Below are 57422 nucleotides of genomic sequence, written 5' to 3' on the forward strand. Positions count from 1 at the left end.
TTCCGCAATGTATTTCAATCGCTTCGTTCAATAAATTTGAGGTGACGTTTTTTAAAAAATATAAGTTAAATAAATTTAAAGGAGTGTCAATAAACGTCAGCGAGAATTTTCAGAAGAATACAATATAGATAACGTCAATGATCGCCAGCAGCGACCAAAGAACAATGTAGAGCATGAAATGCTCGCGGATGTTATTGATAAGGTAATTCACCAGTCTGCGCATCATGCTCCTCTCGCTAAACAGGCCCCGGTTATTCGGAGCCTGTAGAGGTATTATCGGTTAAAGCGCGAGAGCGTGAAGGGCTTGAGATCAAACGAAGGCGCGATCCCCTGCGCAAACTGGGCGGCAATTTCACCTAACACAGAGGCAAATTTAAACCCGTGACCGCTGAGCCCGGTTACGAGCAGGGTGTTATCGTGTCCCGGCAGGGTGTCGATGATAAAGTCTTCATCCGGGGTGTTGTCGTAGGTGCATGCTGCGCCGTAAAGCAACCCGCCTACGCCCGGCAGGATATTACGCAGGAACGTGAAGGCTTCGGAACCATCCTGCGGATAAGCACCGTAAGGCTTGCGTTCTTCCGCAGAGGAAATTACCTGTCCGCCGTTATGTTTGCCAATCTTGAGCGCGTCTTTTTCCGAGGGGAAACCATAGAACTGGTCGCCATTGGGTAACTCGCCTGTAAACGCCGGGAATTTGTTCTGACTGCTGTAACGCCCGTCAGACTGGAACCAGGAGAAGACTTTTCGCACCGGCTGGATGGGCAGGTTCGGCAGCAGTTTCGTCACCCACGTTCCCGCACTGACCAGCAGGCGCGTGGCGGTATATTCACCTTCAGAGGTGGTGACGGTTGAACCCTCTGCATGGTGGGTGATGCCCGTGACCGGACAGTTGAACAACTGCGCGCAGCCCGCTTTGGCGGCGAGATCAATCCAGGTCTTAATGGCCGTTTCGCTGTGCAGTACGCCAGAGTTGGCTTCAAACAACCCAATGTAGCCTTCAGGGACAGAAATTTCCGGCCAGCGCGCCATGATGCCGTTTGCATCCAGACGCTCGACGTCCAGGCGGTAGGCTTTCGCGCTCTCCTCGACGGTCGCCAGAAACGTGGAGCTGGCTGGCCCCAGGTTAACGACCCCGGTGCGCTCAAAAATGCGATCTTCGGTGAGTGTGGCCAGCTCATCCCACAGCGTCTGAGCCCGAAGCACCAGCGGTACATAACGTTCACCTTCACCGTAAGCGTGACGGATCAGACGGGTATCGCCGTGATGGCTTCCTTCAGAGTGGGGGGGAAGGTGGGCGTCAATCATCAGCACTTTCAGACCCGCCTGCGTGGCGTAATAACCGGCGGCAGATCCTACGGAGCCGCTTCCGATAATGATTAAATCGTATTTCATAGGCTTCTCTTTACTAACGCTTTGTTAGCAGAGTAATTAACTAAGTGGGCTTATACAAGAGCGAAATAAATAAGGCACCGCGAGGGTGCCTGTTGAGTGAAAAGGGGCATAAGGTCAATGCCGTTTATACTCATTTTCCTGATAGTCGCCAGATTCTATTTTTGCGATGCCTGCTTCTAAAATAGAGATAAACTGACGGGCGACGTCTGTTGTAAGCCACAGCGTCTGTCCAACTTCCGCTTCATCACGGTTTTGCTGATTTGGGGTCTGGTAGTGCAAACGCAGCATCAGCGCATCGTAGCTGTCTACTGTGCTGATATCCCAGCCAACAAGCGGATGGGTCTGGATGACTTCACTATTCTTTTCCATTATAACCCCCTTAATGCGTGTTAGAAGACAACGACTTTGAGGTTCAATGCATGTTTTTCTGAAAGCAATTTCAGTATATCAATTAATAAGGGTTCAGAAGGAAAAAATAAACGGGTAGCAACACATTTTTATGCTTTTTAGGATTGTTCGAACAATAAAACGCCATCTTGTTCACGATTTTCTAAGAAGATGCTGAAATATTTTGAACTTTCAGGAGACGAAACGAAAAAAAAGCCGGGGCGACCCGGCAAAAAAACACAATGAGGGAGCAAATTTTAATCAGTGATGAACCAGTCGTCGGCGCTTTCCCATGTTTCCTGCAAAATTTCGCTGATGCGTTCTTTGTCTTCTTTCGCGCCGCCGATGACGGAAAGATGGTTTGCTGTCGCATAACGTACCGTTACGGCGCCATCGTTTTCTGGAAAAGTGCTGTTAATACGTCGGGATAGTTCACCCGCCAGAGCGTCGAGTGCGCCAGCAGGCAGGACGGTGGATTTGGCTATGGTGACTTCGATACGCATAAATGCCCCCTGTGTAATATACTGTTTATTTATACAGTTATATTGTCGCTTTGACAACAGGGGGCGCGATTTTTTTAGCGTTTTACCGTCCAGTTTACGGTTTCACCGGCCAGGAAGGGGATCAGCGTATCGTCGGTGAGCGCAATCGACGCTTCAACCTGGCTTTCTTTACGCTCCAGCTCAATGAACGTGTCATTGACCGGCAGACCGTAGAAACGCGGGCCGTTAAGGGAGCAGAAGGCTTCGAAATGGTCTAACGCATTCATCTCTTCAAACACGGTTGCGTAACTTGCCAGGGCGGTCGGGGCGTTAAAGCAGCCTGCACAGCCGCAGCTCGCCTCTTTACGGTGACGGGCATGCGGGGCGGAATCCGTGCCGAGGAACGCGCGCGGGAAGCCGCTGGCGACCAGCTCACGTAGCGCCTGCTGGTGGATGTTGCGCTTGAGGATCGGCAGACAATACAGATGTGGGCGAACGCCGCCCACCAGCATGTGGTTACGGTTAAACATCAGGTGCTGCGGGGTGATGGTGGCGGCAATCAGCTCGTTTCCATCCCGGACATACTCTGCGGCATCTTTAGTCGTAATGTGCTCAAACACCACTTTCAGCCCCGGAAGACGCTGGCGCAGCGGCTCCATGACCGTTTCGATAAAACGTGCTTCGCGATCGAAAATATCAATGTCAGCGTGGGTCACTTCCCCGTGCACCAGCAGCGGCATGCCCAGTTTTTGCATACGCTCCAGAACAGGCATGATGGCATCAATACTGGTCACCCCATGGCTGGAGTTGGTGGTGGCATTCGCCGGGTAGAGCTTCGCGGCGGTGAATACACCTTCGTTAAACCCGCGCTCAACTTCATTCGGATCCAGCGAGTCCGTCAGGTAGCAGGTCATCAATGGGGTAAAATCGTGTCCCGCCGGAACGGCGTCAAGGATACGCTGGCGATAGGCAATCGCGGCCTCGACGGTAGTGACTGGCGGAACCAGGTTAGGCATAACAATCGCACGGCCATAAATTTCGCTGGTATACGGCACGACGGTTTTCAGCATGTCGCCATCACGAAGATGGATATGCCAGTCGTCTGGGCGGCGGATTTTGAGAACCTGGGATTGTACAGTCATGGAAGCTCCGGCTTGAAAGAGATCAGTCATAAGAGGGCTGTTTTTGCCGGACACAAATCATAAGCGGAAACGTTTTCGTTTGCACACTATTCCGTTAAAAAAAACGGGCGCCTGAGCGCCCGGAGTGTTTAGTCGGTGAAAGGGATGATGATTTCACCAGGTTTCACCTCTATCCCTTTGGCATATTTTTTCGCCAGAGATTCGCCTTTGCTCTTGTCTTCGCTCAGAACATAGGCAGGCTGTTGGTTAAAGTAGTTCTGCAACGACTGGTTGAGATACGGCATCAGCGTTTGCAGCACCGGTTTCATTTTTTCCGGCGTCACAACCGCATCGACGATTTCCATCTCTTGCAGGAAAATGGCCCCTTTCTCTTTATTAAAGACCGGCAGCGCCTTGAGCTTCAGCTTGATATCCGCTTTCTGATTGCCGAAGAGCGAGGTCATATCGAGGCTGGCATCGCCGGAAAGGGTGACTTTGTTAGGCTCCTCGCGCCCAATCTGGCTGGCGAGATTCGTCAGGACGATATGCGCATCCGCAAGGCCGGGCACGCCGATATCTTTTGAAAAGTTATTATGTTTTTCCAGCGCCTGATTAATTTCCTGCTCACTGACGGTGTACTGCGTAAGCTGGTTACATCCCACCAGCAGACCACTGACAATTAACGCAGCGGCAATAACGATCTTTTTCATGGCGTTCCTCAACATAAAATCGGCGCATCTGTCCTGATACGCCAGTATGTCAGGGTGATCCAACAGAAACCAGCAGAAAAAACTGATAGTGAAAGAGGGTCAGGCGCCAGGCTCCAGCATCCCGCGGGTGCTGCGTTTATCACTGAACTGCCACCAGAGGGCAATCAGCGTCATAAAGCCGACCATGCCGAGCATGACCCACGGCAGCTCCGGCTGATGGAGCGCTTTTCCGGCATCAAACAGCCAGCCGCCACCGGTGTAACCCAGTGCGCCGCCAAGCGCCAGCCCGAGACGGCTGAAGCCCATGTAGCTGCCGCGGGCCCGGGCGTCGGCAAGTGACGCGCTCAGCGTTTCACGGGCTGGCTCGGCAATGATTGAGCCAATATAGAAGGTGCAGATCAGCATAAACAGTTGCTGAAGCGAACTCACCAGGCCGATGGGCATCATGCTCAGCGTCATCAGCAACAGCCCGGCCATCAGACGGTGCTCAAGCCGGAAACGGCGCTCGCTCCAGCGGGCAATCGGATAAAGCAGCGTCAGTGAGAGGCAGGCCTCAATGGCATACATCCATTTCACCGCCGCCGGCGTGCCGGCAATATCGTTAACCATAATGGGCAGCATCAGCATGACCTGCACGGCGAGCATGTAGTAGCCGGTCAGGGTTAACACATAGGTGACGAAGCGTTTATCGCTCAGCACACGGTCAAGCCCTTCCCGCACAGGTGCTTTCACCGTTGACAGCTTCCACGCGGGTAGAAACAGACCGTTAAACAGCGCGCAGAGAATAAACAACACCGCGCCGGTGGCGCAGACCAGGCGGAAATCGTATTGCAGCAGCCAGCTTCCCAGCAGGGCGCCCACCACCGCGCCAGCGCTGTCCTGCATCATCAAAATCGAGAAGAAGCGCCCCCGGTGTTGCGGACGGATAAGCTTAACCACCAGCGCGGTACGCGGTGGGTCGAAAAGGGTGCCGCCAATCCCGGAAAGGAAACAGGAGAACCACAGCAGCCAGGGTTCATGAGCGATTGCCATGGTGGCGAATCCCGCCGCACGTAACAGCATGCCGGTGACGATCATCGGTTTCGCGCCGAAGCGGTCGGCTATTGCGCCGCCAAACACGCCCAGACCCTGTTGTACAAACTGGCGTAGACCCAGCGCGATCCCGACCATCAATGCCGCCCAGCCCATTTGATCGACAAAACGAATCGATATAAGCGGAAAAACGACAAAAAAGCCGAGCACGACCAGCATGTTATCGACGAGCAGGAAATATTTACCCAGGCTCCTGGCCTGTGATACGCGGGACATTTTCCCTCCAGGGAAAATAAAAGGTGAGCACGCTAACATTCTGCGGTGTCGCCGGGCTTTTTCCCATACCCGCTGGCGACAATATTTTTTTATCAAAAAGGTGCTTTGATAGAGAGTTCTCATCGAAAAATGTGAAAAGCGATCAAAATGGTATGTCACTGTTTTCACAGAAGGCACAGGCGCAGGTATAGTAAAGCTAACAGGCAGAGCAGAAGCGACGGGAAGGAGTGGTAACGATGTTTGGCTATCGCAGTAATGTGCCAAAAGTGCGTCTGACGACGGACAGGCTGGTCGTTCGTCTGGTGCATGAGCGTGATGCTTGGCGTCTGGCGGATTATTACGCCGAGAATCGCCAGTTTTTAAAACCCTGGGAACCCGTTCGGGACGAGAGCCACTGCTACCCCTCTGGCTGGCAGGCGCGCCTCAGTATGATTGCGGAATTTCATAAACAGGGAAGTGCGTTTTATTTCGCGCTTCTCGATCCGGAAGAGAAAGAGATCGTTGGCATTGCCAATTTTTCAAACGTGGTACGCGGGTCGTTTCACGCCTGTTACCTCGGGTATTCCATCGGTCAGAAATGGCAGGGGCAGGGGCTCATGTTTGAGGCGCTGACGGCTGCGATTCGCTACATGCAGCGCACGCAACATATCCATCGCATTATGGCCAACTACATGCCGCACAATAAGCGCAGCGGCGATCTGCTGGCCCGCCTGGGGTTTGAGAAAGAGGGCTATGCCAAAGATTATCTGCTGATTGACGGCGAGTGGCGGGACCATGTGCTCACCGCGCTCACCACGCAGGAGTGGACCGCGGGTCGTTAAGGAGAAAAAATGAAATATCAGTTAAATGGCGCCGAAGCGCGCGTGGTCGGCTGCCTTCTGGAAAAGCAGGTCACCACGCCGGAACAGTATCCTCTGTCCGTGAATGCCGTCACGATGGCCTGCAACCAGAAGACGAACCGTGAGCCGGTGATGAACCTTGGCGAGCACGAGGTGCAGGATATCCTTGATGAGCTGGTGAAGCGCCACTATCTGCGCACCGTCAGCGGCTTCGGTAATCGCGTCACTAAATATGAACAGCGCTTTTGTAATTCCGAATTTGGCGATTTAAAACTCAGCGCCGCAGAAGTGGCAGTTATCACCACGCTGCTGCTGCGCGGGGCGCAGACGCCGGGTGAACTGCGCACACGCGCCTCCCGCATGCATGAGTTTCAGGATATGCAGGACGTTGAACAGACGCTGGAGGGGCTGGCCTCACGCGAGGACGGTCCTTACGTGGTGCGTCTGCCCCGCGAGCCGGGCAAGCGTGAAAGCCGCTACATGCACCTGTTTAGCGGCGACGTTGAGCCCTCTGCGCTGGCCGTAGAATCCGACACGCCAGCATCAAACGACAGCCTGACCGCGCGCGTGGCAGCCCTGGAAGACGAGGTTGCCGGGCTGAAGCAGCGTCTGGATGCGTTACTCGCACATCTGGGAGATTAATCGTGACAACATTACGCATTGGTGTTGTGGGGCTGGGAGGGATCGCGCAAAAAGCCTGGCTGCCCGTTTTAGGCGCCGCGTCCGACTGGACGCTGCAAGGGGCGTGGTCGCCCACCCGCGAGAAAGCAGAGCGCATCTGCAAAACCTGGCGCATCCCTTATGCCGGTTCGCTACAGGATTTAGCCCGTGAATGTGATGCGGTATTTGTGCATACCTCAACCGCGACGCACTACCAGGTGGTGAGCGAGTTGCTGAACGCAGGCGTTCACGTCTGCGTGGATAAACCCCTGGCGGAAAATGTACAGGATGCTGAGCGACTGATTGAGCTGGCCGCGCGTAAAAAGCTGACGCTGATGGTCGGATTCAACCGCCGTTTTGCGCCGCTCTATCAGCAGCTTAAAGCGCAGTCCGGCTCGTTCGCCTCTCTGCGTATGGATAAGCACCGTACCGACAGCGTGGGGCCGAACGATCTGCGCTTCACACTGCTGGATGATTATCTCCACGTCGTGGATACGGCCCTGTGGCTGAGTAACGGAAAAGCCCAGCTGCAAAGCGGCACGCTGCTGACCAACGAGCAGGGTGAGATGGTTTACGCCGAACATCATTTTGCCGTTGAGCATTTGCAGGTGACGACCAGCATGCATCGTCGGGCGGGCAGCCAGCGCGAGTCCGTGCAGGCCGTTACGGATGGCGCGCTGTATGACGTCACCGATATGCGAGAGTGGCGGGAAGAGAAGGGTAATGGCGTGGTCGCGTTACCGGTTCCCGGCTGGCAAAGCACCCTGGAGCAGCGTGGCTTTGTGGGCTGCGCGCGTCACTTCATCACCTGCGTGCAGAATCAGACGGTTCCTGAAACGTCCGGGGAGCAGGCTATTCTGGCGCAGCGCATTGTGGAACGACTCTGGCGCGAAGCCATGTCGGAATAACGCGTTGTAACATCTGCCGATAGTAATTCGTTGAAATCCGGTTAGACTAAGCGCCGCTTGTTGGCTTTGCCGGGTGGCGCTAACGCTTGCCCGTCCTGGAAATCCGTAGGGTTGTGGAACTTCACGTTAATGAACTTATTAAAATCGCTGGCGGCCGTCAGCTCGATGACCATGTTTTCCCGCGTGCTTGGCTTTGCGCGCGATGCCATTGTGGCAAGGGTTTTTGGCGCCGGGATGGCGACTGACGCCTTTTTCGTCGCCTTTAAGCTGCCGAACCTGCTGCGCCGTATTTTTGCCGAAGGGGCCTTCTCACAGGCATTTGTCCCGATCCTCGCAGAATATAAAAGCAAACAGGGCGAAGATGCCACCCGCGTCTTTGTGGCCTACGTTTCCGGATTACTGACGCTGGCGCTGGCGATCGTGACCGTCCTGGGGATGCTGGCAGCGCCCTGGGTGATCATGGTGACGGCGCCGGGTTTTGCTGACACAGCGGATAAATTTGCCCTGACCACCCAACTGCTGCGTATAACCTTCCCCTATATTCTGCTGATTTCGCTGGCGTCGCTGGTGGGTGCCATCCTGAATACCTGGAACCGCTTCTCCGTTCCGGCCTTTGCCCCCACGTTCCTCAATGTCAGCATGATTGGCTTTGCGCTGTTCGCCGCGCCGCATTTTAACCCACCGGTGCTGGCGCTGGCCTGGGCCGTGACCGTCGGCGGCGTGTTACAGCTTGCTTACCAGCTTCCGCACCTGAAAAAAATCGGCATGCTGGTTCTGCCGCGCATTAATTTCAAAGATGCGGGCGCAATGCGCGTTATCAAACAGATGGGACCGGCGATACTCGGCGTGTCCGTTAGCCAGATCTCTCTGATCATCAATACCATCTTCGCCTCTTTCCTGGTGTCGGGCTCGGTGTCCTGGATGTACTACGCCGATCGTCTGATGGAGTTTCCATCCGGGGTGCTGGGCGTGGCGCTGGGGACTATTCTGCTGCCGTCGCTGTCGAAAAGTTTCGCCAGCGGCAACCACGATGAATACTGCCGCCTGATGGACTGGGGCCTGCGTCTCTGTTTTCTGCTGGCGCTGCCAAGCGCGGTGGCGCTGGGGATCCTGGCAAAACCGCTGACGGTTTCATTGTTCCAGTATGGAAAGTTCACCGCCTTTGATGCCGCCATGACCCAGCGTGCGCTCGTAGCCTACTCGGTGGGGCTGATGGGGCTGATTGTCGTGAAGGTGCTTGCGCCCGGTTTCTATTCACGTCAGGACATCAAAACGCCGGTTAAGATTGCCATTGTGACGCTGATCATGACGCAACTGATGAACCTGGCGTTTATTGGACCGCTGAAACACGCGGGGCTGTCACTGTCGATTGGTCTGGCGGCCTGTCTGAACGCCGGGCTGCTGTACTGGCAGCTGCGCAAGCAGGATATCTTCACACCGCAGCCGGGCTGGGCAAGCTTCCTGCTGCGTCTGGCGATTGCGGTAGTGGTGATGGCGGCCGCGCTGGTTGGCATGTTGTATGTCATGCCTGAGTGGGCGCAGGGCACCATGCCTTACCGCCTGATGCGTCTGATGGCCGTGGTGGTGGTCGGTGTGGTGGCGTACTTTGCCACGCTGGCGGTGCTTGGCTTCAAAGTGAAAGAGTTCACCCGCCGCACGGTATAAACGCCAAAAGGGGAGTTCACCAGAAGGTGCTCCCCGCTTCATGACGTGCCGCTACTGCGTCAAATCGAAATCTTTTTCCCACCCGTGATACGTGCCGTGGCCGTCTGACCATCCGCACCGTACAGCCCCGGCTCTTTATAGGGCTTTAACACTTCAAGCGCCTGCTGATTACGGATAATCTGTCCTTCCAGCAGCCAGCCGTTATGCTGGTTAAGATCGCGAAGATGCTGGGTTTTTTCTGTAATGGTCTGCCAGCGTTCGTTGATCTCATCATTGGCGCTGCGTTTCGCGTCTTGCTCAGCGCGTCGCTGTTTTTCCAGATAATCCAGGGTCGCCAGCAGCGAGCTTTTATCTTCAGTTATGCGTTGCAACGCGCTGCCGTTGATTTGACCAGAAGAGAGGTGGTGCTGTTCTGCATCCATCACCGTTTTCAGGTCGTTCAGGACCACCGTCATCTGATCCAGTATTTCTGACAGTCGACTCATACGGTTAGTTACTCTGGAGGAAACTCTGTGCGTCCTGAATCAGCGCATCAGCGATTTTGCTGGTATCCATTTTCAGTTCGCCGTTACGGATAGCCGTTTTCAGCGCTTCAACACGTTCCATGTTGATATCGCTGCTGCCTGGCTGCATCAGCTTCGACTGCGCATCGCTCAGCGTGACGCTGGTGCTGTTAGCCGTCGACGTTTTTTCCAGACGCGTTTTATGCGGGGCAGCCTCATTCGTTTCGCGAGGTTGTACAGTGCTAACCGGCTTCAGGGCTGATGTACGATCAATGCTCATAGTGTTGTCCTCATCGAGGGTTCGCGGCGTTTGCGCCTGACATCATCATTTGTTGAATATTTATCGGCAGTCGCCGCGAAATCTTTAAAAAGATTACAGGTTAATCAGAATATTCCCATCAGGACCGACCGTGCCGCTGACCACCTGGCCTGAGGACATTCTGACCCGGGCATTTTGCGCCACTGCGGCATTATTCAGCGCTTTTCCTTCACTGTTGATACTAAAGCCTTCGCCATTGGCGACCACCATCACCTGTTGTCCCGCTTTCACCCGCCACGCCTGGCGCAGCATGGATAGCTGTATCGCCTGTCCAGGAGCGACATCGCGCAGGCTGACCGCCTCCTGAGCCTGGTTGATATCCAGCATCGTCCGCGGTGGAAGCTGATCCAGACGGCCTCGCTTCAGCGTTACGCTGTCAGGTTGCAGCAGGCTGCCCCGGGGAATGGGAACGGCGGCGACAACATAATTGCCCGTCGCCTGAACCGCAACCTGTAAGTAGCGTTTTTCATTGGCGCAACGCGCCAGCACGTTCACGTTGCCCCATAAGCGGGTGCTGCCGGTCACGCTAAATGACGGGGCTTCGCAGGAAGGATAAAGGTTAGGCGGGGTGCGCACGGTCACGCGTACGTCATCGCTGAAACCGGCCAGCTTCTGCGCAAAGAATGCATTGAGCTGGTCCTCTAACCCCTCAGCCTGCACCAGAGGGCTTAAAAGCAGTAGGGTCGCCGCCAGGCCACGTTTAAAAGTCCGCATCGCACGTTCCACCATGTCCAGAATTTAGCAAATTCTACCCGCAGTGGTTTTCCATCAACGCAACAAATAGCGACGCATTTTGCGCTTATTCCGTCGATAGGGGAGACGGGGTGAGATTTAAGCTGTGAACTGAAATTTTCTCATCAGCGGAGGAGACATGCTCGATAAACTCGACGCCGCGTTACGTTTTCAGCAGGAAGCGCTCAATTTACGCGCCCAGCGGCAGGAGATTTTAGCCGCCAATATCGCCAACGCGGATACCCCCGGGTATCAGGCGCGCGATATTGATTTTTCCAGTGAACTCAAAAAAGTGATGGAGCGTGGACGTGCCGAAGGAACGGGTGTCTCACTGGCCCTGACATCCTCACGTCATATTCCCGCTCAGGCGATGACCGCGCCAACGACCGACCTGCTTTACCGTATTCCCGATCAGCCCTCACTTGATGGTAACACCGTCGACATGGACCGGGAGCGCACACAGTTTGCCGATAACAGCCTGCAATACCAGACAGGTCTGACGCTACTCGGCGGGCAAATTAAAGGCATGATGACCGTCCTACAGGGGGGCAATTAGTAAATGGCCTTGCTGAATATTTTTGATATCGCCGGTTCGGCATTAACGGCGCAGTCCAAACGACTGAACGTGGCCGCCAGTAACCTGGCCAACGCCGACAGCGTGACCGGCCCTGACGGGCAACCGTATCGCGCTAAACAGGTTGTCTTCCAGGTTGATGCTGCACCGGGTGCGGCAACGGGCGGCGTAAAAGTGGCGGACGTGGTTGAGAGCCAGGCGCCCGACAAGCTGGTTTACGAGCCAGGCAACCCGCTCGCGGATGCCAGCGGCTACGTGAAAATGCCGAACGTGGATGTGGTCGGGGAGATGGTGAACTCCATGTCCGCGTCGCGCAGCTACCAGGCAAACGTCGAAGTGCTTAATACCGTGAAGAGCATGATGCTCAAAACACTCACTCTCGGCCAGTAAAGGAGACACGCATGTCCATCGCCGTAAACGTGAATGACCCGACAAATACCGGCGTCAACAGCACCAGCAGTGCGACTGGTTCCAGCTCTCTCACCGGGAGCAATGCCTCCGATTTACAGAGCAGCTTTCTGACCCTGCTGGTGGCACAGCTGAAAAATCAGGACCCGACCAATCCGATGCAGAACAACGAACTGACCACGCAGCTTGCGCAGATCAGTACCGTCAGCGGCATTGAGAAACTGAACACCACGCTCGGCTCGGTCTCCGGTCAAATCGATAACAGCCAGTCCTTGCAGGCCGCCAACCTGATCGGTCACGGGGTGATGATCCCGGGGACCACGATTCTGGCGGGCACCAGCACTACCGATGGCACGTCCACCACCACCACGACGCCGTTTGGCGTTGAGTTGCAGCAGCCGGCCGACAAAGTCACCGCCACAATCAAAGACGCCAGCGGCAACGTGGTGCGCACGATTGAGATTGGCGAGCTTAAAGCGGGCGTTCATACCTTTACCTGGGATGGCAGCCTGACCGACGGCACTAAAGCGCCTAACGGCTCGTATCAGGTTGCGATTAGCGCCAGCAACGGCACCACTCAGCTGGTGGCTCAGCCGCTACAGTTTGCCCTGGTTCAGGGCGTCATCAAGGGTAGCGATGGTAACAAACTGGATTTGGGTACCTCCGGTACCACCACACTCGACGAAGTTCGGCAGATTATCTAAGCCTTCATACTTATCAGGAGTAAGTCATGGCCTTTTCTCAAGCGGTCAGCGGCCTGAATGCTGCGGCCACCAACCTGGACGTCATTGGCAACAACATCGCCAACTCCGCGACCTATGGTTTTAAATCCGGTTCTGCGTCTTTTGCAGATATGTTTGCAGGCTCTAAAGTGGGCCTGGGCGTGAAGGTTGCGGGTATCACCCAGGACTTCACCGACGGGACGACCACCAACACCGGTCGCGGTCTGGACGTCGCCATCAGCCAGAACGGTTTCTTCCGTATGGTGGATGCCAACGGTTCCGTGTTCTACAGCCGCAACGGCCAGTTCAAGCTGGATGAAAACCGTAACCTGGTGAACATGCAGGGGCTTCAGTTAACCGGTTATCCGGTTGCCGGCACGCCGCCTACGGTGCAAACCGGTGCGAATCCGCAGGCGATCTCCATCCCAACGACGCTGATGGCGGCGAAGTCCACCACCACGGCCTCTCAGCAGATCAACCTGAACTCCACCGATACCGCGCCAACCGTCGCCTTCGATCCGTCCAACCCTGACTCTTACAACAAGAAAGGCACCGTGACGGTGTTTGACAGTCAGGGTAATGCGCACAACATGAACCTGTTTTATGTCAAAAACGAGACGCCAGCTAACTCCTGGAAAGTGTATTCGCAGGACGGCAGCGTAGCGGGAGATGCAGCGAAACTGGCAACCACGCTGACCTTTAACGAGAGTGGTGTGCTGACGGGTGGCGATGATATCAAGATCACAACGGGCACCGTTCCGGGCGCGACGCCAGCCACGTTTGACATGAGTTTCGCCAACTCCATGCAGCAAAACACCGGTGCGAACAACATCGTGGCGACGAGCCAGAACGGCTATAAGCCGGGCGATCTGGTGAGCTACCAGATCAACGATGACGGTACCGTTGTCGGTAACTATTCGAACGAACAGACCCAGGTGCTGGGCCAGATCGTGCTGGCAAACTTTGCTAACAACGAAGGCCTGAAATCCGAAGGGGATAACGTCTGGTCTGCCACGCAGTCTTCCGGTGTTGCCCTGCTGGGAACCGCGGGTTCCGGTAACTTCGGCACGCTGACTAACGGTGCGCTGGAAGCCTCCAACGTCGATCTGAGTAAAGAGCTGGTGAACATGATCGTCGCGCAACGTAACTACCAGTCCAACGCGCAGACCATCAAAACCCAGGATCAGATCCTCAACACGCTGGTTAACCTGCGTTAAGCAGCTGACGGGAAAGCGCAATGGATCACGCAATATATACAGCGATGGGCGCAGCAAGCCAGACGCTCAACCAGCAGGCTGTTACCGCCAGCAACCTTGCGAACGCTTCCACGCCAGGTTTTCGTGCGCAGCTCAACGCGCTGCGTGCGGTGCCGGTAGAAGGGCTGTCATTGCCCACGCGTACGCTGGTCACCGCCTCCACGCCGGGTGCCGACATGACGCCAGGTCAGATGGATTACACCGCGCGTCCGCTGGACGTTGCCCTTCAGCAGGACGGCTGGCTGGCGGTGCAAACGGCTGACGGCGGGGAAGGGTATACCCGCAACGGTAATATCCAGGTGAGCGCCACCGGGCAGCTGACGATTCAGGGGCATCCGGTGATGGGCGAAGCCGGTCCGTTGACGGTGCCGGAAGGGTCAGAGCTGACCATTGCGGCAGACGGGACGATCTCGGCGTTAAACCCGGGTGACCCGGCGAACACCGTTGCGCCTGTCGGTCGTCTGAAGCTGGTGAAAGCCGAAGGCAACGAAGTGCAGCGTGGCGATGACGGGATGTTCCGTCTGACCCAGGCGGCGCAGGCCACGCGTGGCGCCACGTTACAGGCCGACCCGACCATCCGCGTGATGTCCGGCGTGCTGGAAGGCAGTAACGTCAAACCGGTGGAAGCCATGACCGACATGATCGCCAGCGCCCGCCGCTTCGAAATGCAGATGAAAATCATCAGCAACGTCGATGAAAACGCAGGCAAGGCTAACCAACTTCTGGCTATGAGTTAACAGGACTCCCTATGATCAGTTCCTTATGGATCGCGAAAACCGGTCTGGACGCACAGCAAACCAATATGGATGTGATTGCCAACAACCTGGCAAACGTCAGCACCAATGGTTTCAAGCGCCAGCGTGCGGTTTTCGAAGATTTGCTTTATCAAACGATTCGTCAGCCAGGGGCGCAGTCTTCTGAGCAAACCACGCTGCCGTCCGGTCTGCAAATTGGTACCGGCGTGCGCCCGGTCGCCACCGAGCGTCTGCACAGCCAGGGCAACCTGTCCCAGACCAACAACAGTAAAGACGTTGCCATTAAAGGTCAGGGTTTCTTCCAGGTGCAGCTGCCTGACGGGACCTCCGCCTATACCCGCGATGGTTCGTTCCAGGTGGATCAGAACGGCCAGCTGGTGACGGCGGGCGGTTTCCAGGTTCAGCCTGCGATCACCATCCCGGCGAACGCGCTGAGTATCACCATTGGTCGTGACGGCATCGTCAGCGTCACTCAGCAGGGTCAGGCCGCGCCGGTCCAGGTTGGACAGCTCAACCTGACCACCTTCATGAACGATACCGGACTGGAAAGCATCGGCGAGAACCTCTACACCGAAACGCAGTCTTCCGGCACGCCAAATGAAAGTACCCCGGGCCTGAACGGGGCGGGGCTGCTGTATCAGGGGTATGTGGAAACCTCGAACGTTAACGTGGCGGAAGAGCTGGTGAATATGATCCAGGTCCAGCGCGCCTATGAAATTAACAGTAAAGCAGTGTCGACGACCGACCAGATGCTGCAAAAACTGACGCAACTCTAAGGTGTAGCCCGGTGCGGTAAACGTCGCACCGGCTCCCTGTTTTCGAAGATGAAGGCAATGCAAAAAAACGCGGCGTTTCGTTATCCGATCCTGACTGTTCTGGCCGTCACCCTCAGCGGGTGTGCCTGGATCCCGTCTAAACCATTGGTACAGGGTGCGACTACCGCCCAACCCGTTCCCGGCCCCGCGCCGGTGGTGAACGGCTCTATTTTCCAGACCGCGCAGCCGATTAACTACGGTTATCAGCCGCTGTTTGAAGACCGTCGTCCGCGTAACGTTGGCGATACGCTGACCATTGTGTTGCAGGAAAACGTCAGTGCGAGTAAGAGCTCGTCGGCGAACGCCAGCCGCGACGGCAAAACCAATTTTGGCTTCGACACCGTGCCGCGCTATCTGCAAGGGCTGTTCGGCAACGCCCGTGCGGATGTGGAAGCCTCCGGCGGCAACACCTTTAACGGTAAAGGTGGTGCGAACGCCAGCAACACCTTCAGCGGAACGCTGACGGTTACGGTTGACCAGGTTCTGGTGAACGGCAACCTGCACGTGGTGGGCGAAAAACAGATCGCCATTAACCAGGGTACGGAATTCATTCGCTTCTCCGGTGTGGTTAACCCTCGCACCATCAGCGGCACCAACACCGTACCGTCCACCCAGGTGGCGGATGCGCGCATTGAGTACGTCGGCAACGGCTACATCAACGAAGCGCAAAATATGGGCTGGCTGCAACGCTTCTTCCTTAACTTATCGCCGATGTAAGCGAGGTGACCTATGTATAAATTTCTCTTCGCCGTGGCGCTGTCGCTGGTCGCTACCGTTGTGCAGGCCGATCGCATACGCGATCTCACCAGCGTGCAGGGCGTGCGCGAAAACTCCCTGATTGGCTATGGCCTGGTGGTGGGGCTGGATGGGACGGGTGACCAGACGACCCAGACGCCGTTCACCACCCAGAGCCTGAACAACATGCTCTCGCAGCTCGGTATTACCGTACCGGCCGGGACCAACATGCAGCTGAAAAACGTGGCGGCCGTGATGGTGACCGCGTCTTATCCGGCCTTTGCGCGTCAGGGGCAGACCATCGACGTGGTTGTCTCGTCGATGGGTAACGCCAAAAGCCTGCGCGGCGGTACGTTGCTGATGACGCCGCTGAAAGGCGTCGACAGCCAGGTGTATGCTCTGGCGCAGGGCAACATTCTGGTTGGCGGAGCAGGCGCGTCGGCGGGCGGCAGCAGCGTGCAGGTGAACCAGCTGAACGGGGGACGTATTACCAACGGCGCGATCATCGAACGTGAGCTGCCGACCCAGTTCGGCACCGGCAACACTATTAACCTGCAACTGAATAACGAAGACTTTACGATGGCGCAGCAGATCGCTGACACCATCAACCGCAGCCGGGGCTACGGCAGCGCCACCGCGCTGGATGCCCGTACCGTACAGATCCGCACGTCAACCGGCAGCAGCAACCAGGTGCGGTTGCTGGCCGATATCCAGAATATGGAAGTGAACGTGCCGGTGCAGGATGCGAAAGTCATTATCAACTCCCGTACCGGCTCGGTGGTGATGAACCGCGAAGTGACGCTGGACAGCTGCGCCGTGGCGCAGGGCAATCTCTCCGTCACGGTTAACCGCTCGGCCAACGTCAGCCAGCCGGATACCCCGTTTGGTGGCGGTCAGACGGTAGTGACCCCGCAAACGCAGATTGATTTGCGACAGAGCGGCGGTTCGTTGCAGAGCGTGCGCTCCAGCGCCAACCTGAACAGCGTGGTGCGTGCTCTGAATGCGCTGGGTGCAACGCCAATGGATCTGATGTCCATTCTGCAATCCATGCAAAGTGCAGGCTGCCTGCGCGCCAGACTGGAAATCATCTAAATGCTGACCGATAGCAAACTGTTGACCAGTGCCGCCTGGGATGCCCAGTCGCTCAACGAGCTGAAAACCAAAGCGGGCAAGGATCCGGCGGCGAATATCCGCCCGGTTGCCCGTCAGGTGGAAGGCATGTTCGTACAAATGATGTTGAAAAGCATGCGTGAAACTCTGCCGAAAGATGGCATGTTCAGCAGCGATTCCACGCGGCTTTACACCAGCATGTACGATCAGCAGATTGCCCAGCAAATGACCGCCGGAAAGGGGCTCGGCCTGGCGGACATGATTGTGAAGCAGACCGCAGCCGCTCAGGGGCTCCCGCCTGAAGAGGCCCCGCCGCAGGTGCCGCTGAAGTTTGATCTGGAAAAGGTGACCAGTTATCAAAATCAGGCGCTGACGCAGATGGTGCGTAAGGCGATGCCGAAGCCGGCAGAAACGCGTGACGAGCCGCTCTCCGGCGACAGCAAAGACTTCCTGGCGCAGCTCTCCCTGCCGGCGCGTCTTGCCAGTGAAGAGAGCGGCGTGCCGCACCATCTGATTCTGGCGCAGGCGGCGCTGGAGTCGGGCTGGGGGCAACGTCAAATCCGCAGGGAGAACGGTGAGCCGAGCTTCAACATCTTTGGCGTGAAGGCCACCTCCAGCTGGAAGGGGCCGACCACCGAGATCACCACCACCGAATATGAGAACGGTGCGGCAGTGAAGGTGAAAGCCAAATTCCGCGTCTACAGCTCGTATCTGGAAGCGTTGTCGGATTATGTCGGGCTGCTGAGCCGGAATCCGCGCTACACCGCCGTGACCCAGGCCGCCACGCCAGAGCAGGGCGCTCAGGCATTGCAGAATGCTGGCTACGCGACCGATCCAAACTATGCGCGCAAGCTGACCAGCATGATCCAGCAGCTGAAATCTATGTCTGAGAAGGTCAGCAAAGCGTATAGCACAGATCTCGAAAATCTGTTCTGAAAGTTCTCAAGTCCAGGTGGAGGTTGCCGATAACCTTCATCAGGACTCGTGTCTGAACGTATAAAAGGAACCCCCATGTCCAGTTTGATTAACAGCGCCATGAGTGGCCTCAGTGCTGCGCAGTCGGCACTCAATACCGTTAGTAATAATATTTCAAGCTACAACGTGGCAGGTTATACCCGCCAGACCACCATTCTGGGGGCATCAAACAGCACCCTGACCGGCGGTGGCTGGGTGGGTAACGGGGTCTATGTCTCCGGTGTTCAGCGTGAATATGATGCGTTTATCACCAACCAGCTGCGCGCGGCGCAGAACCAGAGCAGTGGGCTGACCACGCGCTACCAGCAGATGTCAAAAATTGACGACGTGCTTTCTGATACCACGAACTCGCTTTCTGCCAACCTCCAGGATTTCTTTAAAAGCCTGCAAACGCTGGTGAGTAACGCAGAAGATCCGGCTGCTCGCCAGACGGTACTCGGGAAGGCGGATGGTCTGGTAAACCAATTTAAAACCAACGATCAATATCTCCGCGATCAGGATGCGCAGGTCAATACGGCGATTTCTACCAGCGTCGATCAGATCAATAACTACGCGAAACAGATTGCCAATCTTAACGATCAGATCTCCCGGCTGACTGGCGTCGGTGCGGGCGCATCCCCGAATGAACTGCTCGATCAGCGCGATCAGCTGGTGAGTGAACTGAACAAGATTGTCGGTGTGGACGTCACCGTACAGGACAGCGGCACCTACAACATCTCTATCGCCAACGGTTACACCCTGGTACAGGGCAGCAACGCCAGCCAGCTGGCGGCGGTGAAATCCAGTGCGGACCCAGCGCGTACAACAATTGCGTATGTGGATGCCGCTGCGGGCAACGTGGAGATCTCAGAAAAACAGATCACCACGGGGTCGCTTGGGGGGCTGTTAACGTTCCGTTCTCAGGATCTGGATCAGGCGCGAAACACCCTTAACCAGATGGCGCTGGCGTTTGCGGATGCCATGAATACCCAGCACCAGGCTGGCTTTGATGCCAACGGGGATGCAGGCGGCAAGCTGTTTGATTTTGGCTCTCCGGCAGTGCTGAGTAACGGTAAAAACACCGGAAGCGCGTCCGTTACGGCCACGATGACGGACAGTACAAAGGTTCAGGCGACAAACTATAAAGTTGAGTACAACGGTACTGACTGGACAATCACGCGTCTGTCGGACAACACCAGCTTCACGGCCAAGCCTGACGCCAGCGGTAATCTGTCGTTTGATGGTCTCAACGTTAAGATTAGCGGCTCAGCCGATAATAAAGACAGTTTCATCGTCAAACCGGTGAATGACGTCATTGTGAATATGGACGTAGCGATCAGCGACGAATCCAAACTGGCGATGGCCTCCGCGAAAGGAAGCGGCGAAAGCGACAATACCAATGGCCAGAAGCTGCTGGATTTACAGAGCGCCAAATTGGTGGGAGGGAACAAAACCTTTAACGATGCTTATGCCGCGCTGGTCAGTACGGTGGGCAGCACCACGGCGTCGCTGAAAACCAGCAGCGAAACCAAAGTTAACGTGGTGACGCAGCTGACCAAACAACAGCAGTCAATCTCCGGGGTTAACCTGGATGAAGAGTATGGCAACCTGCAACGCTATCAGCAGTACTATCTGGCGAATGCGCAGGTGCTGCAAACGGCGAGCACGCTGTTTGATGCATTGATCAATATCCGCTAAGGCTGAGGCATAAAAAATGCGTATTAGTACTCAAATGATGTATGAGCAAAGCATGCGCGGCGTGACGAACTCCCAAAGTCTCTGGCTCAGCTACGGCGAGCAGATGTCTACGGGGAAGCGCATCAACCGTCCGTCTGACGATCCGATTGCCGCCTCGCAGGCCGTTGTGCTCTCTCAGGCCCAAACGCAAAACAGCCAGTATGCGCTGGCACGTTCTTTCGCTACGACGAAAGTCTCGCTGGAAGAGAACGTGTTATCGCAAGTGACAACCGCCATCCAGGCTGCTCAGGAAAAGATTGTCAATGCGGGCAACGGTACGTTAAGTGACGATGACCGCGCTTCGCTGGCCACAAACCTGCAAGGTATTCGCGATCAGCTCATGAACCTGGCTAACAGCACGGACGGTAACGGTCGCTATATTTTTTCCGGTTACAAGACCGAAGCGGCGGCTTTCGACCAGGCTACGGGTGATTATAAGGGCGGCGGAACGCCAATCAGCCAGCAGGTTGACTCCGCGCGCACGATGCAAATTAGCCATACGGGCACTGAAGTTTTTGATAGCTTCACCAGCAATGCGAAGCCAGAGCCAGATGGTAGTGCGCCGGAAACGAATTTGTTCAAGATCCTCGACGCCGCAATTGAAGCGCTGAATAAGCCAATTGGGGAGGATGAAACGAAAGCCGAGGCGTTTACGGCGGCTATTGATAAAGCCAACCGTGGCCTGAGCAACTCCCTCAACAACGTGCTGACCGTGCGCGCCGACCTCGGCATCAAGCTGGATGAGCTGGGCAAGCTGGACGCTCTGGGTGAAGACCGCGCGCTGGGTCAGACCCAGCAGATGAGTAACCTGGTTGACGTGGACTGGAACTCGGTGATTTCGTCCTACACCATGCAGCAGGCGGCGTTGCAGGCCTCGTATAAAGCCTTTAGCGATATGCAGGGTATGTCTTTGTTCCAGATGAACAAATAAGACTCTGACCTGTTTGACATGTCTTGAAACTGGGCATGTTTTGACTGCCCAACCCGTCCGGGTTGGGCATTTTTTTTACACACTTTCAGCCTGTGCGGACAGCACCCTGGCGCTTTCAACCACTCTGATAGCCAGCGCAATGGCGCCACACAGGGTTGCCAGAGCCACCACGCCAGACCAGCCCGCCAGCGTATAGATATTGCTGCCTACTGCCGAACCCAGCGCCATTCCGATGAAAATGACGGTAAACAGCAGGGCGTTCAGGCGTCCGCGGGCCTGCGGCTCAAGGCTATAGACCAGGTTCTGGTGGGCCACGAGGCTGGACTGCAAGCCGAGATCGAAACCGACCGCGGAGAGGGCAATCAGGATCAACTGACCGTGTACACCCAGTGCCGGCATCAGGAACATCAGGGCAAACGAGAGGGTCACCAGCGCGGCACCCAGTTGGGTGACTTTACCGGCGCCCAGCTTATCGGCAAGACCACCCGCCAGCGGTGCGGCCAGCGCGCCAGCGGCTCCGGCAATACCAAATCCACCCGCTATGGCACTGCCAAGGTGATACCGTTCCAGCAGCATGACCGCCAGCGTTGACCAGAATGCGCTAAAGGCAATCGACAGAAAACCCTGGGCCAGCGCGGCCCGACGCAGCGCCGGGTAACGACGCCACAGGTGCTCCATGGAACGCATCAGCGCGGGATAGCTCAGCGTGGAGTGAATAGCAAAACGTGGGAGTACGGCCCACATCACCGCGCCGACAAAGGCAATGCTTGCAGCAGCCAGCTGATACATCACCCGCCAGCCAAAGGCTTCACCGACCACGCCGCTGACGGTTCTGGAGAGCAAAATCCCCAGCAGCAGGCCGGTCATCACCGTGCCGACCGTTTTTCCCTGTTTACCTTCCGGCGCGAGGATCGCTGCGGCCGGGACAATATCCTGCGCCATGGTGGCGGCCATGCCAATCAGCAGGCTGGTGAGCAGCAGGGAGTGCAGTTGTCCGGTCAGGCTACAACCCAGCAGGAACAGCGCCAGAGCCGCACTTTTTATCAGGATCAGCGTTCTGCGGTCATGACGATCGCCGAGCGGGAGCAGAAACAGGATGCCCAGGGCATAACCCGCCTGGGTGAGCGTCGGGACCATGCCCATGCCTTCGATGCTCAGATGCAGGTCTGAGCCCATCAGCGGCAGAAGAGGCTGGGCATAATAGATGGATGCCACGCTAAAGCCCGCACCGAGTGCCAGCATTAAGATTACCCAGCGGCTTACGGCCCGGGTGGTGGTTGTGTTCATAAGATGTTCCTCATTCGTCGTGTGCGGCTATTTTTTATCAGTACGCCTTGCGACGGTAGCGGGCGCGGTGGTAAAACGCTTATACGTGCGGCGTATGGGTAAAAATGGTATGAAAAGGTCTGAGCGTATAGATCGGGTAGAACTGATGCGAACGTTTGTTCGCATTGTGGAGGCGGGGTCTCTTTCTGCGGCGGCACGTCAGCTGGCAACAACCCAGGCCACGGTGAGCCGACGGTTGCAGTCGCTTGAGACCATGCTGGGAGTACGCCTGATGCTGCGCACAACCCATACGACCCGGCTGACCGATGACGGCGAACGCTGCTATCAGCATGCCCGACGGGTGATTGACAGCTGGCTGGCGCTGGAAGACGAGGTAGGGCAGACGGAAGATGAACCGGTTGGGGTGCTGAGGGTGCGCGCCCCGCACGCGTTTGGCCAGGATCAGCTTCTGAAACCGTTAACCGAATTTTTACAGCGCTATCCCCAGCTTTCTGTAGAGTGGATGCTCAACGATCGCTCGGTTGATTTCCTCGGCGACAACCTTGACTGTGCTATTCGGGTGGGTGTGGAAGTCGATCCGGCGACCGTGTCCGTGCTGCTCGCTGAAGTGCCGCGCTCGGTGGTGGCTTCACCGGAATTACTGGCCCGTTATCCCGCTGTTAAAACGCCGGAAGATTTGCAGCAGCTTCCCTGGATTGCCATCAGCTCTTTTTATCAACGTCATGTGGAGCTTTTCCACGATGCATCATCTGCCCCGGCGCGGGTTACCATTACGCCACGCCTGAGTACCGACAGCCTGTATGTGGCGCGCAATACGGCACTCACCGGGCTGGGCGTGGCGGTGGTCTCCAGCTGGACAGTACAGGATGATATTCAGGAAGGACGACTGGTGCATCTACTGCCAGAGTGGCAGCCGGCAGCGTTACCGGTACATCTGGTTTACCCCTGGTCTCGTTATTATCCGGCGCGCTTGCGGCGTTTTCTGGAGCTGATGCGGAAGATAATGCCGGAGGTCACCGGAATGAGAAAGCCCCTGCAACAGCCATAAAAAAGCCGACCCGAAGGTCGGCTTTCGGTCTTAGCGTGCGTTATTCAACAGGCTGAGGACGGGTCGCTGGCGCAGTAGCCATGTGCGTTGCACTGTGACCACCGGCAGCACCTTTGCCTTCGAAGTTGAATGCCGGACGAACCCAGTCGCTATGGCGTGGCGCTTCAGGTACATACTCAGGTGCCGGGGCGCGAGTCATCGGCGCGGTAGCCACGTGAGCAGGCGCTGGAGCGGCAACGACCTCAACCGGCTCGGATTTCACTTCAGCCTCTTTGTCCTCTTCGACAACAGGCTCAACCTGAATCTCGACGTCCTGAACAACCTCTTCCGTCACCGTTTCGACGGCAACGTCTGCGGGCTCTTCTGCTGCGGAGACTGGTTCAGCTTCCTCCGCGACTTCTTCAGCCACCACGGTATCTTCTTCGGCAATGATCTGCGGGGCGGCATCAACCGGCGCAGCAATCACTTCAGGATGGGTCGTTTCCACTTCCACAGCCTGCGGTGCCGCCGTGTCAACAACCTGCGGTTCAACCACGGTTGCCGCTTCAGTCACGACGTCTTCCACCGCTGCTACCGGTGCAATCACCTCTTCGGTCACAGCCTGTTCTTCAACAGCCTGCTCCGGGCGAGCAACCGGATAACGGATCCAGACTTTACCGGATGCCATCTCAGGTGACGCGCACGCCACGGTCAGCGGCATTGGCGACTGAGTCGGGTAACGCTCGTCACGGTAGCGACGACGACGCTGGCCGCTCACGCGCAGGTGACGCGGAGAACGACGGGAGCGACGCGGCATACCTGCGTTGTCACGGTTTTCGCTGCTTTCGTCCTGCTCAACCTGATTTTCCACTACGGCTGGCAGGTCAACTTTCGCGACCTGGGTACCCGTTGTGCTTTCTGCTGCTTCAACCGCGATAACGTCGTTTTCTTCCGTCTGAACAGCACCCACACGTACTTTCTGGGTCAGCTGACGCTGCTTACGACGCGGCATAACCTGAGTACGCTCTTCCTGCTCCGTGTCCTGCTGTTCAACAGGCGCTTCGCGGTTCAGGTTTTTGACTTCCTGCTGGGCCTGGCGTTTCTCGTCGTTACGACGACGGTTACGATCGCGGCGAGGTTGCTGCTCGTCACGCTGTTTGCTCTTCTCGGACTCATCGCCCGCCTGCTGGCGAATCTCACGATCTTCAACGTTCTGCTGTTGCTTCTCGCGACGGTTGCGACGGTTGTCCTCGCGTTGTTCACGACCTTCGTTGTTCTCGGAACGATTATCACGGCGCTCGTTACGATCGCTACGGTCGTTGCGGTCATTACGATCGCGACGATTGTTCTGACGCTTACGACGGTCCTGCTGACGCTCTGGTTTCGCTTCTTTTGGCGCTTCTTTCGGCTGCTCAGGCTGAACTTCTTCGCCAGCAAACATTTTTTTCAACGCGCCGAAGATGCGGCTCAGGAGACCCGGCTGCTCAGGCTGCGCTTTTGGCGCGGCAGGGGCTGCCTTTTGCACGGCAGGTTTTGCCGCTGGTTTTTCCAGCGTCGCTTCCGGCGGGGCTTCCGGCATGATGAAGGTTGCTAATGCAGGCTGCTCAGGCAGTTTACGCTCGGCAGGCTCTTCATCCGATGGCAGCGCCATTTCTTCTTCATGCAGCTTCGGCAGCAAGTAGCTGAGGGTGCTTGTCTCTTCGCCTTTACGCACGCGCAGCACGTGATAGTGCGGGGTTTGCATCTCGTCGTTTGGCACGATGATGCAGCGAACGCCGCCCTGACGCGCTTCGATTGCGCTCACCGCCGCACGTTTTTCGTTCAGCAGGTAGGAGGCAATCGGCACCGGAACGATGGCGTGAACCTCTTTGGTGTTCTCTTTCAGCGCTTCTTCTTCAATCAGACGCAGAATAGAGAGGGAGAGCGATTCATTGTCACGCACGGTACCCGTACCGGAACAGCGCGGGCAGACGTGATGGCTGGACTCGCCGAGTGACGGGCTCAGACGCTGACGGGACATTTCCAGCAGGCCGAAGCGCGAGATATGGCTAATCTGGATACGTGCGCGATCCTGGCGTACCGCTTCACGCAGACGGTTTTCAACCGCACGCTGGTGGCGAACCGGGGTCATGTCGATGAAGTCGATAACAATCAGACCACCCAGGTCGCGCAGGCGGAGCTGGCGGGCGATTTCATCAGCGGCTTCAAGGTTGGTGTTGAAGGCGGTCTCTTCGATGTCGCCGCCGCGGGTTGCACGCGCGGAGTTGATGTCGATAGCGGTCAGCGCTTCGGTAGTATCGATAACGATAGAACCGCCGGACGGCAGACGCACTTCACGCTGGAAGGCAGACTCGATCTGGGATTCAATCTGATAGTGGCTGAACAGCGGGATTTCACCGGTGTACAGTTTAATTTTGCTGGTGAAATCCGGGCGACCCAGCGCGGCGATGTGCTGGCGAGCCAGCTCAAGCACTTTCGGGTTATCAATCAGAATTTCACCGATGTCCTGACGTAGATAATCACGGAAGGCACGCACAATAACGTTGCTTTCCTGGTGGATCAGGAACGGAGCAGGACGGCTCTCAGCCGCTTTCTTGATGGCTTCCCAGTGCTTCAGACGGAAGCTCAGGTCCCACTGCAACGCTTCGGCAGATTTGCCGACGCCTGCGGTGCGCACGATAAGGCCCATGCCGTCTGGCAGCTCGAGACTTGCCAGCGCTTCTTTCAGCTCGGTACGGTCATCGCCTTCGATACGGCGAGAGATGCCACCCGCACGCGGGTTGTTTGGCATCAATACCAGATAGCTTCCTGCCAGGCTGATAAAGGTGGTCAGTGCGGCACCTTTGTTGCCACGCTCTTCTTTATCGATCTGGACGATAACTTCCTGACCTTCACGCAGAACATCTTTAATGTTCGGACGGCCATGGGAGTTGTAGTTAGCAGGAAAATATTCGCGGGCGATTTCTTTGAGAGGAAGGAAACCGTGACGCTCAGCACCGTAATCGACAAATGCAGCTTCAAGGCTTGGTTCAATGCGGGTGATTTTGCCTTTGTAAATGTTCGCTTTTTTCTGTTCGTGTCCAGGACTTTCGATATCCAGATCGTACAGGCGCTGCCCATCAACAAGGGCGACACGCAACTCTTCTTGCTGAGTTGCGTTGATTAACATTCTTTTCATCGTAACTTACTCGTTATTCTTACATTGACGACAAAGCTGCGGGCAAGGTGACGCTTTCCGGGGTATGAACCGATGGCCTCGTGTCTATTCACGTCGCCAACCTCACGGTTGTCGCTCGCTTAAGAGGCGCAGAGTGTCGGTTGCCTGTGTTTCATACGGAAACACAGCGCAATTATCAGGGGAATTGCCTGGGAAAACTCTCCAGAGAACAATCCTTATACCGGGAAGTACTGCAACCCGCAGCCCGCTAACTGCCTGAAAGATCAATACGTCTTACGCCATTGCTGCGTGGATGATCGGTCAGACAAAATTGGTCATTCCGTCGACATCCTTACAAAACCCGGATTTAACGCGGAAAACGGATTCATTATTCCACTGCTCGCCGGGTTATAGCAAGATGACTTTTACCAATTATCACCCGGTTACTCACAGTTTCTTCACTTCAACGGGGTGATTGGTTTAATAACCACCAAATCGATTGCGCGAAAGGGGAGTGGTCCGGATAAAAGTAAATATAAGCATAGAAAAATGAGTGGCGCTAATGTCTGACGCTATTTAGAATCGCCAACCATGAAAACAGAGACTCCAGCCGTAAAAATGGTTGCCATCGCCGACGACGAGGCGGGGCAACGTATCGATAATTTTTTGCGCACCCAACTGAAGGGCGTGCCAAAAAGTATGATTTATCGCATCTTGCGTAAGGGCGAGGTGCGGGTGAACAAAAAACGCGTAAAGCCAGAGTATAAGCTCGAGGCGGGCGATGAAGTCCGCATTCCACCGGTACGTGTTGCAGAGCGTGAAGAAGAGGTCGTTTCTCCGAAGCTGCAAAAAGTCGCGGCCCTGAGCGACGTTATCCTTTATGAGGACGACCACATTCTGGTGCTGAATAAACCGTCCGGAACGGCGGTACACGGGGGGAGCGGTCTGAGCTTCGGCGTGATTGAAGGGTTACGCGCGCTGCGCCCGGAAGCGCGTTTCCTCGAACTGGTTCACCGTCTTGACCGCGATACCTCTGGCGTGCTGCTGGTGGCGAAAAAACGTTCTGCGCTGCGTTCACTGCATGAACAGCTGCGCGAAAAAGGGATGCAGAAAGATTATCTGGCGCTGGTGCGCGGCCAGTGGCAGTCCCACGTGAAAGTGGTGCAGGCGCCGCTGCTGAAAAATATTCTGCAAAGCGGCGAGCGCATTGTTCGTGTTAATCAGGAAGGGAAACCGTCTGAGACGCGCTTTAAAGTAGAAGAGCGGTATGAGTTTGCCACGCTGGTGCGCTGTAGTCCGGTGACGGGGCGTACCCACCAGATTCGCGTCCATACCCAGTTTGCGGGTCATCCGATTGCGTTTGATGACCGCTATGGCGATCGCGAATTTGATAAGCAGCTGGCGGGAACAGGGCTGTCGCGTCTGTTCCTGCACGCGGCAGCGCTGAAATTTACCCATCCTAATACCGGTGAAGTTATCCGTATTGAAGCGCCGCTGGATGAGCAGCTCAAACGCTGTCTGAAAGTTCTGCGCGGCTAAGGTAAATGTAAAACGGCAATGTATATTGCCGTTTTTTATGTTTGCCCCCTCTCCCTGTGGGAGAGGGCCGGGGTGAGGGCATCAGGCCACAGGGATCACATCGTCAGCGGATTACACTCTTCTCGCCTCAACATCTGGCACAGCGCAATCAGCGGCAACCCCACCAGCGTGTTGGGATCGCGGCCATCGAGCTTGTCGAACAACGCAATCCCTAGTCCTTCACTTTTAAAGCTCCCTGCACAGTTCAGCGGACGTTCCCGACGCACATAATCCATAATCTCCTGCTCGCTAAGATGACGGAAGTGCACATCAAACGGCTCGCACTCGGTTTGCAGATGACCGGAAGCCGAATTATAAAGCGCCAGGCCGGTATAAAAGGTCACGATACTGCCTCGCGCACGCAAAAGCTGCTGGCAGGCGTTTTCTTCCGTATGCGGTTTGCCGGTGATTTCGCCGTCCAGCACACAAACCTGATCGGAGCCTATAATCAGATGTGCGGGGTAACGTACGGCCAGCGACTGTGCTTTCTCTTTCGCGAGACGGGTAACCAGATGACGCGGTGACTCGCCCGGCTGTGGCGTTTCATCCACCTCCGGCGCAGCGCATTCAAACGGGATCCCGAGCTTTTCCAGCAGCATTCGGCGATAAGGTGAAGTGGAAGCAAGGACGAGATTTGGCATATTTTTATCACCAGATATAGCGTATCGATGCCAGCCATTTTAAACTACAGGCCGCAATGTGTGCGAATAATTGGCAAAAGGCAGCTCTGGTTGCCTTTTTCTTTGACTCTATGACGTTACAAAGTTAATATGCGCGCCCTATGCAAAAGGTAAAATTACCCCTGACTCTTGATCCGGTTCGTACGGCTCAAAAACGCCTCGATTACGAAGGAATCTATTCTTCCGATCAGGCTGAGCGTATTGCCGAATCTGTAGTCAGTGTGGACAGTGATGTAGAATGCTCCATGTCGTTCGCTATCGACAACCAGCGTCTCGCCGTGTTAACCGGTGATGCAAAGGTGACGGTAACGCTCGAATGTCAGCGTTGCGGGAAACCGTTTGTACAGCATGTTCACACAACGTATTGTTTTAGTCCGGTTCGTTCTGACGAACAGGCTGAAGCACTCCCGGAAGCGTATGAGCCGATTGAGGTTAACGAATTCGGTGAAATCGATCTTCTGGCGCTGGTTGAAGATGAAGTCATCCTCTCCCTGCCAGTCGTTCCGGTGCATGATTCTGAACACTGTGAAGTGTCCGAGGCGGACATGGTCTTTGGGGAACTGCCTGATGAAGCGCAAAAACCAAACCCATTTGCCGTATTAGCCAGCTTAAAGCGTAAGTAATTGAGGAGTAAGGTCCATGGCCGTACAACAGAATAAACCAACCCGTTCCAAACGTGGCATGCGTCGTTCCCATGACGCGCTGACCGCAGTTACCAGCCTGTCTGTAGACAAGACTTCTGGTGAGAAACACCTGCGTCACCACATCACCGCTGACGGTTTCTACCGCGGCCGCAAGGTTATCACTAAGTAATCACGCGTCAGCGTGATTAGGCTTAGTGAGGAACTTCCCCGTGCAAACGGGGAGTTTACCGAACCAGGCTGCGACGATACCTTGACACGTCTAACCCTGGCGTTAGATGTCATGGGGGGAGATTTTGGCCCTACCGTGACAGTGCCTGCAGCATTGCAGGCACTGAATTCTAATTCGCAACTCACACTTCTTTTAGTCGGTAATCCCGACACAATCACGCCATTACTTGCAAAAGCTGACTTTGAACAACGTTCGCGTCTGCAGATTATTCCTGCGCAGTCAGTTATTGCCAGTGATGCCCGGCCATCGCAGGCTATTCGTAATAGCCGCGGCAGCTCTATGCGAATGGCGCTGGAGCTGGTGAAAGAAGGGCGAGCGCAGGCTTGCGTCAGCGCGGGAAATACTGGCGCGCTGATGGGGCTGTCGAAATTATTGCTCAAGCCGATTGAGGGCATTGAGCGTCCGGCGCTGGTGACGGTATTACCGCATCAGCAGAAGGGCAAAACGGTGGTGCTGGATCTGGGCGCTAACGTGGATTGTGATAGTACAATGCTGGCTCAGTTTGCCGTTATGGGGTCGGTGCTGGCTGAAGACGTGGTCGGGATTAACAATCCCCGCGTTGCTTTACTGAATATTGGTGAAGAAGAGACTAAAGGCCTGGACAGTATCCGCGACGCTGCGGAAATACTCAAACAGGTCCCCTCCATCAACTATATTGGTTATCTCGAAGCCAATGAGTTGCTGACGGGCAAAACGGATGTATTAGTGTGTGATGGCTTCACCGGAAACGTGACGTTGAAGACCATGGAAGGGGTCGTACGAATGTTCCTTTCTCTGCTGAAATCGCAGGGAGAAGGTAAAAAAAGGTCCTGGTGGCTGATTTTATTAAAGCGTTGGTTACAAAAAAGCCTGACGCGGCGATTCAGTCACCTCAACCCCGACCAGTATAATGGCGCCTGTCTGTTAGGATTGCGCGGCATCGTGATTAAGAGTCATGGCGCCGCCAATCAGCGAGCATTTACCGTCGCGATTGAACAGGCAGTGCAGGCGGTGCAGCGACAAGTCCCTCAGAGGATTGCCGCTCGCCTGGGATCTGTATTAGCTAAAAGTGACTGAGCGTACATGTATACGAAGATTTTAGGTACCGGCAGCTACCTGCCAAAACAAGTGCGTACCAACGCCGATCTTGAAAAAATGGTAGATACGTCTGACGAGTGGATTGTCACGCGCACAGGTATCCGTGAACGTCGTATCGCCGCGCCAGACGAAACTGTGTCCACCATGGGCTACGAAGCCGCTCAGCGAGCGCTTGAGATGGCTGGCATTGATAAAGAACAGATCGGGCTTATTGTGGTGGCGACAACCTCTGCCACGCATGCCTTCCCAAGCGCAGCGTGCCAGGTGCAGAACATGCTCGGCATCAAAGGCTGCCCGGCATTTGATGTTGCAGCAGCGTGCGCGGGTTTCACCTATGCGCTGAGCATCGCCGATCAGTATGTAAAATCGGGCGCCGTAAAATATGCGCTGGTGATCGGCGCTGATGTGCTGGCGCGTACCTGCGATCCAACCGATCGCGGCACGATCATTATTTTTGGCGATGGCGCGGGCGCGGTGCTGCTGGGGCAGTCCGAAGAGCCGGGCATCATCTCCACGCACCTGCATGCCGATGGCCGCTACGGCGAGCTGTTAACGCTGCCTAACGCCGATCGCGTTAATCCTGATAACTCCATTTATCTCACCATGGCAGGTAATGAAGTATTCAAGGTAGCGGTGACTGAGCTTGCGCATATTGTCGATGAGACGCTGGAAGCCAATAACCTTGAACGCACCGCACTCGACTGGCTGGTGCCGCATCAGGCGAACCTGCGTATCATCAGCGCGACGGCGAAGAAGCTGGGCATGTCTATGGATAACGTTGTGGTGACGCTTGATCGCCACGGCAACACCTCTGCGGCATCGGTACCGTGCGCATTTGACGAAGCGGTACGCGATGGACGAATTAAACGGGGCCAACTGGTCTTGCTTGAAGCCTTTGGTGGCGGGTTCACCTGGGGTTCCGCGCTGGTTCGTTTCTAGGATAAGGATTAAAAAATGACGCAATTTGCTTTTGTGTTCCCGGGACAGGGCTCGCAAACTGTTGGGATGTTGTCTGAAATGGCAGCAAACTATCCGGTTATTGAAGAGACTTTCCGTGAAGCCTCTGACGCGCTGGGTTATGATCTGTGGGCGCTGACCCAACAGGGCCCCGCTGAAGAGCTGAACAAAACCTGGCAGACTCAACCGGCACTGCTGGCAGCCTCCGTCGCATTGTGGCGCGTATGGCAGCAGCAGGGCGGCAAAGCGCCGACGCTGATGGCGGGTCATAGCCTGGGTGAATACTCTGCGCTGGTCTGCGCAGGGGTGATTGCCTTCGCTGACGCGGTACGCCTGGTTGAATTGCGTGGTAAATTCATGCAGGAAGCGGTGCCAGAGGGCACGGGCGGCATGTCTGCCATCATCGGTCTGGATGATGCGTCTATCGCTAAAGCCTGTGAAGAATCTGCTGAAGGTCAGGTCGTTTCTCCGGTAAACTTTAACTCGCCAGGCCAGGTGGTTATCGCGGGTCATAAAGAAGCGGTTGAGCGTGCAGGTGCTGCCTGTAAAGCTGCGGGCGCAAAACGTGCACTGCCCCTGCCGGTGAGCGTACCGTCTCACTGCGCGCTGATGAAGCCCGCTGCCGATAAGCTGGCGGTTGAGCTGGAAAAAATGACCTTTAACGCACCGACGATTTCCGTTGTGAATAACGTCGATGTGCAGTGCGAAACCACGCCGGAGGCTATCCGTAACGCGCTGGTTCGCCAGCTCTACAGCCCGGTTCAGTGGACTAAAACCGTTGAATTTATGGCGTCTCAGGGCGTTGAACATCTGTATGAAGTTGGTCCAGGTAAGGTACTTACCGGTCTGACAAAACGTATTGTAGACACCCTGACTGCCTCGGCGATTAACGAGCCGGAAGCCATGAAAGCGGCACTCTCGCAATAAAAGAGGAATACCATGAGTTTTGAAGGAAAAATTGCCCTGGTGACCGGCGCAAGCCGCGGTATTGGGCGCGCTATTGCTGAAACACTGGTTGCGCGCGGCGCGACGGTGATCGGGACTGCGACCAGTGAGAATGGCGCACAGGCCATCAGCGACTATCTGGGTGCGAACGGTAAAGGTCTGGTACTGAATGTGACTGAACCAGCATCTATCGAATCTGTTCTGGAAAATATTCGCGCAGAGTTTGGCGAAGTGGATATTCTGGTCAATAATGCCGGGATCACTCGCGACAACCTGCTGATGCGAATGAAAGACGACGAGTGGAACGATATTATCGAAACCAACCTGTCATCTGTATTCCGTCTGTCAAAAGCGGTAATGCGCGCTATGATGAAAAAGCGTCATGGTCGTATTATCACTATAGGTTCTGTGGTTGGTACCATGGGAAATGCTGGTCAGGCTAACTACGCTGCGGCGAAAGCAGGTCTGATCGGTTTCAGTAAGTCGCTGGCGCGTGAAGTCGCGTCCCGCGGAATTACTGTAAACGTTGTTGCTCCGGGCTTTATTGAAACGGACATGACGCGTGCGCTGACTGATGAGCAGCGTGCGGGTACGCTGGCGGCAGTTCCTGCGGGTCGTCTTGGCGACCCTAAAGAAATCGCCAGCGCGGTTGCATTTTTAGCCTCTGACGAAGCGGGTTACATCACTGGTGAAACCCTCCACGTCAACGGCGGGATGTACATGGTTTAATCACGATCGAAAATATTTGCGTTATTTGGGCAAATGGCCTCAAAATAACGTAAAATCGTGGTAAGACCTGCCGGGATTTAGTTGCAAATTTTTCAACATTTTATACACTACGAAAACCATCGCGAAAGCGAGTTTTGATAGGAAATTTAAGAGTATGAGCACTATCGAAGAACGCGTTAAGAAAATTATCGGCGAACAGCTGGGCGTTAAGCAGGAAGAAGTTGTGAACTCCGCTTCCTTTGTTGAAGACCTGGGCGCAGATTCTCTTGACACCGTTGAGCTGGTAATGGCTCTGGAAGAAGAGTTTGATACTGAGATTCCGGACGAAGAAGCTGAGAAAATCACCACCGTTCAGGCTGCCATTGATTACATCAACGGTCACCAGGCGTAAGTGAACATCTCCAGGCGGTCATTCGACCGCCTGAGTTTTATCTTTTGTTGTCCCACGAATCTTCTTTTTTTATCCCTCCCTGGAGGACAAGCGTGTCTAAGCGTCGTGTAGTTGTGACCGGACTTGGCATGTTGTCTCCTGTCGGCAATACCGTAGAGTCCACCTGGAAAGCTCTCCTTGCCGGTCAGAGCGGCATCAGCCTAATCGACCATTTCGATACTAGCGCCTATGCAACGAAATTTGCTGGCTTAGTAAAGGATTTTAACTGTGAAGAGATCATCTCGCGCAAAGAACAGCGCAAGATGGATGCCTTCATTCAATATGGAATTGTCGCTGGCGTTCAGGCCATGCAGGATTCTGGCCTTGAGATTACGGAAGAGAACGCGACCCGTATCGGCGCCGCTATCGGCTCCGGGATTGGCGGTCTTGGTCTGATTGAAGAAAACCATACATCTCTGATGAATGGCGGCCCGCGTAAAATCAGCCCGTTCTTCGTTCCGTCTACGATTGTCAACATGGTGGCAGGTCACCTGACCATTATGTTCGGCCTGCGTGGCCCAAGCATCTCAATCGCGACAGCCTGTACGTCTGGCGTGCATAACATCGGCCAGGCCGCGCGTATCATTGCGTACGGCGATGCAGATGCTATGGTTGCGGGCGGCGCTGAAAAAGCCAGTACCCCGCTGGGCGTCGGTGGCTTCGGTGCAGCGCGTGCGCTCTCTACCCGAAACGATAATCCGCAGGCGGCGAGCCGTCCGTGGGATAAAGACCGTGACGGTTTCGTGCTGGGTGACGGTGCAGGCATGATCGTACTGGAAGAGTACGAACACGCGAAAAAACGTGGCGCGAAAATTTATGCTGAAGTTGTTGGCTTTGGCATGAGCAGCGATGCTTATCACATGACGTCTCCTCCAGAGAACGGCGCAGGCGCTGCGCTGGCGATGGAAAACGCCATCCGCGATGCGGGCATTACGCCGGCACAGATTGGCTACGTTAACGCCCATGGGACGTCTACCCCTGCGGGCGATAAAGCAGAAGCGCAGGCTGTTAAGTCTATCTTCGGCGAATCTGCCGGCCGCGTAATGGTAAGCTCCACGAAATCCATGACCGGTCACCTGCTGGGTGCTGCGGGGGCGGTAGAGTCGATCTACTCAATTCTCGCGCTGCGCGATCAGGCTGTACCGCCAACCATCAACCTGGATAATCCGGATGAAGGTTGCGATCTGGACTTCGTTCCTCACGAAGCACGCCAGGTTAGCGGTATGGAGTATACCCTGTGTAACTCCTTCGGCTTCGGTGGGACTAACGGCTCTCTGATCTTCAAAAAGGTCTGAGTCTGGTTGGTCGCTGACGATAAAAAAAGGTCCGCTTGCCGGGCCTTTTTTATTAGGCGAAATCCCCTTGTCCGGCTGTCCACATCCTGCCAGACTGAGCCTCCACGCATAAGGAGCCACCATGTTTTTAATTAATGGCCTTGAGCAAGACACGCTGCCGGCAAGCGACAGGGCGACCCAGTTTGGCGATGGCTGTTTCACGACTGCGCGTATTCTCAACGGTGGCGTGTGCCTGCTCGGGGCCCATATCCTTCGTTTACAAAAAGCCTGCGAAGCATTACTGATCCCCTTCTCGCAGTGGGACATTCTTGAAAGTGAAATGCGTCGGCTGGCGTCAGATAAAGCAAGCGGCGTCCTGAAAGTCATTATTAGCCGCGGGAGCGGTGGCCGGGGCTATAGCGGTTCTGCCTGTCTGCATCCTACGCGGATCCTTTCCGTTTCAGATTATCCTTCCCATTATGCGCACTGGCGTGAAGAGGGCGTAGCCCTGGCGTTAAGTCCGGTACGTCTGGGGCGAAACCCGATGCTCGCTGGCATAAAACATCTCAACCGCCTTGAACAGGTGCTTATTCGTACTCAACTTGAGCAGACGGAGGCCGGGGAGGCGCTGGTTCTTGACAGCGAAGGGTACATTACGGAATGCTGTGCGGCTAATTTACTCTGGCGGAAGGGCAGTGATGTGTTCACGCCTTCACTGGAGCAGGCCGGCGTCAACGGCATTATGCGGCAGTTTTGTCTGCACCAGCTGGCACGCGCAGGCTTTCGCGTTGTCGAAGTCAACGCTAAGGAAGAGGCGCTGCTGGCTGCCGATGAAGTCGTAATCTGCAATGCGCTGATGCCCGTTGTCCCCGTTCGCGCTTATGGCCGCAAATGCTGGTCATCCCGCGAGCTGTTCCAGTTTCTGGCCCCGTTATGTGAGCAAACCAGGTAGTCATGAAGAAAATGTTACGCTTTGTCCTCCTTCTTATCGTTGCGTTCGGTATCGCTGGCGGAGCGGGAGTGTGGAAAGTCCGTCAGCTGGCGGAGAGTCAGATCCTGATTAAAGACGAGACGATTTTTACCCTGAAAGCGGGTACCGGGCGGCAGGCGCTTGGTCAGCAGCTGTATAACGACAAAATTATCAATCGCCCACGCGTATTCCAGTGGCTGCTGCGTATTGAACCGGACCTGTCCCATTTCAAGGCCGGTACCTATCGCTTTACCCCTGGCATGACCGTGCGCGAGATGCTGCAACTGCTGGAGAGTGGTAAAGAAGCCCAGTTCCCGCTGCGTTTTGTGGAAGGTATGCGTCTGAGCGATTACCTCAGGCAGCTGCGGGACGCGCCATACATTAAGCATACGCTGAAAGATGACCGCTACCAGACCGTGGCAGACGCCTTAAAATTCGAACATCCCGAGTGGGTGGAAGGCTGGTTCTGGCCCGATACGTGGATGTATACGGCAGGCACTACCGATGTGGCCATTCTGAAGCGCGCGCACAACAAAATGGTCGCGGCGGTAGACGCTGCCTGGAAAGGGCGAGCAGAGGGCCTGCCTTATAAAGATCAAAACCAGTTCATGACGATGGCCTCGATCATCGAGAAAGAGACGGCCGTGGCTGCCGAACGTGACCAGGTTGCCTCGGTGTTTATTAACCGTCTGCGCATCGGCATGCGTTTGCAAACCGATCCTACCGTCATCTACGGCATGGGCGAAAACTACAACGGCAGGATTTCCAGAAAAGATCTGGAGACGCCAACGGCGTATAATACCTACGTGATTAGCGGCCTGCCGCCTGGACCGATTGCGACGCCGAGTGAAGCTTCGTTGAAGGCCGCCGCGCACCCGGCCAAAACGCCGTATCTCTATTTTGTGGCTGACGGAAAAGGGGGGCATACGTTTAATACCAACCTGGCCAGCCACAATCGCTCCGTTCAGGACTATCTGAAGGCACTTAAGGAAAAAAATGCGCAGTAAATACATTGTCATTGAGGGACTCGAAGGGGCGGGCAAAACAACTGCCCGTAACGTGGTGGTGGATACGCTTACGTCGCTTGGCGTCGCCGACATGGTCTTTACCCGCGAGCCGGGCGGTACGCAGCTGGCGGAAAAACTGCGCAGTCTGGTTCTGGATATCAAATCCGTTGGCGATGAAGTTATTACCGACAAAGCGGAAGTGCTGATGTTCTATGCTGCGCGCGTTCAGCTGGTGGAGACGGTGATCAAACCCGCTCTGGCAGAAGGGAAATGGGTGATTGGCGATCGCCACGATCTCTCAACCCAGGCGTATCAGGGCGGGGGCCGGGGTATCGATCAGGCCATGCTGGCTACGCTTCGCGACGCGGTTCTGGGCGATTTCCGTCCTGACCTGACGCTGTATCTGGACGTAACTCCTGAGGTGGGCCTGAAGCGCGCCCGTGCCCGCGGCGAACTGGACCGCATTGAGCAGGAGTCTTTTGATTTCTTTAACCGCACCCGTGCGCGTTATCTGGAACTGGCCGGGCAGGACAAGACCATTCGTACCATCGATGCGACGCAATCCCTTGAAGACGTTACGCGTGATATTCAGCAGACCGTTACGCAGTGGCTACAGGAGCAGCAGGCATGAAATGGTATCCATGGTTGCGCCCACACTTTGAACAGCTGATCGGCAGCTATCAGGTTGGTCGGGGGCATCATGCGTTACTGATCCAGGCGCTGCCGGGAATGGGTGATGATGCGTTGATTTACGCCATCACCCGCTTTCTGATGTGCCAACAGCCGGAAGGACATAAAAGCTGCGGTAAATGCCGGGGTTGCCAGCTTATGCAGGCGGGCACGCATCCTGACTATTACACCCTCGAACCCGAGAAGGGCAAAAATACGCTCGGTATCGACGCGGTGCGTGAGGTCAGTGAGAAACTGTACGAATATGCGCGTCTGGGGGGGGCGAAAGTGGTGTGGCTGAAAGACGCCGCGCTGCTCACGGAAGCCGCAGCCAACGCCCTGTTAAAAACCCTGGAAGAGCCGCCAGAGAATACCTGGTTTTTCCTCTCCTGCCGCGAGCCGGAACGCTTGCTGGCGACGCTGCGCAGTCGCTGCCGTCTTCACCACCTCGCTGTCCCTCAGGAATCCTGGGCGCTCGCCTGGCTTGAGCGAGAAGTGACGGTGTCACCAGATGCGGCGCGTTCGGCGTTGCGCCTGTGCAGCGGTGCGCCTGCGGCTGCGCTGGCCTTATTGCAGCCGGAGGTGTGGTCCCAGCGTGAAACGCTATGTCGTGCGGTTGAATCAGCCCTCGACAGCCATGACTGGCTGAGCGTGCTGCCAGCGCTGAACAGCGATCAGGCACCGGAACGGCTGCACTGGCTGGCCGCGCTGCTGCTGGATGCGCTCAAAATCCAGCAGGGGGCGACGCTTCTGACTAACCCTGACGTGTGGGCGCTGGTCACCACGCTGGCGAATCGCCTGTCAGGGCAGTCGCTGCACGCTATCCTTCATGATATCTGCCAGAGTCGTGAACAACTTTTGACGGTAACCGGTCTCAATCGCGAGCTTTTACTGACCGACCAGTTACTGCGTATCGAACACTACCTGCAATCAGGCGTCATACCGCCGGTTTCCCACCTCTGAGAGAGACATTATGTTTTTAGTCGACTCACACTGCCATCTCGATGGCCTGGATTATCAGACCCTGCATAAAAATGTGGACGACGTGCTGGCGAAAGCCGCCGCGCGCGATGTGAAATTTTGCCTGGCCGTGGCGACCACGTTGCCGGGTTACCGCGCCATGCGTGAACTGGTAGGCAAGCGCGATAATGTCGTCTTCTCCTGCGGCGTGCATCCGCTGAATCAGGATGAAGCGTACGACGTTGAGGATTTACGCCGTCTTGCCGCAGAAGAGGGCGTAGTGGCGATGGGCGAGACCGGTCTCGACTATTTCTACACCCCGGAAACGAAACCTCGCCAGCAGGAATCCTTCCGCAACCACATCCGTATTGGCCGTGAACTGAATAAGCCGGTTATCGTTCATACCCGCGATGCGCGCGCCGACACGCTGGCGATCCTGCGGGAAGAAAAGGTGACGGATTGCGGTGGCGTACTACACTGTTTCACTGAAGACAGAGAAACGGCGGGTAAGCTGCTTGATTTAGGTTTTTATATCTCGTTCTCGGGGATTGTAACGTTCCGGAATGCTGAGCAACTGCGTGATGCGGCGCGATATGTTCCGCTGGATCGTATTCTGGTGGAAACCGATTCCCCGTACCTGGCACCGGTGCCTCATCGCGGCAAAGAAAATCAGCCAGCGATGACCCGGGATGTCGCTGAGTATATGGCCGTTCTGAAAGGTGTCAGTATTGAAGAGCTGGCTCGCGTGACAACGGAAAACTTCGCCAGTCTGTTCCATATCGACCCCGCCCGCCTGCAATCTGTCTGATACGCCTGTTATTTTTAGGCTCGTAATTAATAAGTAAAACGAGTAAAGTTCACCGCCTCATTTGGGGCGGTGATGGCGTTTTTAGACACATCCAGACATGCTTTATGTAAATATCTGCAAGTTTTTTGGCCGTCTTGAACTGAAACGTGATAGCCGTCAAACAAACTCAGAGGGAATTATTTTACTCTGTGTAATAAATAAAGGGCGCTTAGATGTCCTGTCCACGGCGCGGTACTCCCCCCGGGCCAATGCGTGAAAACGTAAAAAAAGCACAAATACTCAGGAGCACTCTCAATTATGTTTAAGAATGCATTTGCTAACCTGCAAAAGGTCGGTAAATCGCTGATGCTGCCAGTATCCGTACTGCCTATCGCAGGTATCCTGCTGGGTGTCGGTTCTGCAAACTTCAGCTGGCTGCCAGCCGTAGTTTCCCACGTGATGGCCGAAGCAGGCGGTTCTGTTTTTGCTAACATGCCGCTGATCTTCGCTATCGGTGTTGCTCTGGGCTTCACCAATAACGACGGTGTATCCGCGCTGGCGTCCGTTGTTGCTTACGGCATCATGGTGAAAACCATGGCTGTGGTTGCGCCGCTGGTACTGCATTTACCTGCTGAAGAGATTGCCGCTAAGCATCTGGCGGACACCGGTGTTCTCGGTGGTATCATCTCCGGTGCGATTGCAGCGTATATGTTTAACCGCTTCTATCGCATCAAGCTGCCTGAGTATCTGGGCTTCTTCGCGGGTAAACGTTTTGTGCCGATCATTTCTGGTCTGGCCGCGATTTTCACCGGTGTGGTTCTGTCTTTCATCTGGCCACCAATCGGTACAGCAATCCAGACCTTCTCTCAGTGGGCGGCTTACCAGAACCCGGTTGTGGCGTTCGGTATCTACGGCTTCATTGAGCGCTGCCTGGTACCATTTGGTCTGCACCACATCTGGAACGTTCCATTCCAGATGCAGATTGGTGAATACACCAACGCAGCAGGCCAGGTGTTCCACGGCGACATCCCACGCTACATGGCGGGTGACCCAACGGCAGGTAAACTGTCTGGTGGCTTCCTGTTCAAAATGTACGGTCTGCCGGCCGCCGCAATTGCGATCTGGCACTCTGCTAAACCAGAGAACCGTGCAAAAGTGGGCGGTATCATGATCTCCGCAGCGCTGACCTCGTTCCTGACCGGTATCACCGAGCCGATCGAGTTCTCCTTCATGTTCGTTGCGCCGATCCTGTACATCATCCACGCGGTACTGGCAGGTCTGGCATTCCCAATCTGTATCCTGCTGGGTATGCGTGACGGTACGTCCTTCTCTCACGGTCTGATCGACTTCATCGTTCTGTCCGGTAACAGCAGCAAGCTGTGGCTGTTCCCAATTGTGGGTGCGGGCTACGCAGTGGTGTACTACACCGTCTTCCGCGTGCTGATCAAAGCACTGGACCTGAAAACGCCGGGTCGTGAAGATGCAACGGAAGACAGCAAAGCCGGTGCGACCAGCGAAATGGCGCCTGCTCTGGTAGCTGCCTTCGGTGGTAAAGAGAACATCACTAACCTGGACGCGTGTATCACTCGTCTGCGTGTGAGTGTTGCCGACGTTGCGAAAGTAGACCAGCCGGGTCTGAAAAAACTGGGCGCAGCGGGCGTCGTTGTTGCAGGTTCTGGTGTTCAGGCAATCTTCGGTACGAAATCCGATAACCTGAAAACCGAAATGGATGAGTACATCCGCAACAACTAAGCTGTGACCTGGGGAGACTAAGGCAGCCGAATGGCTGCCTTTTTTATTACTGCGGTTTGTGGTGCCGGGTAGTGGCGGCGTCTTACCCGGCCTACGTGATGGGTAGGCCCGGTAAGCGCAGCGCCACCGGGCTTCTGTCATTCAGAAATCGTAGCTCGCGCTCACCGAGACGTTCAGCGGCGCGCCATAAACCGCATACGATCCGACGTAATCGTAATACTCTTTGTCGAACAGGTTGTTGACGTTAGCCTGCACCGCAAAATCTTTGGTGACCTGATAACGGCTGAACAGGTTCACCAGCCCATAGCTGCCTTGCTCCGCGCGGGAACGTCCTGCCGGGCCGCCTTCCACGTCCGTCCACACTTTGTTCTGCCAGTTTACGCCACCGCCCACGGTCAGTTCCGGCAGCATTGGCAACTGATAGCGGGTGAAGAGCTTCATGGTTGTGCGCGGCTGATCGGAGCTGACGGCGTTGCCATTCTTATCTTCTGCGATGTAACGCGTCGCGCCGAAGGTCAGCTGCCAGTTATCGGTCAGGGCACCGTTGAGCTCGAACTCGACCCCTTTGCTGACCACCCCGTCCAGCGATTCATAGATCGACTCACCGCTCGGCATGTAGGTATAGGTGTTGCTGGCGACGTTATCCTGCTCAATGCGGAAAATCGCCAGCGAGGTGGTGAGGCGGGTATTAAACCAGTCCGCCTTCACCCCGGCTTCGTAGCTTTTACCCGTGGTAGGGTCAAGATAACGTCCGCTGGCATCGCGCTTATCCTGCGGCTGGAAGATAGAGGTATAGCTGACGTAGGTCGACCAGTCCTCATTGATGTCATACACCAGGCCGGCGTACGGCGTGACATCATCTTTGGTGCTTTCCAGACGGGTATTCGGCGATCCTGCCGGGTTATAACGAATGTTATATTGGGTGTAGCGCGCGCCCAGGATCAGGTGCAGCGGATCGGCCAGCGAGAAACGAGCCGACGAATAGGCTGAAGACTGGCGAATATCATCCTTGCTGTAGAGTTTCCACGGCGTCCACTGGGGATCGGCGATGTTCCCGTTCCAGTTCTTAAAGTTGCCGACATCAACCATGCCGTATACCGCATCCGGCATGGAGTTGTCGTAATGGTTACGCTGACGGCTGAAGCTGCCGCCGAACATCATTTCGTGCTGACGGCCAAAGAGATCGAAGCCGCCGCGCAGGAAGGCGTCAACCGCATCCTGTTTACGTTCCCCACGGTTCCAGCCGCCGTAACCCACCAGGCCCGCACCGGTCTCTTTATCCGGATAGCCGGACATATACATCAGTTTGGAGTCGAAGTTGGTTTCAGCGTGCATACCGTTGATGTGCGCTTCCCAGCCATTATCGAAACGCTGAGTCAGGTTAGCGAAGATGCGGGTGCTGTCTTTATCTGAATAAGCCCAGTCAGGTGCGACAGTCTGGCTGCGATTGTAGTGGGTCTTACTTCCGTCGCTGTACCAGGTCGGCAGCCCGCCCCAGGTTGGGTCGGCGGTATGGCTTTCCTGATACTCATACCCTACCGAGAGGGTGGTGCTGTCGGTGACATCCGCGTCCATCACACCGTAGAGGAATTTCTTCCGGTAGTGGTAGTTATCCACGAAGCTGTCGTTGTCCTGATAACCGGTAATCAGACGGCCCCGTACCTTACCTGACTCTACCAGCGGCGCCTGGAGATCCAGCACGTAGCGCTGCTTGTCCCAGCTGCCGTAGCTGGCGGAGACGTTACCTTTAAATTCCGGGCTGTCCGCGTGCTTACGCACCATATTAACGTACGCCGCCGGGTTGCCGGTGCCGGACATCAGGCCGGTGGCGCCGCGAACCACTTCGATGCGGTCATAAATCGCGGTATCCGCGGCGGTATCACCAAAGTTCCACACTTCACTGATGGAGGTTGGCAGGTCGTCATAGGCGTAGTTGCTGACGAAAAAGCCGCGTGAGTAAAACACGGTACGGTCGCTGTCCTGCACCTGGGCCGTAATGCCCGTGGTATTCGTCAGCACCTGTCCGATGGATTGCAGATTCTGGTCAGCCATACGTTGCTGGCTGATAACGCTGACGGACTGTGGGATGTCGCGGGGAACCAGCAACAGTTTGGTGCCGGTGGTGGTGGTTTTTACGCTGTAATCCTGATCCTGGCTGGCAGAAAGATCCTGTGTGTTGTCAAAACCCCCGTCTACGACGACGGTATCTTCGGTGGTTGAAGCAGCGAAAGCGGCGGTTGGCGTCAATGCCATAGCAATGCAGGCGGCCAGCAACGAAGGTGTTGCGGCAGGCTGATGTTGCCCATCCCTGGTGTGATTAATGAAAGACATCATCAAACCCTTAGTGAATGGTGAAGGTAATTCGCGACAGTCCCGCTAGCACGGGCTGACGTCGTTTTCTATGTTAAAAATGCGCATGAAAATGCAAATGCGAAATATACGCATTGTGATTAACGCTGTAAACAGATGTTTCGGAATGAACTGAAATAAGGTTTCAGAAAAGAAATGTCCTAAAGCGATGCCTCTTAAGCCAGATGGCGGACAATCAGGAAAGAAATCACGGGAGAAGGTTGAAAGGACAGGAGAAACTCGCTCATACTCTTGTCTTGTGTCACGCAGTAAATCAGACAATGTGTGTTAACAACGGACGCACGACGCCAGATTAAACTTAAAAGGAAAAGGTCATGGCTGAAGAAACGATTTTCAGTAAAATTATCCGCCGCGAAATTCCGTCGGATATTGTCTATCAGGATGAACTGGTCACGGCTTTCCGCGACATTTCTCCCCAGGCGCCGACGCACATCCTTATTATTCCCAATATTCTGATCCCGACCGTTAATGACGTTAAAACCGAGCATGAAGTGGCGCTGGGCCGTATGCTTACGGTAGCCGCGAAAATCGCAGAGCAGGAAGGGATTGCTGAGGACGGATACCGTCTGATCATGAACTGTAATCGCCATGGCGGCCAGGAAGTCTATCATATTCATATGCATCTGCTGGGTGGACGTCCACTGGGACCGATGCTGGCACATAAAGGTCTTTAATATGTTAACTGGGCGTATTGCAGCGCTGATCGTGACGCTGGTAATGGTTGGGTGCAGCGCGCGTCCCGCCATCCCGGTCAGTGAAGAACAGACGCTGGTGATGGAGTCCTCAGTGCTTGCTGCGGGCATCACGGCGGAGAAGCCTTCGCTGACCATAAGCGAAATCCAGTCTTCAGCCTCCTCTACGCTCTATAACGAAAGGCAAGAGCCAGTGACGGTGCATTATCGCTTCTACTGGTATGACGTGAGAGGTCTTGAGATGCACCCGCTTGAGGCGCCGCGCAGCGTGACCATCCCGGCAAGATCGTCAGTCACGCTCTACGGCAGCGCCAGCTATCTGGGTGCACATAAGGTGAGACTTTATCTTTATTTGTAAGGAGTGAACCTTGATTAAAACAATGAGCCGTTATGCGCTCCTGAGTGCTTTTGCACTCTTTCTGGCGGGTTGTGTGACGCGAACGGAAGAACCAGCACCGGTAGATCAGGCGAAGCCGGGAACGGAACAGCCAACAACGCCAGCGCAGCCTGTTCCAACCGTGCCGTCTGTACCGACCATTCCGGCGCAGCCTGGCCCGATCGAACATCCGGACGACACCGCACAGCCTGCGCCGCGAGTACGCCACTATGACTGGAACGGCGCAATGCAGCCGATGGTGGGCAAAATGTTGCAGGCACAGGGCGTTACGCCCGGCAGCGTGCTGCTGGTGGACAGCGTGAACAACCGTACAAACGGTTCCCTGAATGCGGGAGAAGCGACGGAAACCCTGCGCAACGCGCTGGCAAACAACGGTAAATTTACGCTGGTCTCAGCTCAGCAGCTCGCGGTCGCCAAGCAGCAGCTTGGTCTGTCGCCTCAGGACAGCCTGGGTTCGCGCAGTAAAGCGATTGGTATTGCCCGCAACGTTGGCGCGCAGTATGTCCTTTATTCTAACGCGACAGGCAACGTGAACACGCCGTCGTTGCAGATGCAGTTAATGCTGGTTCAGACCGGCGAAATTATCTGGTCAGGTAAAGGTGCCGTTACGCAACAATAAGCGCACGCGTCATGACGTCCTGACGCGTTATTTCCCTCAGTACCGTGTTATCGCGCCGCAAGCCCCCGCCGGGCTTGGCGGCGCGAGTTGCATTATTGAGCGTGGCGACCATCGGCTGGTTTTACGTCAGCATCACGATGCCGCCGCGCCTGCCTCCCATTTTCGTCGCCAGTTCCGCGCCCTGAAGCGCCTGCCCGCTGACCTTGCGCCACAACCTCATCTCTTTATCAGAGACTGGATGGCGGTGGCGTTTATTGCGGGTGAGATCAAAAGCGAGCTTCCCGATACGCCTGCGCTTGCAGCCATGCTGTATCATCTGCATCGCCAGCCGCGTCTGGGCTGGCGGGTAACGTTACTTCCTTTGCTGGATCACTACTGGCAGCAGGCTGCGCCTGGACGACGCACGCCCTACTGGCTGGCGCAGCTTAAGCGGCTACGCAGAGCGAGAGAGCCGCAGGCGTTACGTCTGGCGCCGCTGCATATGGATGTCCACGCGGGTAATATCGTTCATACCACGGCAGGCGAGAAACTTATCGACTGGGAATATGCCGGAGACGGTGACGTGGCGCTCGAACTCGCTGCGGTCTGGATGCCTGATGAGGCGTCGCGCGAGCAGCTGATAACCGCCTATGCCCGAAACGCCAACATCAATGCGCTCACCCTTGCGCGGCAGGTCGCGCGCTGGCGTCCGTGGGTGTTGATGCTGATGGCGGGATGGTTTGAAATGCGCCTTCAGCAGACAGATGACAAACAATTTATTGCGCTGGCAAATGATGCCTGGCGTCAGTTACAAACGAAAGGATAAGAGAGGTAGGTGTGGGTCCAGTAATGTTGGATGTCGAAGGGTTTGAGCTGGATGCGGAAGAGCGCGAAATTCTGGCGCATCCGCTGGTAGGGGGGCTGATTCTTTTCACCCGCAATTATCATGATCCGGAGCAGTTGCGTGAGCTGGTTCGCCAGATCCGTGCGGCGTCGCGCAATCACCTGGTAGTGGCCGTAGACCAGGAAGGTGGGCGTGTGCAGCGTTTCCGCGAAGGGTTTACCCGTTTACCCGCCGCGCAATCTTTTGCTGCGCTGCTGGGGATCGAAGAGGGCGGTCAACTGGCGCAGGACGCCGGCTGGCTGATGGCCAGCGAGATGATCGCCATGGATATCGACATCAGCTTCGCCCCGGTGCTGGACGTAGGACACATTAGCGCGGCAATTGGTGAGCGTTCGTATCATGACGATCCGCGTATTGCGCTGGCAATGGCGACGCGCTTTATTGACGGTATGCATGCTGCGGGCATGAAAACCACCGGCAAACATTTCCCGGGCCACGGGGCGGTGACGGCGGATTCCCATAAAGAAACCCCGCGCGATCCGCGCCCGGAAGCAGACATTCGCGCTAAAGACATGTCGGTTTTCCGCTCGCTGATCGCTGATAACAAGCTGGATGCCATCATGCCTGCGCACGTCATCTACAGTGAGATCGATCCGCGTCCGGCCAGCGGCTCTCCGCACTGGCTGAAAACCGTACTGCGTCAGGAATTAGGCTTCAATGGCGTAATTTTCTCTGACGATTTATCCATGGAGGGGGCGGCAATTATGGGTAGCTATGCCGAACGTGGGCAGGCTTCGCTGGATGCGGGTTGCGATATGATCCTCGTCTGCAATAATCGTAAAGGGGCGGTGAGCGTGCTGGATAACCTGTCGCCGATCAATGCTGAACGTGTTACACAATTGTATCATAAAGGTTCATTTAGTCGTCAGGAGCTGATGGACTCGGCGCGCTGGAAAACGGTAAACGCCCGGCTTGAAGCCCTGAACGAGCGCTGGCAGGCACATAAAGCAGCCCTTTAATTCATCCCGGAAGGCGTAGCGTGGTGAGACGATGATCATTTATTTACACGGTTTTGACTCAAACAGTCCTGGTAATCATGAGAAAGTGCTGCAATTGCAGTTTATCGATCCGGATGTCCGGCTGATCAGTTACAGCACACGTCATCCGAAGCATGACATGCAGCATCTGCTTAAAGAAGTGGATAAAATGTTGCAGCTCAATATCGACGATCGCCCGCTGATCTGCGGCGTGGGGTTAGGAGGATACTGGGCAGAGCGCATCGGTTTTTTGTGCGATATCCGTCAGGTCATTTTTAATCCTAACCTCTTTCCAAACGAAAACATGGAAGGCAAAATCGATCGCCCGGAGGAGTACGCCGACATCGCAACTAAATGCGTGAGCAATTTCCGTGAAAAGAACCGCGATCGGTGTCTGGTGATCCTCTCCCGCAACGATGAAGCGCTGAACAGCTCCCGCGCCGCCGAGCTTCTGCACCATTACTACGAAATTGTCTGGGACGAAGAGCAGACCCACAAGTTCAAAAACATTTCCCCGCACTTGCAGCGTATTAAAGCCTTTAAAACGCTGGGCTGATCTCCCTGAACCTGATAAAGGCCCGGTACGTGAAAGCGTACCGGGCCTCTTTTTTGTCAGAGTTGTCTACTTTTAAACCATCAAAACTTGATACATATCAATTTTGGTATGACCAATGCGCCTGACGTGCTATTCTCAATGAATCTGAATGGTTTCAGCGCAGTAACCTGTTGTTAATTAAGGGTTATTTCTATAACTTTTAATTAACAATTGGTTAATAATTTGAGGGGGTCACGTTGACTACGCCATTGAAAAAGATAGTGATTGTCGGCGGTGGTGCTGGCGGACTGGAGCTGGCGACACAGCTGGGTAAGAAGCTGGGTCGCGGTAAGAAAGCCAAAATCACGCTGGTGGATCGTAACCACAGTCATCTGTGGAAGCCGTTACTGCACGAAGTGGCGACCGGGTCGCTGGATGAGGGCGTGGATGCGCTGAGCTATCTGGCGCATGCGCGTAACCACCACTTCCAGTTCCAGCTGGGTTCGGTGGTGGATATCAATCGTGAAAACAAAACCATCACGCTGGCTGAGCTGCGTGATGATAAAGGCGAGTTGCTGGTTCCTGAGCGCAAGCTGGCCTATGACACGCTGGTGATGGCCCTGGGCAGTACCTCCAATGATTTCAACACCCCAGGCGTAAAAGAGCACTGCATCTTCCTGGATAATCCGCATCAGGCGCGTCGTTTCCATCAGGAGATGCTTAACCTGTTCCTGAAGTACACCAACAACATGGGTGCTAACGGCAAGGTCAACATTGCTATCGTGGGCGGCGGCGCAACGGGCGTTGAATTATCGGCGGAGTTGCACAATGCGGTCAAACAGCTGCACAGCTACGGCTACAAAGGGCTGACTAACGAAGCGCTGAATGTGACGCTGGTGGAAGCAGGTGAACGTATTCTGCCTGCGCTGCCGCCGCGTATTTCCGGCGCGGCGCACAACGAGCTGACCAAACTGGGCGTGCGCGTGCTGACCCAGACCATGGTGACCAGCGCGGATGAGGGCGGCCTGCATACCAAAGACGGCGAATATATCCAGGCCGACCTGATGGTTTGGGCTGCGGGGATCAAAGCGCCTGATTTCATGAAAGATATCGGTGGGCTGGAGACGAACCGCATTAACCAGCTGGTGACAGAGCCGACGCTGCAAACCACGCGCGATCCGGACATCTTCGCCATTGGCGACTGTGCCTCCTGCGCACGTCCGGAAGGCGGATTTGTACCGCCTCGCGCTCAGGCCGCGCACCAGATGGCAAGCCTCGTGCTGCATAACATCCTGGCGCAGATGAAAGGCAAACCGATGAAAGCCTATGTCTACAAAGACCACGGCTCTCTGGTGTCGCTCTCAAACTTCTCCACCGTGGGCAGCCTGATGGGTAACCTGATGCGCGGCTCCATGATGGTGGAAGGGCGCATCGCCCGCTTCGTGTACATTTCTCTGTACCGTATGCACCAGATTGCGCTGCACGGCTACTTCAAAACCGGCCTGATGATGCTGGTTGGCCGCATCAACCGCGTGATCCGTCCACGCCTGAAGCTGCACTAATTTCTCTCTCCCTCCGGGCCCTCCGGAGGGAATTCTTAGCACATCATGCTGTGCATTTCCCTCCTGACGCTTAAGAGTTCTCTTAAACCCACGTTGTTCCGGTCAACAGCCCTGATTTTGATCCTTTATCTTATTGGCGAAGCGTTTATTGCGCTGCAAAATTGCTACCAATTGCAACAAAGGAGGAAGTCCCGTGAATAAATCAATGTTGGCGGGTATAGGGATTGGCGTCGCAGCTGCGTTAGGTGTGGCTGCCGTTGCCAGTCTGAACGTACTTGATCGTGGCCCGCAGTATGCGCAGGTGGTTTCCGCTACACCGATCAAAGAGACGGTCAAGACGCCTCGTCAGGAGTGCCGTAATGTTTCTGTCACCCACCGTCGTCCGGTTCAGGATGAAAACCGTATCGCTGGCTCCGTGCTGGGCGCAGTTGCTGGTGGGGTGATTGGTCATCAGTTTGGTGGCGGCCGTGGTAAGGATGTCGCGACGGTGGTTGGTGCGCTGGGTGGCGGTTATGCCGGTAACCAGGTACAGGGCGCGATGCAGGAAAATGATACCTACACCACAACGCAGCAGCGCTGTAAAACCGTGTATGACAAGTCTGAAAAAATGTTGGGCTACGACGTAACCTACAAAATTGGCGATCAGCAGGGCAAAATCCGCATGGATAAAGATCCTGGCACGCAGATCCCTCTCGACAGCAACGGTCAGCTGATACTGAATAACAAAGTGTAAAAAAGATGTTCTCTGAACTTAGCTCCTCATGCGCTCAGGCTGAGGAGCTTTTTTTTTGCGTCAGAGTTTAAGAAGTTCAGGCCACAGGCGCAGCGTTGTTTGCGTAATCCCCTGCAATTTTTCCAGCGTCGCGCCTTCACGGGCGCTGATGGACATCCCCTGTAAAATACAGCTCAGATACTGGGAAAGCTCCTGCGGACGGCAATGCGCCGGTATTTCGCCGCGCTGCTGACGCTGAGCCAGAAACGTGCTGAGCGTCTCCTCCTGCATCGCATGTCGCGATTTGACCGTGTTGGCAATCTCTTTAGACGATGCCGCGAGGGTCGCGGAGGTGTTGATCATAAAACAGCCCGCAGGCGTGTCCTTGCTGGTATAGCAGGTCGCGATTGCCGTGAAATAATCCTGCAATGCCTGCTCAACCGTTTTTTCTTCGCAGAACAGCTGGGCTTCATGTTTTGCCGCGAAGCGCGCGATGTATCTGTCCAGAACGGCCCGGAATAAGCCTTCTTTGTTGGTGAACTCTGCGTACAGGGTAGGGGCTTTCGCGCCCGTTGCTTCCACGAGATCGGAAAGCGACGTAGCTTCATACCCATGCTGCCAGAAGAGCGTCATGGCCTTATCGAGCGCCGCATCCCTGTCGAACACTTTTGGTCGGCCACGGCTTTTCTTCGCGCAACGCGTAACATCGGTTGTCATGTGCCGTTGGTCCTCTGTTGTTTTGTTGAATAGTCATTATAAAAATAAACGTCTGCAACGACCAGCGGTGATTTCTGAAAAATAATTTAATTTTATCTTTATGAAATATAAGGCAAATGAAATTAATTTAACGACCATTATAAAAATGGGTTGACGTGTGACCTGGATCACACCTATCATTTACCTATCGATCGTTAACTAAATAACTAACGACCACTACATCATCTGCCTAAAGGTATAAAATCATGAAAAACGTTAAAACCCTCATCGCTGCCGCCGTTCTGAGTTCACTCTCTTTCGCAAGCTTCGCTGCTGTTGAAGTGCAATCCACGCCAGCAGACCAGCAGAAAGTTGGTACCATCTCTGCCACTGCCGGGACTAATCTGGGCTCTCTGGAAGATCAGCTGGCACAAAAAGCTGACGAAATGGGTGCGAAATCATTCCGCATCACCTCTGTGACCGGTCCTAACACCCTGCACGGTACCGCTGTTATCTACAAATAAGCGTAACGCAACCCTCCGTTATGCCACTGCAATAAAAAACGCCCTGCTGATGCAGGGCGTTTGTCGTTATTACTGCTTTACATTGATTGCTGAGCAACCTCATGATGCCGCGTGACATCGGTTGGCATCCCCGAGCGCGCTTCCATCGCCCGCTCCATCACCGCGCCATCGGTATTGGCATTCGTTTTAAAGCTCACCATCGAGGCATTCAGATTAATCGGCAGCGTCTGCGGATCGTCATTGATGTTTTTCGATAGCGGCTGGTGGATCTCAACCAGACGGACGCCACCCGGCTCTTCAGACACTTTAATCGGCGTATTAATGATATTCACTTTCGTGCCAGGGGCGATCACGCGGTAGAGCGTTTTGATATCGTCATCGCGCAGGCGAATGCAGCCGGAGCTGACGCGCATCCCGATCCCGAAATCCGCATTCGTTCCGTGCAGAAGATAAACCCCACCGTATGCCGCCAGGCGAATCGCATGGTGCCCCATCGGATTATCCGGGCCAGCAGGCACCACGGCAGGCAGGTCGATACCTTGAGCTTTATAACGGGCGCGAATGTTTGCCGTCGGGGTCCAGGTTGGATTAGCGCGCTTATCAGAGACGGTGGTGACCATGGTAGGCGTGAGCGTATCGCCCCCCAACTGACCAATACCGATAGGGTAGACGGTCACTTCGTTCTTGCCCGGCGGGTAGTAATACAGACGCAGCTCGGCGAGGTTAATCACAATGCCCTGACGCGGCGCGTCCGGCAGGATGGTTTGCAGCGGAATCGTCAGTACGCTGCCTGCCCGGGGCACGTATGGATCTACGCCCGGGTTGGCCTGCAACAGCGCCAGGAACCCGACGTTATATTTTTTGGCAATCGCTTCCAGCGAACCGCCATCGTTTTCAACCACGTGAAAGCGGTTTTCACCTACGACATTGCTGCCGACAGGCGGAAGAGGCCAGGTATTGGCGCGAGCAGGGAGCGCGACGGCAACCGTCGCGGCCAGCGCAAACAGAGTTAACCAGCGGGTAAAACGCGAAGAAATCATCATTATCATAATCCATACAAATGATAAGGTTATTGTTTTATAAGGCGTTAATGATGATTATGGCGAATGTATAGTCGGGAAGTTCGGGCGAAGTGCAAAGAGTTTGTAAATTGTCCCCCCGCCAGCCGGGCGCTGGCGGGGGATACCGTTATGCGATGGCGTTCTCTTCCAACTGACGCATAAAGTTACGCACCCAGTCCATGCGGGTTTTACGTTCCGTCAGATCCTGAGTAAATTTCAGACGCGTCGGGCCATCAAGACGGAAATGCTGCGGCTGTTTTTGCAGGAGGCCAATCAGCCACATCGGATCGACGTGGTTCTTCTCGGCAAACTCAATGACGCCGCCTTTCTCATTGCCTTCAAGTTTGCGAATGCCCAGCTTCTGCGCCTGCTGACGCAGGCGGGCAATATCCAGCAGGTTGCGCGCCGCATCGGGCAATATCCCAAAACGGTCAATCAGTTCGACTTTGATCTCTTCCAGCTCGCCTTCGCTTTTCGCGCTGGCAATGCGTTTGTAGAACGACAGACGGGTATTCACGTCAGGAATAAAATCATCCGGCAGCAGAGAAGGCATGCGCAGTTCCACTTCGGTCTGCTGGCTGGTGAGATCTTCCAGAGACGGTTCACGTCCGGCTTTAAGCGCATCGACGGCATTTTCCAGCAGCTCCATATACAGCGAGAAACCGATGGTTTCCATGGAGCCGCTCTGGTCTTCACCCAGCAGCTCACCGGCGCCGCGGATCTCCAGGTCGTGGGTCGCCAGCGCAAAGCCAGCGCCCAGATCTTCCAGCGAGGCGATAGCTTCCAGACGCTTTTGCGCGTCGGTGGTCATCGCCTTCGGATGCGGCGTCAGCAGCCAGGCGTAGGCCTGATGGTGCGAGCGCCCGACGCGCCCGCGCAGCTGGTGCAGCTGGGCCAGACCGAAGTGATCCGCACGTTCGATAATGATGGTGTTCGCCGTTGGAATGTCGATCCCGGTCTCAATGATGGTGGTACACACCAGCACGTTGAAACGCTGGTGGTGGAAATCGTTCATCACCCGCTCCAGCTCGCGCTCGCGCATCTGGCCGTGACCAATGGCGATGCGCGCTTCCGGTACCAGCTCTGCCAGCCTGTCGGCGGCTTTCTGAATATTTTCAACGTCGTTATACAGGTAATACACCTGGCCGCCGCGCAGCACTTCGCGCAGGATCGCCTCGCGCACCACCAGATTGTCGTACTCGCGAACAAAGGTTTTCACCGCCAGACGGCGCGCCGGTGGGGTGGCGATAATCGACAGATCGCGCATGCCGCTCATCGCCATGTTCAGGGTGCGCGGGATCGGCGTTGCGGTCAGGGTCAGAATGTCGACGTCGGCGCGCATCGCTTTGATGCGCTCTTTATGGCGCACCCCGAAGCGGTGCTCTTCATCCACGATCAGCAGCCCCAGATCTTTCCACTTCACGTCGCTTTGCAGCAGCTTGTGAGTGCCGATCAGAATATCGATTTTGCCTTCGCTTGCCTGTTCCTGGATTTGCGTCTGCTCTTTGGCGCTGCGAAAACGCGACAGCATCTCAATGCGCACCGGCCAGTTGGCGAAGCGGTCGCGGAAGTTGTCGAAGTGCTGCTGGGCGAGGAGGGTAGTCGGCACCAGCACCGCCACCTGCTTGTTGTTTTCCACCGCCAGGAAGGCGGCACGCATCGCCACTTCGGTTTTGCCGAAGCCCACGTCACCGCAGACCAGGCGGTCCATGGCCAGCGGCTGGCACATGTCGCTCAGCACGGCGTTAATGGCCTGGGCCTGATCCGGCGTAGTTTCAAACGGGAAGCTGTCGCAGAACAGCTGATACTGCTCTTTATCATGCTTAAACGCATAGCCCTCTTTGGCCGCACGCTGGGCGTAAATATCCAGCAGCTCGGCGGCCACGTCGCGTACTTTTTCCGCCGCCTTCTGGCGCGCGCGCGCCCAGGCATCGCCGCCCAGCTTATGCAGCGGCGCGTTGTCTTCCGCGCCCCCGGCGTAGCGACTGATCAGGTGCAGGGACGACACCGGCACGTACAGTTTGGCGTCGTTGGCGTAGGTCAGCATCAGGTATTCACCTTTGATGCCGCCTGCTTCGAGGGTGGTCATCCCCTGATAGCGACCCACCCCGTGTTCAAGGTGAACGATCGGCTGACCGGGGTGCAGTTCGGCCAGGTTACGGATCAGGGTGTCCGGGTTGATGGTGCGACGGCTGTCCTGACGACGGCGCGCGACGCGCTCGCCCAGCAGGTCGCTTTCACAAATCAACGCCAGGTTATTGAGCGTATCAATGAATCCGTGCTCGGCGGCGCCGATCATCAGGTAACGGCCATTTCCGGTCGCTTCGCTCAGGCGAAGAATGCGCTTCGGCGCAACTTTGATCCGTCCCAGCAGTTCGCCCAGCGCTTCACGGCGACCCTCACTTTCAACGGAGAAGACCACCGGCCCGGTGAAGGACTCAAGAAACTTGCGCAGATTATCAAGGGGGGATTTCTGCTGCGCCTGGACGGCCAGGTCAGGCAGCGTCCGGAACGCGAGATTGGTGTTCGCCGCCTTCTCGGCAAGCGCGTCGGTTTTGAGCTGCATGCGCGGCCAGCGTTTCAGCTCGGCGTTGAGCTCGTCGGTACGTAGCCACAGCATTTCCGGCGGCAGCAGCGGACGCATCGGGTCAACGCCCCGGTTTTCAAAGCGGGCGCGCGTTTCGCTTTCAAAGCGGCTGGCACTGGCGTCGATATCCCCGGTGTTAACAATCAGCGTATTCGCCGGGAAGTAGCTGAACAGCGCCGGCAGCGGTTCGTTAAAGAACAGGGGCTGCCAGTACTCGATCCCGGCCGGAAGGGTGCCCTTGCTGACTTGCTGGTAGATATGTTCGGCATCGCGCTTCACGTCGAACCTGTCGCGCCACTGGCTGCGGAACAGCTCGATGGCGGTTTTATCCGTCGGGAACTCATGGGCGGGCAGTAGGTTAATGGAGTCCACTTCCTCCAGCGTGCGCTGGGTGTCAGCGTCGAACACGCGCAGGCTGTCGATCTCATCATCAAAGAAATCCAGACGATATGGCCGATCGCTGCCCATCGGATAGAGATCCAGCAGCGCACCGCGCGTCGCGTATTCGCCGTGCTCCATCACCTGGTCGACATGTCGATAGCCGGCTCCGTCCAGCTGCACGCGCAGGGCATCGCGCGACAGGCGCTGGCCTTTTTTCATCACCAGCGCATGGCCGTGCAAATAGCTGTGCGGACAGACGCGCTGCATCAGGGTATTCACCGGCACAATCAGCACGCCGCGCTGCATGGTGGGAAGCTGATACAGCGTCGACAGGCGCGAGGAGATGATCTCCTGGTGCGGAGAAAAACTGTCGTAGGGAAGCGTTTCCCAGTCGGCCAGGCTGAACACCAGGCTATCGGTGAACTGACGAATTTCGTCGTGCAGGCGCAGAGCGTTTTGCATGTCCGGGGCAACCAGCACCACCGGCCCTGGATGCCGCTCAGCAATTTCCGCCACCAGGGTGGCGCAGGCCGCGCCCGTGAGTTCGCCCAGCTGGCGCTGGTCGCCCGCTTTGACAGGCAAGGAGTAACGATAGTGTTCAGGCATGGCTATGTCAGAGTCTCTTGGGGATATACCAACAGTATTGGGGCATATCACTGATACGCAATGTCTTTATTATCCTCGATCGTTTTACATAAGCAAATCGTAACCGCACAAGAGGGAAAGTGCCCCCGGATGGGTAGAGGGTTCCTCAGTAATTTGAAAGCAGAAGCAATAACGTTGTCTTCAGACTAACTGAGGGCTTTCAGCGATGCCCTGGTCCGGCTGTAAATCGCTGAGGCGTTTCCTGAAGGCCGGGGCGAGGCGCAGGGATGCGCCGAGAGGGCGTGGCCTGCATGGATGCAGGCTCATGCCCGACCCGATAGCCGGAAGGAATAAGCCGAGGGTATCGCGAAGCGACGATTCACCGCCGGGAGCCCGGGGTGCCAGGGTGGTGGCGACTGAGCCACCCTGGCACGTTCACCGCTCGTGCGGTTATAGAATAGCAAGGAACATAAGGTGAACGGAACGAGCACCACAGCTGTATGTTCACCCTCACCCCAGCCCTCTCCCATAGGGAGAGGGAGCCGTCTGTGCAGGCCTTATTTTGTAGCCCGTATGGGACAGGGTTAGTTAGCGGGTCGTGGGCACGGGCGAAAGCCGCGCGGGAGGGGAGAAGAAAAGATCGCCAAAGAGGGCGGTCGAGAGCTTACGTGCCCCCAGCCCAACCAGCGTGCAGACGAGCAGGCTGATAAATGGATAAACCAGAATCAGCGTTAACTCCGCCCAGATCGGCCAGTACGCCGCATTCATTTCGCGGATCAGGAGCAGGCTAAATGCCTCGATTAAAATGCGGTGGGTGGTATATATCGCGATGGTGTTTGAACCGATGACGTTCAGCAGATTATTGGGATGAACGGCATAACGCTGCTCGAAGCTGTAAAAGAGCTTCATGATAACCACGATTGACAGCAGAGAGAGCGGCAGAGGGACATTAGCGAACCACAGCACCACCGACACCGCACCAGAGGCGATGAGGATCAGCCAGCTGCGGCGCAAATTCATCCCTTTCATCCACGCCATCAACTGCGCGCCGTACCATGCGCCGAGGCTGTAGTAGACCATGTTGCGCACCACGCTGTTCATTCCCCACCACGGTAACGGCAGGAAGTTGATGGCGATGCTTGCCAGCGCCAGAAGCCCCAGCATCGGCAGTTTCCAGCGGCTCAGCAGCTTACAGAGCGTAAAGTAGACCACTAAGGCGTACAAATACCACAGGCTGGTGCTGGCCGTGAGCATTCCCCGTACAAACCCTGAAACGGAATCGGCGTAGGCCGCATTGGATGCTGTCGCCAGCTCTCGCTCGGGGGCGAGCCAGGCATTCAGATGAGTCAGCGCCTGCCATTGCAGGACGCCCCACAGGGCCAAAACCCAGACAATGCTCCAGATCCGCTTGTCGAGACTGGTGCGCCAGTTCACCTCGTCAATATATCGACGGATCAAATAGCCGGAGATAAAGAAAAACACCGGCATACGGAACGGGGCAAGGTAAAGATTAAAGTAGACCCAGCATTTGGCGAGCAGGCCCGATAACGGATGCTGTAGCCCGTCCAGGTGAGGATAAAAGGTGATCACCGAGTGGTAAATCACCACCAGGCAGATGCACAGACCTTTTATCTGGTTAATCCATAATGCTTTTTGTTT

General features: G+C 55.7%; 58 protein-coding genes (1 of these 58 running past the window's edge). 40 read left to right on the forward strand and 18 right to left on the reverse strand.

Annotation, left to right across the window (positions count from 1 at the left end):
- Nucleotides 1-109: 109 nt before the first annotated feature.
- The 7 genes from IM290_RS09380 to mdtH all read right to left on the reverse strand — a co-directional run bounded on the left by IM290_RS09380 (nt 110) and on the right by mdtH (nt 5400).
- On the reverse strand, nt 110-223 hold the full coding sequence (locus tag IM290_RS09380; RefSeq protein WP_003858014.1) for a YceO family protein: 114 nt from the start codon (nt 221-223) through the stop codon (nt 110-112).
- A gap of 50 nt (nt 224-273) precedes the next feature.
- Nucleotides 274-1392 (reverse strand): N-methyl-L-tryptophan oxidase, encoded by a 1119-nt coding sequence (gene solA / locus IM290_RS09385; protein ID WP_193041526.1) that lies wholly within the window; start codon nt 1390-1392, stop codon nt 274-276.
- Nucleotides 1393-1506: 114 nt separating this feature from the next.
- Complete coding sequence (bssS, locus tag IM290_RS09390) at nt 1507-1761, reverse strand: biofilm formation regulator BssS (RefSeq protein WP_015570838.1); 255 nt, start codon at nt 1759-1761, stop codon at nt 1507-1509.
- 275 nt (nt 1762-2036) lie between these two features.
- Complete coding sequence (gene dinI, locus IM290_RS09395; protein ID WP_003858011.1) at nt 2037-2282, reverse strand: DNA damage-inducible protein I; 246 nt, start codon at nt 2280-2282, stop codon at nt 2037-2039.
- Nucleotides 2283-2356: 74 nt separating this feature from the next.
- Nucleotides 2357-3403 carry a dihydroorotase gene (gene pyrC / locus IM290_RS09400; protein ID WP_017384740.1) on the reverse strand — a complete coding sequence of 349 codons (1047 nt, stop codon included), beginning with the start codon at nt 3401-3403 and terminating at the stop codon, nt 2357-2359.
- Between the two features lie 128 nt (nt 3404-3531).
- The gene (locus IM290_RS09405) at nt 3532-4092 is read right to left on the reverse strand and encodes a lipoprotein (protein ID WP_017384739.1); all 561 of its coding nucleotides are present in this window, start codon (nt 4090-4092) and stop codon (nt 3532-3534) included.
- Between the two features lie 99 nt (nt 4093-4191).
- A complete protein-coding gene (gene mdtH, locus IM290_RS09410) occupies nt 4192-5400 on the reverse strand; it encodes a multidrug efflux MFS transporter MdtH (protein WP_003858008.1) in 1209 nt (402 codons plus the stop codon).
- A 236-nt stretch (nt 5401-5636) separates the two neighbouring features.
- On the opposite strand from mdtH, the gene rimJ reads away from it, so the two are divergent.
- The 4 genes from rimJ (at nt 5637) to murJ (ending at nt 9472) form a co-directional block, all read left to right on the forward strand.
- A complete protein-coding gene (gene rimJ, locus IM290_RS09415; RefSeq protein ID WP_003858007.1) occupies nt 5637-6221 on the forward strand; it encodes a ribosomal protein S5-alanine N-acetyltransferase in 585 nt (194 codons plus the stop codon).
- Nucleotides 6222-6230: 9 nt separating this feature from the next.
- Complete coding sequence (locus tag IM290_RS09420) at nt 6231-6881, forward strand: YceH family protein (RefSeq protein WP_192969389.1); 651 nt, start codon at nt 6231-6233, stop codon at nt 6879-6881.
- Between the two features lie 2 nt (nt 6882-6883).
- A complete protein-coding gene (locus IM290_RS09425) occupies nt 6884-7807 on the forward strand; it encodes a Gfo/Idh/MocA family protein (protein WP_017384736.1) in 924 nt (307 codons plus the stop codon).
- A 129-nt stretch (nt 7808-7936) separates the two neighbouring features.
- Complete coding sequence (gene murJ / locus IM290_RS09430; protein WP_017384735.1) at nt 7937-9472, forward strand: murein biosynthesis integral membrane protein MurJ; 1536 nt, start codon at nt 7937-7939, stop codon at nt 9470-9472.
- 59 nt (nt 9473-9531) lie between these two features.
- Here the strand turns inward: murJ and flgN are convergent, their stop codons facing one another.
- From flgN to flgA, 3 genes are all read right to left on the reverse strand, one after another.
- The gene (flgN, locus tag IM290_RS09435; protein WP_003858003.1) at nt 9532-9957 is read right to left on the reverse strand and encodes a flagella biosynthesis chaperone FlgN; all 426 of its coding nucleotides are present in this window, start codon (nt 9955-9957) and stop codon (nt 9532-9534) included.
- 4 nt (nt 9958-9961) lie between these two features.
- Nucleotides 9962-10255 carry a flagellar biosynthesis anti-sigma factor FlgM gene (gene flgM / locus IM290_RS09440; protein ID WP_033487243.1) on the reverse strand — a complete coding sequence of 98 codons (294 nt, stop codon included), beginning with the start codon at nt 10253-10255 and terminating at the stop codon, nt 9962-9964.
- Nucleotides 10256-10348: 93 nt separating this feature from the next.
- Nucleotides 10349-11008 (reverse strand): flagellar basal body P-ring formation chaperone FlgA, encoded by a 660-nt coding sequence (flgA, locus tag IM290_RS09445; protein ID WP_023296301.1) that lies wholly within the window; start codon nt 11006-11008, stop codon nt 10349-10351.
- 157 nt (nt 11009-11165) lie between these two features.
- On the opposite strand from flgA, the gene flgB reads away from it, so the two are divergent.
- From flgB to flgL, 11 genes are all read left to right on the forward strand, one after another.
- The gene (gene flgB / locus IM290_RS09450; RefSeq protein ID WP_003857999.1) at nt 11166-11582 is read left to right on the forward strand and encodes a flagellar basal body rod protein FlgB; all 417 of its coding nucleotides are present in this window, start codon (nt 11166-11168) and stop codon (nt 11580-11582) included.
- A 3-nt stretch (nt 11583-11585) separates the two neighbouring features.
- Nucleotides 11586-11990, forward strand: a complete 405-nt coding sequence (flgC, locus tag IM290_RS09455) for a flagellar basal body rod protein FlgC (RefSeq protein WP_003857997.1) — start codon at nt 11586-11588, stop codon at nt 11988-11990.
- Nucleotides 11991-12001: 11 nt separating this feature from the next.
- Complete coding sequence (gene flgD / locus IM290_RS09460) at nt 12002-12712, forward strand: flagellar hook assembly protein FlgD (RefSeq protein WP_003857994.1); 711 nt, start codon at nt 12002-12004, stop codon at nt 12710-12712.
- Between the two features lie 26 nt (nt 12713-12738).
- The gene (gene flgE, locus IM290_RS09465) at nt 12739-13947 is read left to right on the forward strand and encodes a flagellar hook protein FlgE (RefSeq protein WP_015570832.1); all 1209 of its coding nucleotides are present in this window, start codon (nt 12739-12741) and stop codon (nt 13945-13947) included.
- 20 nt (nt 13948-13967) lie between these two features.
- On the forward strand, nt 13968-14723 hold the full coding sequence (locus IM290_RS09470) for a flagellar basal body rod protein FlgF (RefSeq protein WP_193041527.1): 756 nt from the start codon (nt 13968-13970) through the stop codon (nt 14721-14723).
- Between the two features lie 11 nt (nt 14724-14734).
- On the forward strand, nt 14735-15517 hold the full coding sequence (flgG, locus tag IM290_RS09475; protein WP_000625853.1) for a flagellar basal-body rod protein FlgG: 783 nt from the start codon (nt 14735-14737) through the stop codon (nt 15515-15517).
- A 57-nt stretch (nt 15518-15574) separates the two neighbouring features.
- Nucleotides 15575-16273: a flagellar basal body L-ring protein FlgH gene (gene flgH / locus IM290_RS09480; protein WP_003857987.1), complete on the forward strand. Its 699-nt coding sequence runs from the start codon at nt 15575-15577 to the stop codon at nt 16271-16273.
- 12 nt (nt 16274-16285) lie between these two features.
- Nucleotides 16286-17383 (forward strand): flagellar basal body P-ring protein FlgI, encoded by a 1098-nt coding sequence (locus IM290_RS09485; RefSeq protein WP_193041528.1) that lies wholly within the window; start codon nt 16286-16288, stop codon nt 17381-17383.
- Nucleotides 17384-18337 carry a flagellar assembly peptidoglycan hydrolase FlgJ gene (gene flgJ / locus IM290_RS09490; protein WP_017384732.1) on the forward strand — a complete coding sequence of 318 codons (954 nt, stop codon included), beginning with the start codon at nt 17384-17386 and terminating at the stop codon, nt 18335-18337. It begins immediately after the preceding gene.
- 75 nt (nt 18338-18412) lie between these two features.
- Nucleotides 18413-20053: a flagellar hook-associated protein FlgK gene (gene flgK, locus IM290_RS09495; protein ID WP_032670131.1), complete on the forward strand. Its 1641-nt coding sequence runs from the start codon at nt 18413-18415 to the stop codon at nt 20051-20053.
- A gap of 16 nt (nt 20054-20069) precedes the next feature.
- The gene (flgL, locus tag IM290_RS09500) at nt 20070-21023 is read left to right on the forward strand and encodes a flagellar hook-associated protein FlgL (RefSeq protein WP_032670130.1); all 954 of its coding nucleotides are present in this window, start codon (nt 20070-20072) and stop codon (nt 21021-21023) included.
- Between the two features lie 75 nt (nt 21024-21098).
- Here flgL and IM290_RS09505 read toward each other — a convergent pair whose 3' ends face one another.
- A complete protein-coding gene (locus IM290_RS09505) occupies nt 21099-22310 on the reverse strand; it encodes an MFS transporter (protein ID WP_193041529.1) in 1212 nt (403 codons plus the stop codon).
- 94 nt (nt 22311-22404) lie between these two features.
- On the opposite strand from IM290_RS09505, the gene IM290_RS09510 reads away from it, so the two are divergent.
- Complete coding sequence (locus IM290_RS09510; RefSeq protein WP_026080723.1) at nt 22405-23358, forward strand: LysR family transcriptional regulator; 954 nt, start codon at nt 22405-22407, stop codon at nt 23356-23358.
- A 40-nt stretch (nt 23359-23398) separates the two neighbouring features.
- Here IM290_RS09510 and rne read toward each other — a convergent pair whose 3' ends face one another.
- Entirely contained in the window at nt 23399-26515 is a 3117-nt protein-coding gene (gene rne / locus IM290_RS09515) for a ribonuclease E (protein ID WP_193041530.1), read from the reverse strand.
- 570 nt (nt 26516-27085) lie between these two features.
- Between rne and rluC the strand changes: the two genes are divergently transcribed.
- A complete protein-coding gene (gene rluC / locus IM290_RS09520; RefSeq protein ID WP_003857970.1) occupies nt 27086-28033 on the forward strand; it encodes a 23S rRNA pseudouridine(955/2504/2580) synthase RluC in 948 nt (315 codons plus the stop codon).
- 95 nt (nt 28034-28128) lie between these two features.
- On the opposite strand, the gene IM290_RS09525 is transcribed toward rluC, so the two are convergent.
- On the reverse strand, nt 28129-28713 hold the full coding sequence (locus IM290_RS09525) for a nucleoside triphosphate pyrophosphatase (protein ID WP_032653209.1): 585 nt from the start codon (nt 28711-28713) through the stop codon (nt 28129-28131).
- A gap of 140 nt (nt 28714-28853) precedes the next feature.
- Between IM290_RS09525 and yceD the strand changes: the two genes are divergently transcribed.
- The 14 genes from yceD (at nt 28854) to ptsG (ending at nt 41182) form a co-directional block, all read left to right on the forward strand.
- Nucleotides 28854-29375, forward strand: coding sequence for a 23S rRNA accumulation protein YceD (gene yceD / locus IM290_RS09530; protein ID WP_003857966.1), 522 nt, complete (start codon nt 28854-28856; stop codon nt 29373-29375).
- 16 nt (nt 29376-29391) lie between these two features.
- On the forward strand, nt 29392-29565 hold the full coding sequence (gene rpmF, locus IM290_RS09535) for a 50S ribosomal protein L32 (RefSeq protein WP_003857964.1): 174 nt from the start codon (nt 29392-29394) through the stop codon (nt 29563-29565).
- An 81-nt stretch (nt 29566-29646) separates the two neighbouring features.
- Nucleotides 29647-30681: a phosphate acyltransferase PlsX gene (plsX, locus tag IM290_RS09540; RefSeq protein WP_017693638.1), complete on the forward strand. Its 1035-nt coding sequence runs from the start codon at nt 29647-29649 to the stop codon at nt 30679-30681.
- Between the two features lie 6 nt (nt 30682-30687).
- Nucleotides 30688-31641 (forward strand): beta-ketoacyl-ACP synthase III, encoded by a 954-nt coding sequence (locus IM290_RS09545; protein WP_017384725.1) that lies wholly within the window; start codon nt 30688-30690, stop codon nt 31639-31641.
- A 15-nt stretch (nt 31642-31656) separates the two neighbouring features.
- Nucleotides 31657-32586, forward strand: a complete 930-nt coding sequence (gene fabD / locus IM290_RS09550) for an ACP S-malonyltransferase (RefSeq protein ID WP_077579783.1) — start codon at nt 31657-31659, stop codon at nt 32584-32586.
- A 12-nt stretch (nt 32587-32598) separates the two neighbouring features.
- Nucleotides 32599-33333: a 3-oxoacyl-ACP reductase FabG gene (fabG, locus tag IM290_RS09555; RefSeq protein ID WP_193041531.1), complete on the forward strand. Its 735-nt coding sequence runs from the start codon at nt 32599-32601 to the stop codon at nt 33331-33333.
- A gap of 154 nt (nt 33334-33487) precedes the next feature.
- Entirely contained in the window at nt 33488-33724 is a 237-nt protein-coding gene (acpP, locus tag IM290_RS09560) for an acyl carrier protein (RefSeq protein WP_003857954.1), read from the forward strand.
- Nucleotides 33725-33816: 92 nt separating this feature from the next.
- Nucleotides 33817-35058, forward strand: a complete 1242-nt coding sequence (fabF, locus tag IM290_RS09565; RefSeq protein WP_032104090.1) for a beta-ketoacyl-ACP synthase II — start codon at nt 33817-33819, stop codon at nt 35056-35058.
- A 121-nt stretch (nt 35059-35179) separates the two neighbouring features.
- Complete coding sequence (gene pabC / locus IM290_RS09570) at nt 35180-35989, forward strand: aminodeoxychorismate lyase (RefSeq protein WP_193041532.1); 810 nt, start codon at nt 35180-35182, stop codon at nt 35987-35989.
- A gap of 2 nt (nt 35990-35991) precedes the next feature.
- Nucleotides 35992-37014 (forward strand): cell division protein YceG, encoded by a 1023-nt coding sequence (yceG, locus tag IM290_RS09575; protein WP_193041533.1) that lies wholly within the window; start codon nt 35992-35994, stop codon nt 37012-37014.
- Nucleotides 37004-37645, forward strand: a complete 642-nt coding sequence (tmk, locus tag IM290_RS09580) for a dTMP kinase (protein ID WP_015570821.1) — start codon at nt 37004-37006, stop codon at nt 37643-37645. The genes yceG and tmk overlap by 11 nt, the downstream gene beginning before the upstream one ends.
- A complete protein-coding gene (gene holB / locus IM290_RS09585) occupies nt 37642-38646 on the forward strand; it encodes a DNA polymerase III subunit delta' (RefSeq protein WP_193041534.1) in 1005 nt (334 codons plus the stop codon). The genes tmk and holB overlap by 4 nt, the downstream gene beginning before the upstream one ends.
- 10 nt (nt 38647-38656) lie before the next feature.
- Nucleotides 38657-39451, forward strand: coding sequence for a metal-dependent hydrolase (locus IM290_RS09590; RefSeq protein ID WP_193041535.1), 795 nt, complete (start codon nt 38657-38659; stop codon nt 39449-39451).
- Between the two features lie 297 nt (nt 39452-39748).
- Complete coding sequence (ptsG, locus tag IM290_RS09595; RefSeq protein WP_003857942.1) at nt 39749-41182, forward strand: PTS glucose transporter subunit IIBC; 1434 nt, start codon at nt 39749-39751, stop codon at nt 41180-41182.
- A gap of 141 nt (nt 41183-41323) precedes the next feature.
- Here the strand turns inward: ptsG and fhuE are convergent, their stop codons facing one another.
- Nucleotides 41324-43513, reverse strand: a complete 2190-nt coding sequence (gene fhuE / locus IM290_RS09600; protein WP_032670937.1) for a ferric-rhodotorulic acid/ferric-coprogen receptor FhuE — start codon at nt 43511-43513, stop codon at nt 41324-41326.
- 353 nt (nt 43514-43866) lie between these two features.
- Here fhuE and hinT point away from each other — a divergent pair, with 353 nt between their 5' ends.
- The 8 genes from hinT to IM290_RS09640 all read left to right on the forward strand — a co-directional run bounded on the left by hinT (nt 43867) and on the right by IM290_RS09640 (nt 49950).
- On the forward strand, nt 43867-44226 hold the full coding sequence (hinT, locus tag IM290_RS09605) for a purine nucleoside phosphoramidase (protein ID WP_006809243.1): 360 nt from the start codon (nt 43867-43869) through the stop codon (nt 44224-44226).
- A 1-nt stretch (nt 44227) separates the two neighbouring features.
- Nucleotides 44228-44602 carry a YcfL family protein gene (locus tag IM290_RS09610; RefSeq protein WP_003857939.1) on the forward strand — a complete coding sequence of 125 codons (375 nt, stop codon included), beginning with the start codon at nt 44228-44230 and terminating at the stop codon, nt 44600-44602.
- Between the two features lie 13 nt (nt 44603-44615).
- Nucleotides 44616-45260: a penicillin-binding protein activator LpoB gene (lpoB, locus tag IM290_RS09615; RefSeq protein WP_085929697.1), complete on the forward strand. Its 645-nt coding sequence runs from the start codon at nt 44616-44618 to the stop codon at nt 45258-45260.
- Nucleotides 45241-46065, forward strand: a complete 825-nt coding sequence (gene thiK, locus IM290_RS09620) for a thiamine kinase (protein ID WP_032670940.1) — start codon at nt 45241-45243, stop codon at nt 46063-46065. Before lpoB ends, thiK begins: the two co-directional genes overlap by 20 nt.
- Nucleotides 46066-46076: 11 nt before the next feature.
- Entirely contained in the window at nt 46077-47102 is a 1026-nt protein-coding gene (gene nagZ, locus IM290_RS09625; protein ID WP_032653224.1) for a beta-N-acetylhexosaminidase, read from the forward strand.
- A 31-nt stretch (nt 47103-47133) separates the two neighbouring features.
- Nucleotides 47134-47676, forward strand: coding sequence for an alpha/beta hydrolase YcfP (gene ycfP / locus IM290_RS09630; protein ID WP_006809239.1), 543 nt, complete (start codon nt 47134-47136; stop codon nt 47674-47676).
- Between the two features lie 236 nt (nt 47677-47912).
- Entirely contained in the window at nt 47913-49217 is a 1305-nt protein-coding gene (locus IM290_RS09635) for an NAD(P)/FAD-dependent oxidoreductase (protein WP_017693633.1), read from the forward strand.
- Nucleotides 49218-49410: 193 nt separating this feature from the next.
- Nucleotides 49411-49950, forward strand: coding sequence for a glycine zipper 2TM domain-containing protein (locus IM290_RS09640; RefSeq protein ID WP_017384715.1), 540 nt, complete (start codon nt 49411-49413; stop codon nt 49948-49950).
- 60 nt (nt 49951-50010) lie between these two features.
- Here the strand turns inward: IM290_RS09640 and IM290_RS09645 are convergent, their stop codons facing one another.
- A complete protein-coding gene (locus IM290_RS09645; RefSeq protein WP_015570813.1) occupies nt 50011-50646 on the reverse strand; it encodes a TetR/AcrR family transcriptional regulator in 636 nt (211 codons plus the stop codon).
- A 245-nt stretch (nt 50647-50891) separates the two neighbouring features.
- Between IM290_RS09645 and bhsA the strand changes: the two genes are divergently transcribed.
- On the forward strand, nt 50892-51149 hold the full coding sequence (gene bhsA / locus IM290_RS09650; RefSeq protein WP_006809234.1) for a multiple stress resistance protein BhsA: 258 nt from the start codon (nt 50892-50894) through the stop codon (nt 51147-51149).
- A 77-nt stretch (nt 51150-51226) separates the two neighbouring features.
- On the opposite strand, the gene IM290_RS09655 is transcribed toward bhsA, so the two are convergent.
- From IM290_RS09655 to IM290_RS09665, 3 genes are all read right to left on the reverse strand, one after another.
- Nucleotides 51227-52192: a L,D-transpeptidase family protein gene (locus IM290_RS09655; protein ID WP_193041536.1), complete on the reverse strand. Its 966-nt coding sequence runs from the start codon at nt 52190-52192 to the stop codon at nt 51227-51229.
- A gap of 145 nt (nt 52193-52337) precedes the next feature.
- The gene (mfd, locus tag IM290_RS09660; RefSeq protein WP_193041537.1) at nt 52338-55784 is read right to left on the reverse strand and encodes a transcription-repair coupling factor; all 3447 of its coding nucleotides are present in this window, start codon (nt 55782-55784) and stop codon (nt 52338-52340) included.
- Between the two features lie 567 nt (nt 55785-56351).
- Nucleotides 56352-57422 carry the 3' portion of an acyltransferase family protein gene (locus IM290_RS09665; protein WP_023296315.1) on the reverse strand. 3 nt of this gene lie beyond the right edge of the window, so only the last 1071 of its 1074 coding nucleotides appear in the window; the start codon falls outside the window, past its right edge — the gene reads right to left on this strand; the stop codon is at nt 56352-56354.

Source organism: Enterobacter cloacae complex sp. S1 (genome assembly GCF_014930525.1).
Lineage (GTDB): Bacteria > Pseudomonadota > Gammaproteobacteria > Enterobacterales > Enterobacteriaceae > Enterobacter > Enterobacter hormaechei_C.

Bases quoted from the DNA above. Each gene is read 5' to 3' on its own strand.
- IM290_RS09380 (WP_003858014.1), bottom strand. From the start codon at position 223: ATGCGCAGACTGGTGAATTACCTTATCAATAACATCCGCGAGCATTTC.
- solA (WP_193041526.1), bottom strand. From the start codon at position 1,392: ATGAAATACGATTTAATCATTATCGGAAGCGGCTCCGTAGGATCTGCC.
- bssS (WP_015570838.1), bottom strand. From the start codon at position 1,761: ATGGAAAAGAATAGTGAAGTCATCCAGACCCATCCGCTTGTTGGCTGG.
- dinI (WP_003858011.1), bottom strand. From the start codon at position 2,282: ATGCGTATCGAAGTCACCATAGCCAAATCCACCGTCCTGCCTGCTGGC.
- pyrC (WP_017384740.1), bottom strand. From the start codon at position 3,403: ATGACTGTACAATCCCAGGTTCTCAAAATCCGCCGCCCAGACGACTGG.
- IM290_RS09405 (WP_017384739.1), bottom strand. From the start codon at position 4,092: ATGAAAAAGATCGTTATTGCCGCTGCGTTAATTGTCAGTGGTCTGCTG.
- mdtH (WP_003858008.1), bottom strand. From the start codon at position 5,400: ATGTCCCGCGTATCACAGGCCAGGAGCCTGGGTAAATATTTCCTGCTC.
- rimJ (WP_003858007.1), top strand. From the start codon at position 5,637: ATGTTTGGCTATCGCAGTAATGTGCCAAAAGTGCGTCTGACGACGGAC.
- IM290_RS09420 (WP_192969389.1), top strand. From the start codon at position 6,231: ATGAAATATCAGTTAAATGGCGCCGAAGCGCGCGTGGTCGGCTGCCTT.
- murJ (WP_017384735.1), top strand. From the start codon at position 7,937: ATGAACTTATTAAAATCGCTGGCGGCCGTCAGCTCGATGACCATGTTT.
- flgN (WP_003858003.1), bottom strand. From the start codon at position 9,957: ATGAGTCGACTGTCAGAAATACTGGATCAGATGACGGTGGTCCTGAAC.
- flgM (WP_033487243.1), bottom strand. From the start codon at position 10,255: ATGAGCATTGATCGTACATCAGCCCTGAAGCCGGTTAGCACTGTACAA.
- flgA (WP_023296301.1), bottom strand. From the start codon at position 11,008: ATGCGGACTTTTAAACGTGGCCTGGCGGCGACCCTACTGCTTTTAAGC.
- flgB (WP_003857999.1), top strand. From the start codon at position 11,166: ATGCTCGATAAACTCGACGCCGCGTTACGTTTTCAGCAGGAAGCGCTC.
- flgC (WP_003857997.1), top strand. From the start codon at position 11,586: ATGGCCTTGCTGAATATTTTTGATATCGCCGGTTCGGCATTAACGGCG.
- flgD (WP_003857994.1), top strand. From the start codon at position 12,002: ATGTCCATCGCCGTAAACGTGAATGACCCGACAAATACCGGCGTCAAC.
- flgE (WP_015570832.1), top strand. From the start codon at position 12,739: ATGGCCTTTTCTCAAGCGGTCAGCGGCCTGAATGCTGCGGCCACCAAC.
- IM290_RS09470 (WP_193041527.1), top strand. From the start codon at position 13,968: ATGGATCACGCAATATATACAGCGATGGGCGCAGCAAGCCAGACGCTC.
- flgG (WP_000625853.1), top strand. From the start codon at position 14,735: ATGATCAGTTCCTTATGGATCGCGAAAACCGGTCTGGACGCACAGCAA.
- flgH (WP_003857987.1), top strand. From the start codon at position 15,575: ATGCAAAAAAACGCGGCGTTTCGTTATCCGATCCTGACTGTTCTGGCC.
- IM290_RS09485 (WP_193041528.1), top strand. From the start codon at position 16,286: ATGTATAAATTTCTCTTCGCCGTGGCGCTGTCGCTGGTCGCTACCGTT.
- flgJ (WP_017384732.1), top strand. From the start codon at position 17,384: ATGCTGACCGATAGCAAACTGTTGACCAGTGCCGCCTGGGATGCCCAG.
- flgK (WP_032670131.1), top strand. From the start codon at position 18,413: ATGTCCAGTTTGATTAACAGCGCCATGAGTGGCCTCAGTGCTGCGCAG.
- flgL (WP_032670130.1), top strand. From the start codon at position 20,070: ATGCGTATTAGTACTCAAATGATGTATGAGCAAAGCATGCGCGGCGTG.
- IM290_RS09505 (WP_193041529.1), bottom strand. From the start codon at position 22,310: ATGAACACAACCACCACCCGGGCCGTAAGCCGCTGGGTAATCTTAATG.
- IM290_RS09510 (WP_026080723.1), top strand. From the start codon at position 22,405: ATGGGTAAAAATGGTATGAAAAGGTCTGAGCGTATAGATCGGGTAGAA.
- rne (WP_193041530.1), bottom strand. From the start codon at position 26,515: ATGAAAAGAATGTTAATCAACGCAACTCAGCAAGAAGAGTTGCGTGTC.
- rluC (WP_003857970.1), top strand. From the start codon at position 27,086: ATGAAAACAGAGACTCCAGCCGTAAAAATGGTTGCCATCGCCGACGAC.
- IM290_RS09525 (WP_032653209.1), bottom strand. From the start codon at position 28,713: ATGCCAAATCTCGTCCTTGCTTCCACTTCACCTTATCGCCGAATGCTG.
- yceD (WP_003857966.1), top strand. From the start codon at position 28,854: ATGCAAAAGGTAAAATTACCCCTGACTCTTGATCCGGTTCGTACGGCT.
- rpmF (WP_003857964.1), top strand. From the start codon at position 29,392: ATGGCCGTACAACAGAATAAACCAACCCGTTCCAAACGTGGCATGCGT.
- IM290_RS09545 (WP_017384725.1), top strand. From the start codon at position 30,688: ATGTATACGAAGATTTTAGGTACCGGCAGCTACCTGCCAAAACAAGTG.
- fabD (WP_077579783.1), top strand. From the start codon at position 31,657: ATGACGCAATTTGCTTTTGTGTTCCCGGGACAGGGCTCGCAAACTGTT.
- fabG (WP_193041531.1), top strand. From the start codon at position 32,599: ATGAGTTTTGAAGGAAAAATTGCCCTGGTGACCGGCGCAAGCCGCGGT.
- acpP (WP_003857954.1), top strand. From the start codon at position 33,488: ATGAGCACTATCGAAGAACGCGTTAAGAAAATTATCGGCGAACAGCTG.
- pabC (WP_193041532.1), top strand. From the start codon at position 35,180: ATGTTTTTAATTAATGGCCTTGAGCAAGACACGCTGCCGGCAAGCGAC.
- yceG (WP_193041533.1), top strand. From the start codon at position 35,992: ATGAAGAAAATGTTACGCTTTGTCCTCCTTCTTATCGTTGCGTTCGGT.
- tmk (WP_015570821.1), top strand. From the start codon at position 37,004: ATGCGCAGTAAATACATTGTCATTGAGGGACTCGAAGGGGCGGGCAAA.
- holB (WP_193041534.1), top strand. From the start codon at position 37,642: ATGAAATGGTATCCATGGTTGCGCCCACACTTTGAACAGCTGATCGGC.
- IM290_RS09590 (WP_193041535.1), top strand. From the start codon at position 38,657: ATGTTTTTAGTCGACTCACACTGCCATCTCGATGGCCTGGATTATCAG.
- ptsG (WP_003857942.1), top strand. From the start codon at position 39,749: ATGTTTAAGAATGCATTTGCTAACCTGCAAAAGGTCGGTAAATCGCTG.
- fhuE (WP_032670937.1), bottom strand. From the start codon at position 43,513: ATGTCTTTCATTAATCACACCAGGGATGGGCAACATCAGCCTGCCGCA.
- hinT (WP_006809243.1), top strand. From the start codon at position 43,867: ATGGCTGAAGAAACGATTTTCAGTAAAATTATCCGCCGCGAAATTCCG.
- IM290_RS09610 (WP_003857939.1), top strand. From the start codon at position 44,228: ATGTTAACTGGGCGTATTGCAGCGCTGATCGTGACGCTGGTAATGGTT.
- ycfP (WP_006809239.1), top strand. From the start codon at position 47,134: ATGATCATTTATTTACACGGTTTTGACTCAAACAGTCCTGGTAATCAT.
- IM290_RS09645 (WP_015570813.1), bottom strand. From the start codon at position 50,646: ATGACAACCGATGTTACGCGTTGCGCGAAGAAAAGCCGTGGCCGACCA.
- bhsA (WP_006809234.1), top strand. From the start codon at position 50,892: ATGAAAAACGTTAAAACCCTCATCGCTGCCGCCGTTCTGAGTTCACTC.
- IM290_RS09655 (WP_193041536.1), bottom strand. From the start codon at position 52,192: ATGATGATTTCTTCGCGTTTTACCCGCTGGTTAACTCTGTTTGCGCTG.
- mfd (WP_193041537.1), bottom strand. From the start codon at position 55,784: ATGCCTGAACACTATCGTTACTCCTTGCCTGTCAAAGCGGGCGACCAG.